The sequence below is a fragment of the Sphingomonas benefaciens genome (assembly GCF_052907485.1).
Map to the genome: position 1 here is coordinate 56708 of NZ_JBREIC010000003.1, position 54645 is coordinate 111352.

The 54645-nt window shown below is 68.7% G+C and carries 58 protein-coding genes (2 of these 58 only partly in view); 32 read left to right on the forward strand and 26 right to left on the reverse strand.

The window, feature by feature from the left end:
- A protein-coding gene (locus tag ACU5AX_RS11385; RefSeq protein WP_446691010.1) for an efflux RND transporter permease subunit crosses the window boundary here: on the reverse strand, positions 1 to 1342 show its beginning. The gene continues 1868 nt to the left of window position 1, outside the view; only the first 1342 of its 3210 coding nucleotides appear in the window; it begins with the start codon at positions 1340 to 1342; its stop codon lies off the left edge, out of view.
- Positions 1339 to 2601, reverse strand: coding sequence for an efflux RND transporter periplasmic adaptor subunit (locus ACU5AX_RS11390; RefSeq protein WP_446691011.1), 1263 nt, complete (start codon positions 2599 to 2601; stop codon positions 1339 to 1341). Before ACU5AX_RS11390 ends, ACU5AX_RS11385 begins: the two co-directional genes overlap by 4 nt.
- Positions 2602 to 2693: 92 nt before the next feature.
- Between ACU5AX_RS11390 and ACU5AX_RS11395 the strand changes: the two genes are divergently transcribed.
- From ACU5AX_RS11395 to ACU5AX_RS11420, 6 genes are all read left to right on the forward strand, one after another.
- Positions 2694 to 3374, forward strand: a complete 681-nt coding sequence (locus ACU5AX_RS11395) for a response regulator (protein ID WP_446691012.1) — start codon at positions 2694 to 2696, stop codon at positions 3372 to 3374.
- Positions 3371 to 4681: a sensor histidine kinase gene (locus ACU5AX_RS11400; protein WP_446691013.1), complete on the forward strand. Its 1311-nt coding sequence runs from the start codon at positions 3371 to 3373 to the stop codon at positions 4679 to 4681. Before ACU5AX_RS11395 ends, ACU5AX_RS11400 begins: the two co-directional genes overlap by 4 nt.
- A 174-nt stretch (positions 4682 to 4855) precedes the next feature.
- The gene (locus tag ACU5AX_RS11405; protein ID WP_446691014.1) at positions 4856 to 5302 is read left to right on the forward strand and encodes an META domain-containing protein; all 447 of its coding nucleotides are present in this window, start codon (positions 4856 to 4858) and stop codon (positions 5300 to 5302) included.
- A gap of 51 nt (positions 5303 to 5353) precedes the next feature.
- Positions 5354 to 6085, forward strand: coding sequence for a DNA repair protein RecO (gene recO, locus ACU5AX_RS11410; protein ID WP_446691015.1), 732 nt, complete (start codon positions 5354 to 5356; stop codon positions 6083 to 6085).
- A 57-nt stretch (positions 6086 to 6142) separates the two neighbouring features.
- Positions 6143 to 7192 (forward strand): 3-isopropylmalate dehydrogenase, encoded by a 1050-nt coding sequence (gene leuB / locus ACU5AX_RS11415; RefSeq protein WP_446691016.1) that lies wholly within the window; start codon positions 6143 to 6145, stop codon positions 7190 to 7192.
- Positions 7189 to 8286 carry a glycosyltransferase family 2 protein gene (locus ACU5AX_RS11420; protein ID WP_198354993.1) on the forward strand — a complete coding sequence of 366 codons (1098 nt, stop codon included), beginning with the start codon at positions 7189 to 7191 and terminating at the stop codon, positions 8284 to 8286. Before leuB ends, ACU5AX_RS11420 begins: the two co-directional genes overlap by 4 nt.
- Before the next feature lie 295 nt (positions 8287 to 8581).
- On the opposite strand, the gene ACU5AX_RS11425 is transcribed toward ACU5AX_RS11420, so the two are convergent.
- Positions 8582 to 9817, reverse strand: coding sequence for a phospholipid carrier-dependent glycosyltransferase (locus ACU5AX_RS11425; protein WP_446691017.1), 1236 nt, complete (start codon positions 9815 to 9817; stop codon positions 8582 to 8584).
- A 97-nt stretch (positions 9818 to 9914) separates the two neighbouring features.
- Between ACU5AX_RS11425 and ACU5AX_RS11430 the strand changes: the two genes are divergently transcribed.
- From ACU5AX_RS11430 to ACU5AX_RS11445, 4 genes are read left to right on the forward strand one after another with little or no spacing between them, the layout of a single operon-like run.
- On the forward strand, positions 9915 to 11120 hold the full coding sequence (locus tag ACU5AX_RS11430) for a trans-sulfuration enzyme family protein (protein WP_446691018.1): 1206 nt from the start codon (positions 9915 to 9917) through the stop codon (positions 11118 to 11120).
- Complete coding sequence (gene apaG / locus ACU5AX_RS11435) at positions 11117 to 11530, forward strand: Co2+/Mg2+ efflux facilitator ApaG/CorD (protein WP_446691019.1); 414 nt, start codon at positions 11117 to 11119, stop codon at positions 11528 to 11530. Before ACU5AX_RS11430 ends, apaG begins: the two co-directional genes overlap by 4 nt.
- 10 nt (positions 11531 to 11540) lie before the next feature.
- Positions 11541 to 12353, forward strand: coding sequence for a LysR family transcriptional regulator (locus tag ACU5AX_RS11440; RefSeq protein WP_446691020.1), 813 nt, complete (start codon positions 11541 to 11543; stop codon positions 12351 to 12353).
- Positions 12350 to 12868 carry a GNAT family N-acetyltransferase gene (locus ACU5AX_RS11445; protein ID WP_446691021.1) on the forward strand — a complete coding sequence of 173 codons (519 nt, stop codon included), beginning with the start codon at positions 12350 to 12352 and terminating at the stop codon, positions 12866 to 12868. The genes ACU5AX_RS11440 and ACU5AX_RS11445 overlap by 4 nt, the downstream gene beginning before the upstream one ends.
- 94 nt (positions 12869 to 12962) lie before the next feature.
- Here the strand turns inward: ACU5AX_RS11445 and ACU5AX_RS11450 are convergent, their stop codons facing one another.
- Together ACU5AX_RS11450 and ACU5AX_RS11455 are read right to left on the reverse strand one after the other, a co-directional pair.
- Complete coding sequence (locus ACU5AX_RS11450) at positions 12963 to 14270, reverse strand: serine hydrolase (protein WP_446691022.1); 1308 nt, start codon at positions 14268 to 14270, stop codon at positions 12963 to 12965.
- Complete coding sequence (locus ACU5AX_RS11455) at positions 14228 to 15082, reverse strand: ABC transporter permease (protein ID WP_446691023.1); 855 nt, start codon at positions 15080 to 15082, stop codon at positions 14228 to 14230. Before ACU5AX_RS11455 ends, ACU5AX_RS11450 begins: the two co-directional genes overlap by 43 nt.
- 66 nt (positions 15083 to 15148) lie before the next feature.
- Between ACU5AX_RS11455 and ACU5AX_RS11460 the strand changes: the two genes are divergently transcribed.
- Positions 15149 to 15808: a GcrA family cell cycle regulator gene (locus tag ACU5AX_RS11460; RefSeq protein ID WP_446691024.1), complete on the forward strand. Its 660-nt coding sequence runs from the start codon at positions 15149 to 15151 to the stop codon at positions 15806 to 15808.
- A gap of 101 nt (positions 15809 to 15909) precedes the next feature.
- Here ACU5AX_RS11460 and ACU5AX_RS11465 read toward each other — a convergent pair whose 3' ends face one another.
- On the reverse strand, positions 15910 to 16689 hold the full coding sequence (locus ACU5AX_RS11465) for an SDR family oxidoreductase (protein ID WP_446691025.1): 780 nt from the start codon (positions 16687 to 16689) through the stop codon (positions 15910 to 15912).
- 205 nt (positions 16690 to 16894) lie between these two features.
- Here ACU5AX_RS11465 and parE point away from each other — a divergent pair, with 205 nt between their 5' ends.
- The gene (gene parE, locus ACU5AX_RS11470) at positions 16895 to 18877 is read left to right on the forward strand and encodes a DNA topoisomerase IV subunit B (RefSeq protein ID WP_446691026.1); all 1983 of its coding nucleotides are present in this window, start codon (positions 16895 to 16897) and stop codon (positions 18875 to 18877) included.
- Between the two features lie 39 nt (positions 18878 to 18916).
- On the opposite strand, the gene ACU5AX_RS11475 is transcribed toward parE, so the two are convergent.
- The gene (locus ACU5AX_RS11475) at positions 18917 to 19177 is read right to left on the reverse strand and encodes a hypothetical protein (RefSeq protein WP_198355005.1); all 261 of its coding nucleotides are present in this window, start codon (positions 19175 to 19177) and stop codon (positions 18917 to 18919) included.
- 434 nt (positions 19178 to 19611) lie between these two features.
- Between ACU5AX_RS11475 and ACU5AX_RS11480 the strand changes: the two genes are divergently transcribed.
- The 6 genes from ACU5AX_RS11480 to queE all read left to right on the forward strand — a co-directional run bounded on the left by ACU5AX_RS11480 (position 19612) and on the right by queE (position 25653).
- Positions 19612 to 20628 carry a hypothetical protein gene (locus ACU5AX_RS11480; protein WP_446691027.1) on the forward strand — a complete coding sequence of 339 codons (1017 nt, stop codon included), beginning with the start codon at positions 19612 to 19614 and terminating at the stop codon, positions 20626 to 20628.
- 110 nt (positions 20629 to 20738) lie between these two features.
- Complete coding sequence (locus ACU5AX_RS11485; RefSeq protein WP_446691028.1) at positions 20739 to 21929, forward strand: aspartate aminotransferase family protein; 1191 nt, start codon at positions 20739 to 20741, stop codon at positions 21927 to 21929.
- 191 nt (positions 21930 to 22120) lie between these two features.
- Entirely contained in the window at positions 22121 to 23038 is a 918-nt protein-coding gene (gene argF / locus ACU5AX_RS11490) for an ornithine carbamoyltransferase (RefSeq protein ID WP_446691029.1), read from the forward strand.
- A gap of 137 nt (positions 23039 to 23175) precedes the next feature.
- Positions 23176 to 24075, forward strand: a complete 900-nt coding sequence (gene hslO / locus ACU5AX_RS11495) for an Hsp33 family molecular chaperone HslO (RefSeq protein ID WP_446691030.1) — start codon at positions 23176 to 23178, stop codon at positions 24073 to 24075.
- 239 nt (positions 24076 to 24314) lie between these two features.
- Entirely contained in the window at positions 24315 to 25013 is a 699-nt protein-coding gene (gene queC / locus ACU5AX_RS11500) for a 7-cyano-7-deazaguanine synthase QueC (RefSeq protein WP_198355012.1), read from the forward strand.
- 7 nt (positions 25014 to 25020) lie between these two features.
- The gene (gene queE, locus ACU5AX_RS11505; protein ID WP_446691031.1) at positions 25021 to 25653 is read left to right on the forward strand and encodes a 7-carboxy-7-deazaguanine synthase; all 633 of its coding nucleotides are present in this window, start codon (positions 25021 to 25023) and stop codon (positions 25651 to 25653) included.
- 56 nt (positions 25654 to 25709) lie between these two features.
- Here the strand turns inward: queE and ACU5AX_RS11510 are convergent, their stop codons facing one another.
- From ACU5AX_RS11510 to lipB, 3 genes are all read right to left on the reverse strand, one after another.
- Complete coding sequence (locus ACU5AX_RS11510; protein ID WP_446691032.1) at positions 25710 to 26450, reverse strand: hypothetical protein; 741 nt, start codon at positions 26448 to 26450, stop codon at positions 25710 to 25712.
- Between the two features lie 214 nt (positions 26451 to 26664).
- The gene (locus tag ACU5AX_RS11515) at positions 26665 to 26934 is read right to left on the reverse strand and encodes a hypothetical protein (protein ID WP_198355016.1); all 270 of its coding nucleotides are present in this window, start codon (positions 26932 to 26934) and stop codon (positions 26665 to 26667) included.
- Between the two features lie 100 nt (positions 26935 to 27034).
- Positions 27035 to 27724, reverse strand: coding sequence for a lipoyl(octanoyl) transferase LipB (lipB, locus tag ACU5AX_RS11520; RefSeq protein WP_446691033.1), 690 nt, complete (start codon positions 27722 to 27724; stop codon positions 27035 to 27037).
- A 109-nt stretch (positions 27725 to 27833) separates the two neighbouring features.
- Between lipB and ACU5AX_RS11525 the strand changes: the two genes are divergently transcribed.
- Both ACU5AX_RS11525 and ACU5AX_RS11530 read left to right on the forward strand, forming a co-directional pair.
- Positions 27834 to 28667, forward strand: coding sequence for a DUF7847 domain-containing protein (locus ACU5AX_RS11525; protein WP_446691330.1), 834 nt, complete (start codon positions 27834 to 27836; stop codon positions 28665 to 28667).
- Positions 28664 to 29425: a hypothetical protein gene (locus ACU5AX_RS11530; RefSeq protein WP_446691034.1), complete on the forward strand. Its 762-nt coding sequence runs from the start codon at positions 28664 to 28666 to the stop codon at positions 29423 to 29425. The genes ACU5AX_RS11525 and ACU5AX_RS11530 overlap by 4 nt, the downstream gene beginning before the upstream one ends.
- On the opposite strand, the gene ACU5AX_RS11535 is transcribed toward ACU5AX_RS11530, so the two are convergent.
- The 4 genes from ACU5AX_RS11535 to ACU5AX_RS11550 form a co-directional block, all read right to left on the reverse strand.
- Positions 29398 to 29997 carry a GNAT family N-acetyltransferase gene (locus ACU5AX_RS11535; protein ID WP_446691035.1) on the reverse strand — a complete coding sequence of 200 codons (600 nt, stop codon included), beginning with the start codon at positions 29995 to 29997 and terminating at the stop codon, positions 29398 to 29400. The genes ACU5AX_RS11530 and ACU5AX_RS11535 overlap by 28 nt on opposite strands.
- Positions 29988 to 30830, reverse strand: a complete 843-nt coding sequence (gene hemF, locus ACU5AX_RS11540; protein WP_446691036.1) for an oxygen-dependent coproporphyrinogen oxidase — start codon at positions 30828 to 30830, stop codon at positions 29988 to 29990. Before hemF ends, ACU5AX_RS11535 begins: the two co-directional genes overlap by 10 nt.
- A gap of 58 nt (positions 30831 to 30888) precedes the next feature.
- Positions 30889 to 31632 carry a Crp/Fnr family transcriptional regulator gene (locus tag ACU5AX_RS11545; protein ID WP_446691037.1) on the reverse strand — a complete coding sequence of 248 codons (744 nt, stop codon included), beginning with the start codon at positions 31630 to 31632 and terminating at the stop codon, positions 30889 to 30891.
- A gap of 74 nt (positions 31633 to 31706) precedes the next feature.
- Positions 31707 to 32180 carry a tRNA (cytidine(34)-2'-O)-methyltransferase gene (locus ACU5AX_RS11550; RefSeq protein ID WP_446691038.1) on the reverse strand — a complete coding sequence of 158 codons (474 nt, stop codon included), beginning with the start codon at positions 32178 to 32180 and terminating at the stop codon, positions 31707 to 31709.
- A gap of 249 nt (positions 32181 to 32429) precedes the next feature.
- On the opposite strand from ACU5AX_RS11550, the gene petA reads away from it, so the two are divergent.
- From petA to ACU5AX_RS11575, 5 genes are all read left to right on the forward strand, one after another.
- Positions 32430 to 33005 (forward strand): ubiquinol-cytochrome c reductase iron-sulfur subunit, encoded by a 576-nt coding sequence (gene petA / locus ACU5AX_RS11555; RefSeq protein WP_198355199.1) that lies wholly within the window; start codon positions 32430 to 32432, stop codon positions 33003 to 33005.
- Between the two features lie 14 nt (positions 33006 to 33019).
- The gene (locus tag ACU5AX_RS11560) at positions 33020 to 34306 is read left to right on the forward strand and encodes a cytochrome b (protein ID WP_198355025.1); all 1287 of its coding nucleotides are present in this window, start codon (positions 33020 to 33022) and stop codon (positions 34304 to 34306) included.
- 24 nt (positions 34307 to 34330) lie between these two features.
- Positions 34331 to 35173: a cytochrome c1 gene (locus ACU5AX_RS11565; RefSeq protein WP_198355027.1), complete on the forward strand. Its 843-nt coding sequence runs from the start codon at positions 34331 to 34333 to the stop codon at positions 35171 to 35173.
- Positions 35174 to 35436: 263 nt separating this feature from the next.
- Positions 35437 to 35967, forward strand: a complete 531-nt coding sequence (locus tag ACU5AX_RS11570) for an adenine phosphoribosyltransferase (RefSeq protein WP_446691039.1) — start codon at positions 35437 to 35439, stop codon at positions 35965 to 35967.
- A gap of 133 nt (positions 35968 to 36100) precedes the next feature.
- On the forward strand, positions 36101 to 36670 hold the full coding sequence (locus ACU5AX_RS11575; protein ID WP_198355029.1) for a hypothetical protein: 570 nt from the start codon (positions 36101 to 36103) through the stop codon (positions 36668 to 36670).
- A 3-nt stretch (positions 36671 to 36673) separates the two neighbouring features.
- Here ACU5AX_RS11575 and ACU5AX_RS11580 read toward each other — a convergent pair whose 3' ends face one another.
- The 6 genes from ACU5AX_RS11580 to ychF all read right to left on the reverse strand — a co-directional run bounded on the left by ACU5AX_RS11580 (position 36674) and on the right by ychF (position 42057).
- Entirely contained in the window at positions 36674 to 37126 is a 453-nt protein-coding gene (locus ACU5AX_RS11580) for a MaoC family dehydratase (RefSeq protein ID WP_198355030.1), read from the reverse strand.
- 13 nt (positions 37127 to 37139) lie between these two features.
- Complete coding sequence (locus ACU5AX_RS11585; RefSeq protein WP_446691040.1) at positions 37140 to 38468, reverse strand: alkaline phosphatase family protein; 1329 nt, start codon at positions 38466 to 38468, stop codon at positions 37140 to 37142.
- A 94-nt stretch (positions 38469 to 38562) separates the two neighbouring features.
- Positions 38563 to 39837: a hypothetical protein gene (locus ACU5AX_RS11590; RefSeq protein WP_446691041.1), complete on the reverse strand. Its 1275-nt coding sequence runs from the start codon at positions 39835 to 39837 to the stop codon at positions 38563 to 38565.
- Positions 39838 to 40123: 286 nt separating this feature from the next.
- The gene (locus ACU5AX_RS11595) at positions 40124 to 40432 is read right to left on the reverse strand and encodes a hypothetical protein (RefSeq protein ID WP_446691042.1); all 309 of its coding nucleotides are present in this window, start codon (positions 40430 to 40432) and stop codon (positions 40124 to 40126) included.
- Positions 40433 to 40593: 161 nt separating this feature from the next.
- Positions 40594 to 40917: an energy transducer TonB gene (locus tag ACU5AX_RS11600; protein ID WP_446691043.1), complete on the reverse strand. Its 324-nt coding sequence runs from the start codon at positions 40915 to 40917 to the stop codon at positions 40594 to 40596.
- A gap of 39 nt (positions 40918 to 40956) precedes the next feature.
- Positions 40957 to 42057, reverse strand: coding sequence for a redox-regulated ATPase YchF (gene ychF / locus ACU5AX_RS11605; protein WP_198355034.1), 1101 nt, complete (start codon positions 42055 to 42057; stop codon positions 40957 to 40959).
- 231 nt (positions 42058 to 42288) lie between these two features.
- On the opposite strand from ychF, the gene ACU5AX_RS11610 reads away from it, so the two are divergent.
- Together ACU5AX_RS11610 and ACU5AX_RS11615 are read left to right on the forward strand one after the other, a co-directional pair.
- Entirely contained in the window at positions 42289 to 42924 is a 636-nt protein-coding gene (locus tag ACU5AX_RS11610; protein ID WP_446691044.1) for a hypothetical protein, read from the forward strand.
- A 102-nt stretch (positions 42925 to 43026) separates the two neighbouring features.
- Positions 43027 to 43659 (forward strand): trimeric intracellular cation channel family protein, encoded by a 633-nt coding sequence (locus tag ACU5AX_RS11615; RefSeq protein ID WP_198355038.1) that lies wholly within the window; start codon positions 43027 to 43029, stop codon positions 43657 to 43659.
- 14 nt (positions 43660 to 43673) lie between these two features.
- On the opposite strand, the gene ACU5AX_RS11620 is transcribed toward ACU5AX_RS11615, so the two are convergent.
- From ACU5AX_RS11620 to ACU5AX_RS11640, 5 genes are all read right to left on the reverse strand, one after another.
- Positions 43674 to 43985, reverse strand: a complete 312-nt coding sequence (locus ACU5AX_RS11620) for a hypothetical protein (RefSeq protein ID WP_446691045.1) — start codon at positions 43983 to 43985, stop codon at positions 43674 to 43676.
- A gap of 80 nt (positions 43986 to 44065) precedes the next feature.
- Positions 44066 to 44275: a hypothetical protein gene (locus ACU5AX_RS11625; protein WP_446691046.1), complete on the reverse strand. Its 210-nt coding sequence runs from the start codon at positions 44273 to 44275 to the stop codon at positions 44066 to 44068.
- Positions 44276 to 44848 (reverse strand): GNAT family N-acetyltransferase, encoded by a 573-nt coding sequence (locus ACU5AX_RS11630; protein WP_446691047.1) that lies wholly within the window; start codon positions 44846 to 44848, stop codon positions 44276 to 44278.
- On the reverse strand, positions 44845 to 46737 hold the full coding sequence (gene sppA, locus ACU5AX_RS11635) for a signal peptide peptidase SppA (RefSeq protein ID WP_446691048.1): 1893 nt from the start codon (positions 46735 to 46737) through the stop codon (positions 44845 to 44847). The genes ACU5AX_RS11630 and sppA overlap by 4 nt, the downstream gene beginning before the upstream one ends.
- Positions 46738 to 46849: 112 nt before the next feature.
- Complete coding sequence (locus tag ACU5AX_RS11640) at positions 46850 to 47131, reverse strand: hypothetical protein (RefSeq protein ID WP_446691049.1); 282 nt, start codon at positions 47129 to 47131, stop codon at positions 46850 to 46852.
- 165 nt (positions 47132 to 47296) lie between these two features.
- Between ACU5AX_RS11640 and groES the strand changes: the two genes are divergently transcribed.
- The 3 genes from groES to ACU5AX_RS11655 all read left to right on the forward strand — a co-directional run bounded on the left by groES (position 47297) and on the right by ACU5AX_RS11655 (position 50033).
- Positions 47297 to 47584, forward strand: coding sequence for a co-chaperone GroES (gene groES / locus ACU5AX_RS11645; RefSeq protein WP_198355047.1), 288 nt, complete (start codon positions 47297 to 47299; stop codon positions 47582 to 47584).
- Between the two features lie 83 nt (positions 47585 to 47667).
- A complete protein-coding gene (gene groL / locus ACU5AX_RS11650; RefSeq protein ID WP_446691050.1) occupies positions 47668 to 49305 on the forward strand; it encodes a chaperonin GroEL in 1638 nt (545 codons plus the stop codon).
- Between the two features lie 266 nt (positions 49306 to 49571).
- Entirely contained in the window at positions 49572 to 50033 is a 462-nt protein-coding gene (locus ACU5AX_RS11655) for a DUF3429 domain-containing protein (RefSeq protein WP_446691051.1), read from the forward strand.
- Positions 50034 to 50062: 29 nt separating this feature from the next.
- Here the strand turns inward: ACU5AX_RS11655 and ACU5AX_RS11660 are convergent, their stop codons facing one another.
- The gene (locus tag ACU5AX_RS11660) at positions 50063 to 51100 is read right to left on the reverse strand and encodes a mannose-1-phosphate guanylyltransferase/mannose-6-phosphate isomerase (RefSeq protein ID WP_446691052.1); all 1038 of its coding nucleotides are present in this window, start codon (positions 51098 to 51100) and stop codon (positions 50063 to 50065) included.
- 160 nt (positions 51101 to 51260) lie between these two features.
- Here ACU5AX_RS11660 and ACU5AX_RS11665 point away from each other — a divergent pair, with 160 nt between their 5' ends.
- Positions 51261 to 52649, forward strand: coding sequence for a TIGR03013 family XrtA/PEP-CTERM system glycosyltransferase (locus ACU5AX_RS11665; protein ID WP_446691053.1), 1389 nt, complete (start codon positions 51261 to 51263; stop codon positions 52647 to 52649).
- Positions 52646 to 54645 carry the 5' portion of an XrtA/PEP-CTERM system histidine kinase PrsK gene (prsK, locus tag ACU5AX_RS11670; RefSeq protein ID WP_446691054.1) on the forward strand. 31 nt of this gene lie beyond the right edge of the window, so the window shows 2000 of its 2031 coding nt (coding positions 1-2000); its start codon is at positions 52646 to 52648; its stop codon lies off the right edge, out of view. The genes ACU5AX_RS11665 and prsK overlap by 4 nt, the downstream gene beginning before the upstream one ends.

Consider the following 54645-nt stretch of genomic DNA (forward strand, 5'->3'; position numbering starts at 1 on the left):
AGATGCCGCGGCTGACCTCGCTCGACGCGCCGAGCACCGCCGAGAAGCGGTTGGCGAGCGTGAAATGCCCGCGCCCGCTTTCGACATGGGCGGACCGTTCGACCATGTGGCGGAAGATGTTCTCGACCATGATCACGCTGGCGTCGACGACCAGGCCGAAGTCGAGCGCGCCGACGGAGAGCAGGTTGGCGCTCTCGCCCTGCAGCACGAGGATCAGGATCGCGAAGGCGAGCGCGAAAGGGATCGTCGCCGCGACGATCACTGCGCTCCTCAGATTGCCCAGGAACACCCATTGCAGCGCGAAGATCAGCAGGATGCCGACCACCATATTCTCGAGCACGGTGTGGATCGTCAGGTTGATCAGGTCCGACCGGTCGTAGATGCGGGTCAGCTGCACGCCCGGCGGCAGCACGCCCGATGCGTTGATGTCGGCGACTTCCTTCTGCACCGCCTTGATCGTCGGCATCGACTGGGCGCCGCGCTGCATCAGCACGATGCCCTGCACGATGTCGTCCTGGTCGTTGTAGCCGGCGATGCCGAGCCGCGGCGCGTTGCCGATCTGGACGTGGGCGACGTCCTTGAGCAGGATCGGCTGGCCGCCGGCGGTGCCGACCAGCACGTTCTCGATGCCGCCGACCGACTGGATCAGGCCGACGCCACGGACGATCGCCGCCTGGCTTCCGAAGTTGATCGTCTGGCCGCCGACGTTGCCGTCGCTCTTCGACAGCGCGGTCAGCACCTGGCTGACCGAGACGTTGTGCGCCGCCAGCCGGTCGTTATCGATGACGACGTCATAGGTCCGGAGCTTGCCGCCCCAGCCGGTGACGTCGATCACGCCCGGAATGCGCTTGAAGCGGCGGTCCAGGATCCAGTCCTGGATCGTCTTCAGGTCCATCACCGAATAGCCGGCCGGCGCGGTGATCTTGTAGCGGTAGATTTCTCCCACCGGGCTGGTCGGCGAGATCGACGGCTGCGCACCGCCGGCGAGCGGCGGCAGCTGCGACAGGCGGTTGATGACCTGCTGCTTGGCCTGTTCGTTGGTGTAGTCGTAGGTGAACTGGATCTTGACGTCGGACAGCCCGAACAGGCTGATCGCGCGGATCGCGGTCATGTGCGGGATGCCCGCCATGCCGACCTCGATCGGGATGGTGACGTTGCGCTCCATCTCCTCCGCCGACAGGCCCTTGGTCTGGGTGATCACCTCGACCATCGGCGGCACGGGATCGGGATAGGCCTCGATATTGAGGTTGGCGAAGCCGATCACGCCCGCGACCAGCATCGCGACAAAGACGCCGACGATCAGCAGCCGCTGGCGCAGCGCGAAGGAGACGATGCGGTTCACTGGCCGAGGCCCGCTTCGTTGACGAACAGCGCGCCGGCGGTGACGATCCGCTCGCCCGGCTTCAGCCCGGCGGTGATCGTCACCTGGCCGTCGGTGGCGTCGCCGGTCTCGACGTTGCGCGAGACGAGCAGGCCATCGGGACGAACCAGCCAGACGCGCGCGCTATCGCCTTCGTGGATCACTGCCTGCGCCGGAACGCGGATCGCCGAACCGAGGTTGCGGCGGTGGATCGCGAAGCTGGCGAACATCTGCGGCTTCAGCGCGCCGTCGGGATTTGCGATGCTGGCGCGCACCGGCAGGCGGTGCGTCTGCGGGTCGAGCGCGGCGCCGACCAGATCGATCGTCGCATGGAAGGTGCGACCAGGCAGTGCCGGCGTCGTGACGGTCACCGCATCGCCGAGATGGACGTCGCTGGCATCGCTTTCCGCGACCTGCGCGACGAGCCAGACGCGCGACGGATCGGTGATCGTCATCACCGGCTTGTCGCCGCCCTGCGAGACATATTCGCCCGCCGACACGTCGCGCGTGGCGATCAGGCCGCTGATCGGGGCATGCAGCGTGGTGACGTCGTGGATGCCGGTGACCTCGCCGGCATTTTCCAGCCGGGCGATCTCGGCCGGCGACTTGCCGAGGATGGCGAGCTTGTCGCGCGCCGCGCCGAGCGAGGCGGCGGCGGTGCGCGCCGTCGCCTGCGCGGCGATGAGGTCGGCCTTGGCCTGCTGATAATCCTTCAGCGCGCCGCCGGCGGTCTGGTAGATCTGCTGCTGGCGGTCGGCGTTGCGCTGGGCGGTGGCGAGCTGCGCCTGCGCATTCTGCAACGCCGCCCGCGCCGCGAACAGCCCGCTGCGCGCGTCGACGAAGTCGCTGGTCTTGATCAGCAGCAGCGCCTGCCCCTGGCGGACGCGCTGGCCGGCATCGGCGAGGACGCGCACGACCTGGCCCGAATAGGGCATCAGCACCGGCGTCGAATGGTTGCCGTCCACCGTGATCGCGCCGGACGCGAGCGTGCGTTCGCCCGACTCGCCGACGCCGACGCGCACCGTCTGCAAACCGGCCATCTGCGCGCCGGTCAGCTTCAGCGTGCCCGCCGGCAGCGGTGCGGGCGGCGTGGCCTCGTGATGGGTCAGCTTGCCGATCAAGGCGATGAGCAGCGCGACCCCGACGATCACCGCGGCGGCGATGCCGAGCCAGCGCAACTGCGCGGACCGCGACAGCGTGGTGGCGGCGGGAAGCGGTTCGGCGAGTTCGGCAGCGTGCATCGGAAGTCCTGACGAGATCAGACTGGTCCGGATAGGGCCTGTTGCTTACAGGATGCTTACGGTTGCTGCGTTGCGGGAAGGGGCGAAGAACTTTGCGGATTCTGCTGGTCGAGGACGATCCCGATCTGGCACGCGAGCTGGTCGACGCGCTGGAGCGGCGCGGACTCGCGGTCGATCATGCCCGCGACGCCGAGGAGGGCGAGGCGTTCCTGCGGGCGACGCAGCATGACGCGCTGCTGCTCGACCTCGGTCTGCCCGACGCCGACGGGCTGACGCTGCTGCGCCGGCTGCGCGCACGCGGCGTGACGCGGCCGGTGCTGCTGCTCACCGCGCGCGGCGCGGTGGAGGCACGTATCCAGGGGCTGAACGCCGGCGCCGACGACTATCTGGTCAAGCCGTTCGACACCGACGAGCTGCATGCGCGCATCCTCGCGGTGCTGCGCCGGCAGGGCGGCTACGTCGGCGAGACGCTGAGCTGCGGCGCGCTCGTCTTCGACATCGCCGGCCGTCAGGCGCGGATCGGCACGACCGTGCTCGCCCTGTCGGCCCGCGAGACCGAGTTGCTCGAGCTGCTGCTCCGCCGCCAGGGCAGCGTCGTCCCGAAGCGGCTCGCCGAGGACCAGTTGTTTGGCGTCGGCGGCGATCTCGGCTCGAATGCGATCGAGGTCTATGTCCACCGGTTGCGCAAACGGCTGGCGGAGGCGGGGGGCGGGGTGCGCATCGATACGGTCCGCGGCGTCGGCTATATGATCGCAGCGGCTGCCGGCGCATGAAACGCCTGATCCCGCGATCGCTGTTCGGCCAGTTCATCGCGCTGCACGTGCTGCTCGGCATCCTCGCCGCGGTGCTGCTGTCGCTCGGCGTCTCCGTGCTGCTCAACCGCACGGCCAGCCATTATCAGCGCGACCTGCTGGTCCAGCAGGCGGGCGCGGCGGCGCGGGTGCTGGCGCGACGGCCCGATGCGGTGCTGGTCTCCGCCACCGACCTGCCGGTCAGCGGCCTGTCGATCAGCGTCATCGATCGCAACGGCCATACGCGGCTGGTGCATGGACCGGCGATGCCCGGTCTGGTCGCTGAGGCACCGCACGGGCCGAAGGCGGTCTTCTTCCGCCGCGGCACGGTGCGTGCGATCAGCCGGCCGTTCGCCGCCGGCTGGATCGTCGTATCGCAGGATGCCGCCGCGCCGCAGGCGGTGACCGACGACATCGTCCGCACCTTCCTGAAGCGGTTCGCGCTGCTGCTGCTGCCGATCGCGGCGCTGCTGCCGCTCAGCGGCGCGCTGCTCACCCGGCGGCTGACGCGGCGGATGCGCACCGTCTCCGCCATCGCCGCCGGCATCGGGCCGCGGGCGATCGACCAGCGCCTGCCGCGCGGCACCCTGCCGATCGAGGTCGAACCGCTGGCGATCGCCACCAATGCTGCGCTCGACCGGCTGGAAAAGGGCTATCGGGTCCAGGCCGCCTTCGCCGCCGATATCGCGCACGAACTGCGCACGCCGCTCGCCATCGTCCGGCTGCGCGCGGAGAAGGTCGCCGACGAGGAATTGCGCCGTGCGCTGCTCGCCAGCGTCGACCGCGCCTCGCGCGTGATGACCCAGATGCTCGGCCTCGCCGACCTCGAGCGCCGCGTCGAGGATTCCGGCGGCCGCGTCGACCTTGCCGCGCTTGCCGAGGACGTCGTCGCCGCGCGGGCACCGGCAATTCTCGCCGGCGGCCGGACGATCGCGCTCGAGGATCAGGGCCGCGCGACGATGCACGGCTTTGCCGGACCCTTGACGCTGGCCCTAGAGAATCTGGTCGACAATGCGATCCGCCACACCCCGCCGGGCACGCAGATCACCGTCGCGATCGGCCCCGGCGCGCGGCTGTCGGTCCGCGACAATGGCGACGGCATCGCCCCCGACCAGGTCGCGCGGCTGACCGAGCGCTTCTTCCGCGGCGATGGCGCGCGCAGCGAAGGCTATGGCATCGGCCTGTCGATCGTCCAGCGCGTCGCGGAGGCGCACCACGGCCTGCTGACGATCACCCCCGGCCCAGACCGCCGCGGCGCGATGTTCACGCTCAGCTTCCGCGGCGCCTGAGCGGGAAGGGGCTTGGTCACCGTCACGCGCTCGGCCGCCCGAGGCGTCATCGAGGATCGTGGTGTCCGCTCGACACGGGATGATGGGGGACGGGCGGCGGTGAGGTGCGCGTCGGTGCCGCGACGGCCTCAGTGATTGCGTGACGCAGCGGCACAGCGCGGATAGGCTTTTGCCATGCCGCCCCTGCACCATCGCATCGTTGTCGTCGCGCTGGCGGCTTCGGCGCAGGGGACCGAGTCGCGTGGCGGACCGGCAACGACCCGATGGATGCTGAGCGAGATCGATGGTCGACCGGTCGCAACCGGGCGGTTCGACGCGGCTCATCTCGTCTTCGGGCCCGATCGCCAGATCGGCGGGAGCGCCGGCTGCAGTTCATTCGGTGGTAACAGGATACGGTGGTCGACCGATCGGACCGGCACGCGGGGAACCCTGACCGTCGATCCCAAAGGCTCGATGTTCTGGACGACGATCCGCTGTGATGACTCGCCGGCGGATCGTGACGGCACGCTGTTCTGGGACAAGATGCGGCGACCGCGCTCATGGGCAGCATCAGCGGGGCGGCTGACCATCACCTTCGCCGATGGCAGCACCGCACGGCTTGTCCCCCGATCGCCTCGCTAGCCGCCAAGCGGCGCCGGTGACGACGCCACCCCCACCGCCTATATCCTCCCGATGCACCGCCTCGCCGAAGCCGTGATCCTCGCCGTCCGGGCGCATGGCGAGCATGGCGCGGTGGTGCGGGCGCTGACCCGCCAGGACGGGGTGCAGCCCGGCTACGTCCGCGGCGGCCGGTCGCGCGGGCTGCGGCCCGTGCTGCAGCCCGCCAATGCGATCCGCGGCGAATGGCGCGCCCGCACCGGCGAACAGCTCGCGGCGCTGACCGTCGAGCCGTTGCACAGCCGGGCCGCGCTGCATGCCGAACCGCTGCCCGCCGCCGCTCTCGCCTGGCTGACCGCGCTCACCGCGGCGGCGCTGCCCGAGGCGCAGCCCTATCCGCGCGTCTACGACGGGCTGACCGGCGTGCTCGACGCGGTCGAGGCGGCACCGAGCGCGCGCGGGTGGGCGGCGGCATTGGCGCGGTACGAATTGCTGCTGCTCGCCGAACTCGGCTTCGGCCTCGACCTGTCGGCCTGCATCGCCAGCGGCGCGCTCGACGACCTCGCCTTCGTCAGCCCGAAAAGCGGCGGTGCGGTGAGCCGCGCGGCGGCGGCGGGCTATGAGGCTCGCCTCTACGCGCTGCCGGTTTTTCTACGCGAGGGCGGGATGGCGGATTGGCCCGACGTCTTCGACGCGCTGCGCATCACCGGCCATTTTCTTGCGCGCGACATCCTCATCGATCGCCGCAGTGAGCCGCTCGCCGCACGTACCCGGCTGGTCGACCTGATGAAAAGGGCGGTTGCCTGAAACCGACGCCGCCGCCATGAAGCCGCGACGGTTCTTTTGCCATGAAGAGGGACAGCGATGGCGCTGGTAGCAATCCTGGCCGGCGACGGCATCGGCCCAGAGGTGACGGCCGAGGCGCGCCGCGTGCTCGAGGCGCTCGACCTCGGCCTGACGTTCGAGGAGGCGCCGGTCGGCGGCGCCGGCTATGAGGCGGCGGGCCATCCGCTGCCGCCCGCGACGCTGGCGCTGGCGCAGCGTGCCGATGCGGTGCTGTTCGGCGCGATCGGCGATCCCCGCTACGAGCGGCTGGAACGGCATCTCCGGCCCGAGGCGGCATTGCTCGGTCTGCGCAGCGCGCTCGGCCTGTTCGCCAATATCCGCCCGGCGACGATCTTCCCGGCGCTGACCGATGCGTCCAGCCTCAAGCCGGAGGTGGTCGACGGCCTCGACATCGTCATCGTCCGCGAGCTGACCGGCGACGTCTATTTCGGCGACAAGGGCCAGCGCGCCACGGACGGAGGACTGCGCGAGGGTTATGACCTGATGCGCTACGACGAGGAGGAGGTGCGGCGTATCGCCACCGTCGGTTTCGAGATGGCGCGTCGCCGCAAGAGGCGGCTGTGTTCCGTCGACAAGGCCAATGTGCTCGAGACGTCGCAGGTCTGGCGCGACGTGGTGGTCGAGCTGTCCGCGCAATATCCCGACGTCGCGCTGCAACATATGTATGTCGATAACGCGGCGATGCAGCTCGTTCGCGCACCTAACCAGTTCGACGTCATCGTCACCGGCAATCTGTTCGGCGATATCCTGTCCGACCAGGCGAGCATGTGCGCCGGGTCGATCGGTATGCTGCCCTCCGCCTCGCTGCGCGCGTGGAGCGGCGACAATGGCATGTACGAGCCGATCCACGGCTCCGCCCCCGACATCGCCGGCCAGGGCAAGGCGAATCCGTGCGCGGCGATCCTGTCGGCGGCGATGTTGCTGCGCCACTCGCTCGACGACGAGGAGTCCGCGCAACGGATCGAGGCGGCGGTGGCGAGCGCGCTGGATCGCGGCGCGCGCACCGCGGACCTCGGCGGCGACCTGTCGACCCGCGCGATGGCGGACGTGATCCTCGCCCAGCTATGAGCGACCTGCTCGAGATCGCGGTCGTCATCCCGACCTTCAACGAGCGCGCCAACGTGCCGGTGCTCGTCGCGAAGCTGGACCAGGCGCTGGTCGGCCGCAAATGGGAGGCGATCTTCGTCGACGACGACAGTCCCGACGGTACGGCGGATGCCGCGCGCGAGCTCGGCCGGCTCGACGCCCGCGTCCGGGTCATCCAGCGCATCGGCCGGCGTGGCCTGTCGTCGGCCTGTATCGAGGGCATGTGCGCCACCGCCGCACCGGTGGTGGCGGTGATCGACGGCGACCTGCAGCATGACGAGACGCTGCTGCCCAAGATGCTCGACCTGCTCCAGCGTGACGGCGACCTCGACGTCGTCGTCGGGTCGCGCTTCGTCGACGGCGGCGGCACCGGCGATTGGGATCGCGACCGCGTCGCCAAATCGGCCTTCGCGACCAAGCTGTCGCGCCGCGTGCTCAAGGGCGATCTCAGCGACCCGATGAGCGGCTTCTTCGCCATCCGGGCCGAGGTCGTGCGGCGGCTCGTCCCCGAACTGTCGGCGATCGGCTTCAAGATCCTGCTCGACCTGATGACGACGTCGCCGCAGCCGCTGCGCTTCGCCGAACTGCCCTATACGTTCCGCGTGCGGACGGAGGGGGAGAGCAAGCTCGACCACGTCGTCGCGATGGAATATCTGATCGCGCTCTACGACCGGATGTTCGGCCATGTCGTGCCGGTCCGCTTCGCGATGTTCTCCGGCATCGGCGTGCTCGGCGTCGGCGTGCACATGGGCGTGCTGGGCCTCGGCATGATCCTCGGCGCCTCCTTCCTGCTGGCGCAGATCCTCGGCGCGATGGCGGCGATGACGTTCAACTTCTTCCTCAACAACGCGCTGACCTATCGCGACCGCCGGCTGAAGGGGTTCCGCCAGATGCTCGACGGCTGGGTGTCGTTCTGCGTCGTCTGCTCGGTCGGCCTGGTCGCCAACATCGGCATCGCCGCCTTCCTGCACGACTTCCGCAACGGCGGTGCGGCGGCGTCGGCGCTGATCGGCATCCTGGTCGGCGCGGTGTGGAATTATGCGCTATCGTCGAAGTTCGTCTGGGGGCGGTACTGAGCGGCGTTCCGGCCCATTCTGTCATTCCCGTGCAGGCGGGAGTCCAGAGACGCTGACCCTCGTGACCGAAAGCCAAACCTGCGCGTCTGGATCCCCGCCTCCGCGGGGATGACGAATGGTGGGCATGAGGCGTTTTCCTACAAGCCGCGCCCTGTGCTAGCCGTCAGTCGGCAGCCCCGCTGCCGGCTCTTTGCACCGTCCAGATCATGACCGGCATTCACGTTTCGCCGAGGAGTGTGAAATACCGCGTTCAGGCGTCAATTCTGTCAAGACTCGCGCAGAAAACCCTGCCTTGTCAGATCCAGCTCGCGAACCACGTCCAGCGATGGAACGCCCCCGGCCCGCTGAGCGCCGTCGCGGCAAGGATCGGGAAGAAATGCACGAACAGCACCGCCGCGGCGAGTAACAGTCCCTCGTCCCAATAGGTCAGCCGCCGGCGCCAGTGATCGACCACCGCGGCCAGCACCACCGCCAGCCAGATGCTCGACAGATAGTAATAATAATAGAAGCCGAGCGATTTGGGGATCACCGCCCACATCGCGACGCTGGCGATCCACAGCAGCGCCGCCAGGCCCGGGGCGACGGCGCGGTCGCGCGCGCCCGCCCACAGGCCGGCGACCACCGCGACCAGTCCGCCCCACATCACCACCGGATTGCCGAGCAGCAGGATGCCGCGCTGCGCATCGTCGGCGCGCTCGTACAGATACCAGATCGGCCGATAGTCGAACGGCCAGCTGTACCAGGCCGACTGATAGGTATGCGGCGGCAGCACCTGCGTCTGTTGGCGATACATATCGAGCTGGAACGGGATCAGCCGCGCCAGCGTCATGGGATCGTTGGTGTAGAGGAAGGCCGGCCAGAAGGTCGCGGCATAGGTCAGGGTGCTGGCTGCACCCAGCACAACCAGCGCGGGCAAGGCCGGCAGCCCGGCCCAGCGGTCGGGGCGGCCGCGTCGCAGCCACAGGAATCCTGCCCCGACCAAGGCGAGATAGGGCAGCGCCGTCCATTTGGTGCCGACGGCCAGGCCGAGCAGCACGCCACCCGCGATCCAGCGCCGCCACGCCGCGCCTGTCGTCTCCGCGCGCATCGACCAGAGCAACGTCGCCAGGCCGGTCACGACGAACGCCGCCATGAATCCGTCGAGCATCGCGATCCGCGCCTGCACGAAGACGGTGAAGTTGAGCAGCGTCAGCAGCGCGCCGATCGTCGCGCTGCGCAGCCGGCCGAGGCCCAGCCACAGGATCGCGAACACGCCGACCACCACCGCCGTCCCGGCCAGCGTGGAGGCGGCGCGCCAGCCGAGCGGATCGTCGCCGAACAGTCGCATGCTCGCCGCGATCAGCGTCTTGCCGAGCAGGGGGTGTTCGATGTTGCTCGGACCAATCAGCCCGGCGAGGATGCGTGCCGCCGGGACATAATGGACCTCGTCGAAGACGAGCTGGTGCGGCACCGTCAGCCGCCAGCTGAACAGCATTTGCGCGACAAGGCCGATGGCGGCGGCGACGGGCAGGGGGCGGGCTAACGATCGCACCCTATGGTTCTTCCCGCTGCACAGGCGCTTGGCAAGCCATGGGCTTAGCCGCACGCCCTTGCGAGCGCGGCTCCGGTCCGGCAAAGCGCTTGGCATCATGAAGCGCAAGGCAGGCCAGGACCCCTCGATCACCCAGCATTGGCGCCCCGCGACGCTCGCCGTCCGCGGCGGCACCGCGCGCAGCGAATATGGCGAGACGAGCGAGGCGCTCTTCCTCACCTCCGGCTACACCTACGACCGGGCGGCGGATGCCGCGGCGCGGTTCGCCGGCGAGCAGCAGGGGATGACCTATTCCCGCCTGCAGAATCCGACCGTCGAGATGCTGGAGAAGCGCATCGCCCTGCTCGAAGGCGCCGAGGCGTGCCGCACCATGGCGAGCGGCATGGCGGCGATGACCGCGGTGCTGCTCTGCCAGTTGCAGGCGGGCGACCATCTGGTCGGCGGCCGCGCCGCCTTCGGCTCGTGCCGCTGGCTGACCGACACGTTGCTGCCCAAGTTCGGCATCGCCACCTCGATCGTCGACGCCCGCGATCCGCAGCAATTCCTCGATGCGGTGCGGCCGGAGACGAAGGTGTTCTTCTTCGAGACGCCGGCCAATCCGACGATGGACGTGGCCGATCTGGCGGCGATCTGCGGCATCGCGCGCGAGCGCGGCATCACCACCGTCGTCGACAATGCCTTCGCCACGCCGGCCTTGCAGCGGCCGATGGACTTCGGCGCCGATGTCACCGCCTATTCCGCGACCAAGATGATGGACGGCCAGGGCCGCGTCCTCGCCGGCGCGGTGTGCGGGACGGAGGATTTCATCACCAACACGCTGCTGCCCTTCACCCGCAACACCGGCCCGACGCTGTCGCCGTTCAACGCCTGGGTGGTGCTGAAGGGGCTGGAGACGCTCGACCTCAGGATCATGCGCCAGTCGGAGAGCGCGCTAACGGTCGGCCGCTTCCTCGAAGGGCGGGTGCCGCACATCCTCCACCCCGGCCTGCCCAGCCATCCGCAGCACGAACTGGCGATGCGCCAGATGCGCGCAACCGGCCCGATCTTCGCCTTCGAAGTGGCGGACCGCGCCCAGGCGCATGGCTTGCTCGACGCGCTGACGCTGATCGACATTTCGAACAACATCGGCGATTCCCGCTCGCTGATGACGCATCCCGCCTCCACCACCCACGCCGGCGTGTCGGCGGAGACGCGCAGCGAGATGGGCGTGACCGAGGGGATGCTGCGGCTCAACGTCGGGCTCGAGGACCCGCAGGACCTGATAGACGATCTCGACCAGGCGCTGCGCCAGGTCGGCCTGTGATCGCCGCCGGCGTCCAGAGGCTGTTCCCGCATGCCGCGACGACGGACGGGGTCACCGTGCGCGTCTCGGTCAGCTATCTTGCCGATCAGTCGGAGCCGGGCCGCGGGCGGTGGTTCTGGGCCTATCACATCCGCATCGAGAATGATTCGGTGCAGCCCGTGCAATTGCTCACCCGCCATTGGGTGATCACCGACGGCCGCGGCGCGCGGCACAGCGTCGAGGGCGAGGGCGTGGTCGGCGAACAGCCGCTGATCGTTCCCGGCGCCAGCTACGATTACGTCTCCGGCTGTCCGCTGGCGACGCCAAGTGGTGCGATGCAGGGCAGCTACCGCATGGTCGGTGGCGACGGCGCAGAGTTCGACGTCGCCATTCCCCGCTTCGCGCTGAGCGCCCCGGCGGTAGAGATCTGAGCCGCCGGCGATGAAGCGGACGCACCTTCCCCTCAACGGCATGCGCGTGCTTGACGCCGCGGCGCGCCACCTGTCCTTCACCCGTGCCGCCGACGAATTGGCAGTGACCCCCGCCGCGGTCGGGCAGCAGATCCGCGCGCTGGAGGACACGCTGGGCGTGGTGCTGTTCCGCCGCACGACGCGGGGACTGGAACTGACGCCGGAAGCGGAGGCGGGGCTCGCCCCGCTGCGCGACGGTTTCCTGCAGTTCGAGGAAGCCGTCCGCGCGATGCAGGCGGGCCAGTCGTCCAAGTCGCTGACCATCGCGGCGCCGCGCGACGTCACCGAAAAGTGGCTGATGCCGCGCCTCGCGGGGATCGCCGCTGCCGATCCCGACCTGCGCTTCATGCTCGTCGCCGCCGACAGCCATGGGCCGGCGGCGGCGATCGACTTCACCGAAGCCAACCTCGATCTCGCGCTTCGCTGGGGCGAGGGGCCCGGCGAACATGAGGGCGAGGCGATCGAATCGGACGGCATGATCACCGTCGTCGCGCCGGGCAGCGGCAAGGCGGGCGAGGCGACGATCGGCTGGCCCGGCGGTCCCGATCCGGAGGGGACGACGCTGGTCCGGGTCGGCGATGCCGGTCTGGCGATCGACGCCGCGGCGGCCGGCCTCGGCCGGGCGACCGTGCCCGAACTGCTCGCCGCTGCCGACATTGCGGCGGGACGGCTGGTCGCGATCGGCGAGCCGCAACCGTCGCGCTTCGGCTATTGGTTCGTCGCTCCCCTGCCGCAATGGCGCCAGGCCAAGGTGCGGGCGCTGGTCGACGCGCTGACCGCGTGATCCCGATCCTCGCCACGGCGCGGCTGACATTACGGCCGCGAGTGGCGACCGATGCGGCGGCGCTGTTCCCGACGATGCGCGATCCGGCGGCGATGACCTGGTGGTCGCGGCCGCCGTTCACCGACGTCGCGGAGCTGGCCGATCATTTCGCGATGCGCGACACCGGGCCGTGGCGTGCCTGGGCAATCACCCGGACGGGCGACGACACGGCGATCGGCTTCGTATCCGCCGGCGCCCGTCGGCCCGGCGTCACGGAGATCGGCTATCTGCTCGCGCAGGACGCTGCGGGACAGGGGATCGCGGCGGAGGCGGTGTCGGCGGTGATCGACCGCCTGTTCGTCGAAGGGGATCGCCGCGTCTTCGCCGATACCGATCCCGAGAATGGCCGGTCGATCGCGTTGCTCCGCCGCCTCGGCTTCACGCTGGAGGGGCGGCTGCGCGGGGAGTGGGAGACGCATATCGGCGTGCGCGACACCCTGCTCTTCGGCCTGCTGCGGGAGGAATGGCGCCGCTGAGCAACCGGCAATGCCGGGGGAGGCTGCTCGCCAGCCTCGTCCTGCTGGTGCGTTCCCGCCGGTCGGGCCGCCACGCGCGTTGAGCCGCGCTGATCTATCGTGTGACCTGCGCCAGCGCGCGTGTGACCAGTGCTACGAAGGCGGCGTCGTCGACCGCGGCGTCGCGGCGATGCCAGTCGCCGACCACGGCATACCAGCGGCCGTCCTGCGTCTCGGCCAGCAGGTTGAGGGCGATCACCCCCGGTTCCGACCCACCCTTGAAGCCGACGTAGCGGAAACGCGCGGCGGTCGTCGGGTCGATCCCCGGATTGACCGCCAGGATCGCGCGCACCACCGGCCCCGCATCGCGCAGATGTGCGAGCAATCGCGCCATGTCGCGCGGCGCGGCGAACCATTCGACCGCGTCATTGGCGACCGGGCCTGATGAGAACATCATCGCATCGATCCGCTCACCGGCAATTCGCGCGGCCTGCGCCGTCAGCAAAGCCCGACGCGCCGGGGCATCGGCGCCGGTCCAGGCGGCGGTGAGCGCCGGATCGGCCTTGATCGCGAAGGCCTCGCGCGTGGTCAGCACCGGTCCCGCGGCGCCGAAGCGCGCCGCCATCGCATCCACCTCGCGCCGGCCGAGCACGCCGATCAGCGTATCGGTCGCGGTATTGTCGCTGATCGCGATCATCAGCGTCGCCAAGGTCTGCAACGTCACCGGCGTGCCGCGCGGCCAGCCCTGCAGGATGCCCGAGGGCAGCGATGGCACACCGACCGGAACCACCTCGTCCCAGCGATGCCGGCCCGCCGCCACCTGACGCGCCGCCTCCGCCAGCACCCACAGCTTGAACGCGGAGCCGATCGGTGCTGGCGTCGCGTCGTCGATGGCGAGCGTGGCCTTCGGCGTCGCGCCCGCGAGGGCATAGACGCCAAGGCGGGTGGCGCCGGGCAGGGCGGCCAGATCCTTGGCGAGCGCGGCGGCGCTGTCGTCGGCGCGCGTGGTGCCGGTGATGCGCAGCCCGGTGATCGCATGGGGCGGGGCGGGATCGACCGCGATCAGCATCGTCGCGGTGCCGCGGTCGTAGGCGACCTCGACCGTCGCGGCGAAACGCCCCCGCGGCGTCAGCGACGCGATTCGCCGCGGCGCGCCCAAGGTATCGGCCAGCTGCTTCGTCAGCGGCGTCCACTGGCCGAGCGGCACCGCCTGGCGGAAGACGGGGGCAAACAAGCTGTCATAGCCCGGACCGCCGGCGAGCAGCGGCAGCAAGGCCTCTGCCTGCGTCCGCACCGCCGGGTCGGCCGCGACCGCTTCGGTCGGCGGTGTCTGTGCGGCTGCGACGCTCGGCGCGAGTCCGGCGAGCGCCAGCGCAGCGATCAGTTCTTGAGCTTCCAGCCTTTGCGTAAGAGCAGATAGCATGTCACCCCCAGCACCACGTCCGCCGCGAGGATCGCGACGCTGCCGACCATGATGGGCGAATCGGCGGTGCCGAGGAAGCCGTAACGGAAGCCGGAGATGATGTAGAAGAAGGGATTGGCGTGGCTGAATGCGCGGAAGGCGGGGGCGAGCCGGTCGACCGAATAGAAGGTGCCCGACAACAGCGACAGCGGCGCGATGACGAAATTGGTCACCGCCGCGGCATGGTCGAACTTCTCCGCCCAGATCGACGTCAGCACGCCCAGGAAGGCGAGGAAGCCCGCGCCCAGGAAGCCGAACCATAGGATCGCCAGCGGATGGGCCGGCGTGACGTGGACGCCGGGATAGAGCGCCATCGCGCACCAGCAGATGAAGCCGACGATGAACGCCCGCGTCATCGCGCCGCCGACCAGCGCGGCGAGCAGTTCGGCGGTCGACAGCGGCGGCTGCAGGTAGTCGACGATCGTGCCTTGGATCTTGCCGACGAGCAGCGAGAAGCTGGCGTTGGCGAAGGCGGGCCCCATCATCCCCTGGCTGATGATCAGGCCGGGGGCGATGAAATCGGCGAAGGGGATGATCGTGCCGCCGACCTGCACCGGGCTTTTCGCGCCGGTCGCGATGGTAAAGACGATCAGGAACAGCAAAGTCGTGATCGCCGGCGCCCATACCGTCTGGAGCTGCACCTTGAAGAACCGGCGCACCTCCTTCACATAGAGGGTCTTCAGGCCGCCCCAATTGACGTTCCGGATCACCGGAACACCGGGTGCGGACCGGATCGCCGAAGGAATTTGGCCGATTGGGGGCTGGCTGCTCATGGCCGATGCGGGTAACCGCAGCGACTGCCGCCCGCAACCCGGCTGACGTGTTAACGAGGGAAGACCATGTCCTGGACCGACGAGCGGATCGATACGCTCAAGACGATGTGGGAGGCGGGGCAGACCGCCAGCCAGATCGCCGATGCGCTGGGCGGCGTCAGCCGCAACGCGGTGATCGGCAAGGCGCACCGGCTGGGCCTGCAGTCGCGCCCGTCGCCGGTCAAGCCGAACGAGCCGGAGGCCAAGGCGGCGTCCGAACCGGTCGCGGCCGTCGCCGCGCCACCGGCCCCGCCCGCGCCGGAGCCCGAGGTGGAGGCCGCCGCCGAGGAACCGCCGTTCCGCGACGAGCCGGTCGCGCCGCCGACGCCGGAACCGGTGCGCGACCCGCAGCCGGTGCTGCGTTCGGTCGGCCCCGGCGGCTTCGTCCGCCAGTCGCCCGGCGAGCAGGCGCCGCCCGCCACCCCCGCGCCGCCGCGCCGGCTGGTGCCGGCCAAGCCCTCGCCCGAGATCGCGGGCAAGACGACGCTGCTAGATCTCAACGACCGTATCTGCAAATGGCCGCTCGGCCATCCCGGCGAGCCCGACTTCCATTTCTGCGGCGAGAAGGTGAACCCCGGCTTCCCCTATTGCGTCGCCCATTGCGGCCACGCTTATCAGGCGCAGCTGCCCCGCCGCGACCGTCGCCCGCCGCCGCCGCTGCCGTTCGGCGGCCCGCGCGTGCGCTGAAGCCAAGCTTCAGCGCCGCGGTCTGCGGGCCGGCACGGCCACGAGCCGCGTCCGACGTCATGGGAGTTACTCCCATGACGGGCTACGCTGGCATTCTTGCGTCAACCCGGCGCCGCGGCGGAGCCTGCCAGCAGCCCCCCGTCAATGGTGATTTCCGGCCCGGTGACATAGGTGGCTTCGTCGGACGCCAGCGTCACCGCTACCGCCGCGACCTCCTCGGGCAGGCCGAAGCGCCGCAGCGGCGTGTCCGCGACCAGGGCCTGCATCCGCGCTTCCCGGTCTGCGCCATCACCCAGCATCGGCTCCCACATCGGCGTCAATATTGCGGCGGGATGGATCGAGTTGCAGCGGATTTGCCAGCCTTGCTGCGCACAATAGAGCGCGACCGTCTTGCTGTGGTTGCGGATCGCCGCCTTGGATGAAGCATAGGCCGCGGCGCCGGGAATGCCGACCAGCCCCGAACGGGACGAGATGTTGATGATCGATCCGGCGCCCGCCGCCTTCATCGCGCCGATCGCATAGCGGCAGCCGAGGAAGGTGCCGTCCAGGTTGATCCGATGCACCGCCCGCCAATCGGCGAGACTGGCATGTTCCGGATCGTGTCGCGTCATACCGGATTCGAATCCCGTGACGCCGGCATTGTTGACCACGACGTCCGCCACCGGGACGCAGGCGGCCAGGCGCGACCAATCGCTTTCCTCTCCGACATCGAGGGGCTCGAACCGGCAGCCGATCGCCGTGGCCGTCGCAGCGCCGGCAACATCGTCGATATCGGTGACGACGACGGTCGCCCCTTCGTCATGGAAGCGTTGGGCGATCGCGCGGCCGATACCGCGCGCCGCGCCGGTGATGACGCACGTCTTGTCTTTCAGTCGTTGCATGATGGTCTCGTAACCAGAGGTCGACCGGCGGCATCGGCCGCCTGCGGATGTTCGGCCGCGTCAGCGGTCTCGCTGGATCATGTCGAGCGCTCCTCCGTACCGGCGCTAAGATAGAACATCGGCCTTGCAGCCGCAAACCGGTCGACAGGGCGCCAATCCGGCCCGCACCTTGCCCTTCGCGCCCCCGTACCCCATACGTTCGCACATGGCCGACGATCTGTTCGCTTCCAACGCTTCCACCCAACAGAATTACGATGCCTCCTCGATCGAGGTGCTGGAGGGGCTCGAACCTGTCCGCCGTCGCCCCGGCATGTATGTCGGCGGTACCGACGAGCGCGCGCTGCACCATCTCGCCGCAGAGGTGCTCGACAATGCGATGGACGAGGCGGTCGCCGGTCATGCGACGCGGATCGAGGTGACGCTGGAGCCGGGCAACCGGCTGACCATCGTCGACAACGGCCGCGGCATCCCGGTCGATCCGCATCCCAAATTTCCCGACAAGTCGGCGCTGGAGGTGATCCTCTCGACGCTCCATTCCGGGGGCAAGTTCGCCGGCAAGGCCTATGCGACCAGCGGCGGCCTGCATGGCGTCGGCGTTTCGGTGGTCAATGCCCTGTCCAGCGAGACGGTTGTCGAGGTAGCGCGCGACCGGCAGCTCTATCGCCAGCGCTTCAGCCGCGGCCAGACGCTGGGTGCGCTCGAGCATGTCGGCGCGGCGCCCAACCGGCGCGGCACCTCGGTGACCTTCGTGCCCGACGTCGAGATCTTCGGCCCCGAACTCGGCTTCAAGCCCAAGCGGCTCTACCAGCTCGCGCGGTCGAAGGCCTATCTCTACGCCGGTGTCGAGATCCGCTGGAAGTGCGCGCCCGCGCTGGTCGAGGGCAGCGATACGCCGGCCGAGGCGGTGTTCCAGTTCCCCGGCGGCCTCGCCGATCATCTCAAGGAGCAGATCGGCGCCCGCGAATGCGCCACCACCGACTTCTTCGCCGGGCGGCAGGATTTCCCCGGCGAGCAGGGCCGCGTCGAATGGGCGGTCGCCTGGCCGTTGTGGAGCGACGGCAGCTACAGCTGGTATTGCAACACCATTCCGACCCCGGACGGCGGCACGCACGAACAGGGTCTGCGCCAGGCGCTGGTCCGGGGCCTGCGCGCCTTCGGCGAACTGGTGAACCAGAAGAAGGCGAAGGACATCACCGCGGACGACGTGATGATCGGCAGCGAGCTGATGCTCAGCGTCTTCATCCGCGATCCGCAGTTCCAGAGCCAGACCAAGGACCGGCTGACCAGCCCGGAGGCGGCGGGACTGGTCGAAAAGGCGGTGCGCGACCATTTCGACCATTGGCTCGGCCACAATATGGAGCGCGGCAAGGCGCTGCTCGGCTATGTGCTCGACCGGATGGACGAGCGGCTGCGCCGCAAGGCGGAACGCGAGGTCAAGCGCAAGACCGCGACCAGCGCGCGCAAACTGCGCCTGCCCGGCAAGCTGACCGACTGCGCCGCCGACAGCCCGGAGGGCACCGAGCTGTTCATCGTCGAGGGCGATTCGGCCGGCGGCTCGGCGAAGCAGGCGCGCGACCGCAAGACGCAGGCGATCCTGCCGATCCGCGGCAAGATCCTCAATGTCGCCAGCGCGACCAGCGCCAAGATCCTGGCGAACCAGGAAATTGCCGATCTGATCCAGGCTCTGGGTTGTGGTACGCGCAAGGACTGCCTGCCCGACAACCTCCGCTACGAGCGGATCGTCATCATGACCGACGCGGACGTCGACGGCGCGCATATCGCGACGCTGCTGATGACCTTCTTCTTCCAGGAAATGCCGGACCTCGTCCGGCGCGGTCACCTCTATCTCGCTCAGCCGCCGCTCTATCGTCTGACCGCGGGCGCCAAGTCGCTCTACGCCCGCGACGACGCGCATCGCGCCGAGCTGGAGCGCACCGCGTTCAAGGGCAAGAAGGTCGAGGTCGCACGGTTCAAGGGGCTGGGCGAGATGAACCCGCAGCAGCTGCGCGAAACCACGATGGACCCGAAGACACGCGGCATGATCCGCATCACCCTGCCGCAGGAATATGAGGAGCGGGCGGGCGTCAAGGATCTGGTCGACCGGCTGATGGGCAACAATCCGGCCCACCGCTTCGCCTTCATCCAGGAAAATGCCGCACGGCTGGACGAGGAAGCGATCGACGCGTGACGGGGCTCCGCGGCGCGGGCCGCGGAGCCGGGTCGCCCCTCACTTGACGACGAAGGTCACGCCCTGCGCTTCCCAGTCGGCGCGGGTCTGGCACAATGTCTGCGGCATGTCCTTGGTCGCCTTGCTGCCCAGCGTCGTCTTGGGCATGCAGAGACGGCCTTCCTTGTTATCCATCATCTTGGCGGTCATCGTGATTGTCGCCGGCGCCTTGCTGCGTGCGAAGGCGGGAGCGGAAGCGCCGGCGGCCAATGCGATGGCGGCGGCGAACAGGGCGGGGCGGGCGAATGCGGTACGGGTCATGATGAAGGTCCTCCTGCGATCGATATTTGGTCCGAGCTTGCTGCCCGGTACCTGATGCACTGCATTACCCATGCCAAACACCTAAGATGCTGTAATACAAAGATTATGCCTATTCCGTGGCTAAGCGCCTTGGGCGGGAAGACCAGAAAGTGGCGGCTGTCGCCAAGCATCGGCGGCCTGTTCATGGTTGGGCGGTCAGTCACCTGTTGCGCGGGGGCCTCTCGCTTGCCGTCCCTTTTTGAGGTATGAACATTTAAAAGCAGGGAGTGTTGATCGTGATGCTAGCAGCATTTCTTCTCTTGCAGACAGTTGTCGCGGCACCATCCAGCCCGGGCAACGCCGATGATGAAGTCGTCGTCACGGCGACACGTCTGGCCGGTGCGAAGCATGCCTTGGACGCATGCATCGCGCAGCAATGCCCACCGAACAAGGAAATGCGCGCAGCACTCAGCTACGCCAACGAACAGTTTCTCGCCGGCGACTATCCTGAAGCCCTGCGCACCATTCGCATGTCGCGCAGTCGCAACGACCATTTTGCTGCGCAATTTCCCTATGAAGTGTCCGATCTTGCCCGGGCGAGTTCGGTCCTGTCATCTTACGACGGTCGGATCATGGCGTCGCGGATCGACGCGCGATCGGCCACGGATGCGTTGCGGGCAGGCCTGAAGGCGACCGATCCGATCATTCAAGTTCAGCGTCTCGAAACGGCGGATCGGATGCTGTTGAATGACGGGGGCGATCCGGTCGTGCGCCTCAATATGGCCTTGGCCATCTACGACGAGGTTGCCGCCAAGGCGCGGCAGCTCGGGAACGTGCCGGTGGAGGGGCATGCGCTCTTCCGCAAGGCATCCGTCCTGACCGAAGTTGCCCGCGACCAGCCTCTTTATAAGGATCGGGCGCTACGGGCGATTGCAGCGCTGCGTGACCATGACGGGGCCGCGTTCGCGCCCTTCCGCAGTGCGGGTCTGATGCTGCAAGCCCGGATCGCGGCACGCAGCGGCAAGGGGGAGGCGGCGCGGCAATTGCTCATGACCCTCCCTGCCGACGAACGGCGCTCGCCCTTGTTGGTCGACGAGCCGTTTCTCGATTTGACCGGTTACCAGCTTCAGGGCAGCACGATCGACGATCGTCCGCAATGGGCGGACGTGGGCTTCTGGGTGCGGCCGGACGGATCGGTCGATGATGTCGAGGTCGTCCAGCGATCCGCTGCCGAACCAGGTGCCTGGCTGCGGGCGAAGATGGCCAATGTCGCCAAGCGCACCTATGCGCCGCTCCCCGTCGGCGCCGATTCGCCCGGCGTCTACAGGGTCGAACGCTATTCGATGATCTTCGATCGTACGCCGGGTTTCGGCCGGGTTCCGATCCGCTCGGATGCCGGGCGTCTGATGACCATGGATGTGACGACGGCGCGGCCGGGTGGCCTCGGCGATGCGACGGTGCCCGTGTCCTGACGGTCTGATCGCGACGCGGTGTTGATTCGCCGCATCGCTTGCCGGTATGACGATATCGGGCGGTCCGCGAACGGGCCGCCCTTTCTCGTTTGGAGAAGAGGAGACGTCCCGTGACCATTGCCCCCCTGATGCCCGTCTATCCGCGGTGCGGGGTGCGACCGGTGCGAGGCGAAGGCTGCTACCTGATCGCCGAGGACGGCACCCGCTATCTCGACATGGCCGCCGGCATCGCCGTCAATGCATTGGGTCACAGCCATCCCAAGCTGATCGAGGCGATCCAGCGGCAGGCGGCGACGCTGATGCATGTGTCGAACCTGTACGGCAGTCCGCAGGGCGAGCATTTCGCGCAGCGGCTGGTTGACGCCACCTTCGCCGACACGGTGTTCTTCACCAACTCGGGCGCCGAGGCGGTGGAATGCGCGATCAAGACCGCGCGCCGCTACCATTATGCCAACGGCCATCCGGAACGGCATGACCTGATCACCTTCAACAATGCCTTCCACGGGCGTACGCTGGGGACGATCTCGGCGACCAACCAGGCGAAGATGCGCGACGGCTTCGAGCCGCTGCTGCCGGGCTTCAAATATGCGCCGTTCGACGATCTCGCGGCGGCGTTGGCCTTGGTCGACGAGCATACCGCCGGCTTCCTGGTCGAACCGATCCAGGGCGAGGGCGGCCTGCGCCCGGCGAGCGAGGCGTTCCTGAAGGGATTGCGCCAGGCGTGCGACGAGCACGGCCTGCTGCTCGTGCTTGACGAGGTCCAGTGTGGCTACGGCCGGACGGGCACGTTCTTCGCGCACGAACTGTACGGCGTCACGCCCGACATCATGGCGTCGGCCAAAGGCATCGGTGGCGGCTTCCCGCTCGGCGCCTGCCTTGCCACGGCGGAAGCGGCCAAGGGCATGGTGTTCGGCACCCACGGCTCGACCTATGGCGGCAATCCGCTGGCGATGGCGGCGGGCGAGGCGGTGCTCGACGTGATCCAGGAGCCGGGCTTCCTCGACCATGTCACCGCCATGGGGCAGCGGCTGCGCCAGGCGCTCGAGCAGATGATCCCCAATCACGACCATCTGTTCGAGGAGGTGCGCGGCCATGGTCTGATGCTCGGCCTCAAGCTGAAGACCGATGCGCGCCGCTTCGTCGGCTTCCTGCGCGACGAGCATCAATTGCTCACCGTCTCGGCGGGCGACAATGTCGTGCGCCTGGTGCCGCCGCTGGTGATCGACGAAAGCCATGTCGCCGAATGCGTCGAGAAGCTGAGCGCGGCGGCGCGGGTCTACGTGCCGGTCGCCGACGATTGATCGATTGCCCTCTCCCGGTGGGAGGGGGATTTCGGGTGAACAGCGCCCCGTACTGTTCGGGACATGCCGGTGGCTGTCCGACCCGACCATAGCCCGCGTCGCGAGCGTGGGGAGGGCGGCACCGACGCAGCGCCGCTCTTCCTCCCTGCGCTTCGTGGCTCCCTTTGCGGGAGGGGACAGAAGGATCGACGATGCGCCATTTCCTCAACCTGACCGATGCCGGCGCCGATGGGGTCGCGGCGATGCTGGCCGACGCCATCGATCGCAAGGCGGCACGCGCCGGCTGGCCGAAAGGCCGCGTCGATGCCGACGCGCCGCTCGCCGGCCATGTGCTGGCGATGATCTTCGAGAAGAATTCGACCCGCACCCGCGTGTCGTTCGACATGGCGATCCGCCAGCTCGGCGGCATGTCGATCGTGATGGACGCGGGCTCGATGCAGCTCGGCCGCGGCGAGAGTATCGCCGACACCGCACGCGTGCTGTCGGGCTATGTCGACGCGATCATGATCCGCACCGACGACCATGCCAAGGTCGAGGAGATGGCGCGCTATGCGACCGTCCCGGTCATCAACGGCCTCACCGATGCGTCGCATCCCTGCCAGATCATGGCCGATCTGCAGACGATCATCGAAAGCGGCAAGGCGCTGCCCGGCCTCAAGGTCGCCTGGCTCGGCGATGGCAACAACGTCCTCGCCTCGATCATCGAGGCGGCGGGGCTGATGCAGTTCGACGTCGTCGCCGCCTGCCCGCCCGGCTTCGCGCCCGGCGCGGCGGACATCGCGCTCGGCCACGGCCGCGCCCGCGTCGTCGGCACGGCGGCGGAAGCGGTCGCCGGGGCGGATATCGTCGTCACCGACACCTGGATCTCGATGGGGCAGGCGCATGCCGAGGAGAAGCTGGCGGCGATGATGCCCTTCCAGGTCGATGCGGCGCTGATGGCGCAGGCCAAGCCGGACGCCAAGTTCCTCCACTGCCTGCCCGCGCATCGCGGCGAGGAAGTGGTGGATGCGGTGATCGACGGCCCGCAGTCGCTGATCTGGCCGGAGGCGGAGAACCGCCTGCACGCGCAAAAGGCGGTGCTGCGCTGGGTCTTCGGACAGGTGGGATAGCACGGCATCTGCCGTCACGTCCCTCGACATCGCCGCGAACACGGGAATGACGGAACTGGGAGGGGCGGTCATCGGGTACGAGCCACCCGCGGAACCGCCCACTGTTCAATCCGCTCCCGAGCCCCCATCTTGACGCGATGCAACAGACCGTGACGTTCGACCTCGATCGCGCTTTGGCGTTCGCGATCCCATCCCGCTCGGCCCGCGGCCGCTTCGTGCGGCTGGGGCCGGCGCTCGACCAGGTGCTCGCCGCCCACGCTTATCCGCCGGCGATCGAGGCACTGCTTGCCGAGGCGCTGACGCTGGTCGCGCTGCTCGGCTCGACGCTGAAGGATCCGCAGGGACAGCTGACTATCCAGACGCGGACCGACCGTGGCGCGATCAACCTGATGGTCTGCGACTATCGCGGTGGCGAGGTGCGCGGCTATATCCAGTATGACGCCGACAAGCTCGCCGGCCTGCCGGAGAAGCCGACCCTGTTCGCGCTGTTCGGCGAGGGGTATCTGGCGATCACCTTCGACCTCGCCACGACGGGCGAGCGCTATCAGGGGATCGTGCCGCTCGACGGCGCGACGCTGGCCGAGGCGGCGCAGAGCTATTTCATCCAGTCGGAGCAGATTCCCAGCTTGGTCCGCGTCGGTATCAGCCGCAAGGACGGCCACACGATCGCGGGGGGGCTGTTCCTGCAGCATCTGCCGGAAGGCGAGGTCGGGCGTGAGCGGCTGCACACGCGGCTCGATCATCCCGAATGGGAACATGTCGCCGCGCTCGGCGAGACGATGGGGGCCGACGAGCTCGCCGACCCGACGCTCTCGCTCGAGACGCTAATTTGGCGCCTGTTCAACGAGGAGGAGGACGTGCGCGTGCTGGCGGAGACGCCGCTCTCGCGCGGCTGTCGCTGCACCGGCGAATATATCGCCGGCGTGCTGTCCAAGTTCACGGTCGAGGAACGTCGCGAAATGGCGGATGAGAACGGCCTGATCCAGGTCGATTGCGCCTTTTGCGCCACCAAGTTCCCGGTGCCGGCGGAGGCCTGAGCGGTTCATCGCAGACGGGCCACCGCTCGTCCTACGCTGTGCCCTCGCAAAAAAAAATTTGGCGCAACCTCATGGCGTTAATCGGTCTTTTACCATCTCGTGCTAGACAGCGGGGGTGCAAACTCCTGCGGTGAGCACGCTTTTCTCCCAAGCGAGCAGCAATGCTCTCCCTCGAAGGGCCGCGCATGCGTGCGCGGCCCTTTTCTTTTGGTCGAAACTGGCCTAGCCGCGGCCGGATCATGACACGCCATCCTGCTGCGGTCGTGCTCGTCTCCGGCGGGCTCGACTCGATGATCTCCGCCGCCAGCGCGCGCGAGGCGGGCTATCGCCTGCTCGCGCTGTCGATCGACTACAATCAGCGTCACCGCGTCGAACTCGCCGCGGCACGTCGCGTCGCGCACGAGCTCGGTGCCGAACGGCATATCGTGCTGCCGATGGACCTGTCCGCGTTCGGCGGTTCCGCGCTGACCGACGACATCGCCGTCCCCAAGGATGGTGCGGGGACGGAGGCGGGTGGCGGCATTCCCGTCACCTATGTGCCGGCGCGCAACACCATCTTTCTCAGCCTCGCACTCGGCTGGGCCGAAGCGGCGGGCGCGCGGGATCTGTTCATCGGCGTCAATGCCCTCGACTATTCCGGTTATCCCGACTGCCGTCCCGAATTCATCAAGGCGTTCGAAGGACTGGCGGAGATCGCGACCAAGGCGGGCGTCGAGGGATCGCCGTTCCGCATTCACGCGCCGCTGCAGGACATGACCAAGGCCGACATCGTTCGCGAGGGCCAGCGGCTGGGCGTCGACATGGGGCTCAGCTGGTCGTGCTACGATCCGGCGCCGGGCGGCGTACACTGCGGCCTGTGCGACAGCTGCCGCCTGCGCTCACGCGGGTTCGAAGAGGCCGGCATCCCCGATCCGACAGTCTACGCAACGCGGGCGTGAGGCGGCGATGAGCTATGCGGTCAAGGAGATGTTCCTGACGCTACAGGGGGAGGGGGCGAATGCCGGCGCGCGCGCCGTGTTCGTCCGCTTCGCCGGATGCAATCTCTGGAGCGGGCGCGAGGCGGACCGGGCGACCGCGGTCTGCCGCTTCTGCGACACCGATTTCGTCGGCACCGATGGCGTCGGCGGCGGCCGCTTCGCCGATGCGGCGGCGCTGGTCGCAGCCGTGGAAGGGCATTGGGGCGAGGGGCGGGATCACCGCTTCGTCGTGCTGACCGGCGGCGAGCCGATGCTGCAGGTCGACGATGCCCTGGTCGAGGCGCTGCACGCTGCCGGGTTTCGCATCGCGATCGAGAGCAACGGCACGCTGCCCACGCATCCCGGCATCGATTGGGTATGCATCAGCCCCAAGGCGGGCAGCACGGTGGTCCAGCGCTCAGGCGACGAACTGAAGCTGGTCTGGCCGCAGGCGGGCAGCGACATCGACGCACTGGAAGGCTGGGACTTCCGGCATCGATTGCTGCAGCCGCTCGACGATGCCGATCACGCCGCGCATGTCGAGACGGCGATCGCCTTGGTCATGGCGCGACCGCAATGGCGGCTGACCCTGCAGACCCATAAGATGCTCGGACTGCGCTGACCCGCAGCAGCCCGGAAGCCGTGCGCCGGCGGGGCGGGCCCGCCGGCGGCATGGCGTCAGCGCAGCGCGGTCTGCGCGGCGGCGGGGGCCGCACTGGTCGCGATCGTGCTGGTCGATACGGCGGCGGGCGGCCAGTTGAAGGCGCCGCACTTCTTCACCACCCAATCGCCCTTCTTGTTCCAGCAGATCGGGTCGAACCGCGGCTTGGACGAATAGTCCCGGCCGAGGATGCGTGAGAAATGCTGCTCGCCATAAGGCACCAGGCTGGCACGCAGTTCCGGCAGATGCTGGGTGGCGAAATCGGTGAAGCCGCCGCGCGGCACGAAGGTGGCGTCACGGCCCAGCACGCTCGCCGTCTGGCAGAAACCGATCTTGCCCGGCACTGCCGAGAAGCCGGAATAGAGGCGCGTGCCGAACTGGTCGAGCGCGGCCAGCCCGGCCTTGGGCGTCTTGTTGTTGCGCGCGAAATATTTGGTCAGCGTCGTCCACACGCCGTCCAGCTCCGCCTTATGATCGGTCAGGATGGCATTGTAGTTCTGCGGGGTCAGCAACGTCGGTTCGAACTGGCACTGCAACGCAGCGGCATTGAGCGCGGCACGCATGTTCCACGCAACGATCGCGCGCTTTTCGACATCGGTGGCGCCGGGCAGCGCTTCGCTGATCCCGGTGGGATCGCCCTTCAGCGTGTCCGTGCGGAAATCGTGCGAGCGCAGGAAGAATTGGGCAGAAGCAGGCGTCGCCAGCATCGCGGCCAGTGCCGCGCCGCCGACCGCCAGCGCGATACGCAACTGGATCATGACTAAGGGTTCCTCCCGAAGCGGGTCTGTTATGGCACGCCAAATACAGGAATCCGCAGGTTTCCCCAATCCCCCATTTACTATTTGCGACGATCCGAGGCGACGAACCGGGTGACGCAGTCGTCAGGCCGAGTGTGGCCGGTGGAACCAATAGAAAAGGCCGCCCGGTTGCCCGGACGGCCGTTTCGTACGTGTAACGAACCCTTGCGGGTTATTACATCGCGTTGGTCGTGGTCGCCGACGTGTCGTTCGACATCATGGTGTCGTTCGACATCATCGTGTCGTTGGCCATCATGCCACCGTTCATCGAACCGTCGACGGCGGTCATGTTGTCCGACATGGTGCCCATGTCGTCAGTGCTGTTCATGTCGGTGACCATCGTGTTCTCGGTGGTGGTCTCCGTCTTCGGGCCGCAAGCCGACACGGCGAGCGCGGCGCCGGCGATCAGCGAGCCGGTCAGGACCTTGGAGATGATTGCACGCATTGGAAGCTCCCTAGATAGAGGATTTGGACGGCTTGCTGGCCCCTAATACCCAAATCACAGTGGACATTAGTCGTATAATGCCTGCCTCTCAACCCTCGTTTTATAGGGGACAAGAAAGAGTTTCGAGGAACGACCGGGCGCTCAACGCCAGCGCGGCGTCAAAGGTTTCCATGGGGATAGGCCGGTTGAGCGCGGCGAGGCTGGTGACCGGATAGTCGGGCAGGCCGCACGGCACGATCCCGCCGAAATGGGTCAAGTCGGGCGCGACGTTGACCGCGAAGCCGTGCAGCGTCACCCAGCGCCGCACGCGCACGCCGATGGCACCGATCTTCGCCTCCGGCTCGCCCGGCGCCGCCCCGTCGCGCGTCCAGATACCGACGCGGCCTTCCGCGCGGAAGGCGGTGACGCCGAGCTGCGCCAGCGCCGCGATTACCCAGCCTTCGACGCCGTGGACGAAGCAGCGCACGTCGCGTCCGCGCTTGTTGAGGTCGAGGACGAGGTAGCCGATCCGCTGACCCGGCCCGTGATAGGTATATTTGCCGCCTCGGCCGGTGGCATGGACTGGGAAGCGCGGGTCGATCATCTCGGCCGGATCGGCGCTGGTGCCGGCGGTATAAACGGGCGGATGCTCGAGCAGCCAGATCAGTTCGCGCGCCTCGCCCGCGGCGACCGCGGTGGCCCGCGCCTCCATCTCGGCGAGCGCCTCGGCGTAGGGGGTCAGGCCGGGGCTCACCCGCCATTCGATATCGTGCAGGCCGGCGGGCCCGGCGGCCATCGTGTCGTCGGTCATGATCCGTCACGCATGGGGATCGATGCGACGCGATGCAAGCCGGTGCGATGGTCAAGCCGCGCGGCTTAGGCTAGGCCGCGCGGCAGGGCAGGCAATGCGGGGACGCGTGATGGTCAAGATGAGCAATGTGTGGGACCGCAGCACCGAGGTGCTGTCGGGGCGCGGCGGCATGCTTGCCGGCATCGCGATACCGACGCTGTTCGTGCCGGCGGTGCTGCGCGCCTTGTGGGCGCTGGCGACGGCGCCGGTGCCCGGCACGGCGGCCGGGCCGGCTGCGGCGCTGGTTGGCGGACTGCTGGCCATCGTCATCGCGCTGATCTCGCTGTGGGGCCAATTGGCGCTGATTGCCGCAGCAAGCGACCCGGCCACGCAAGCGGCGGACGCGCGCCATCTCGCCACCGCGCGTTTCCTGCCGGCGCTGGGGATTGCCGCGCTGTTGGTCGCGGTGCTGACCGTGCTCGCGTTGCCGCCGGCGGTGCTCGCGATCCAAGCCGGCTTCGACTTCACCGCACCCGCCGGTGCGCCGCAGCCGGTCACCATGGCACCAGGCACGGCGATCGGCCTGTCGCTCTACCTGGTGGTGCTGGGACTGGTGATCCTGTTCGTCGGTGCGCGGCTGGTTCCGCTTTATGCCGTGGTGGTCAACGAACGCCGCGGTCTCGGCGCGATCGCCGAAGCCTGGCGGCTGACCCGCCGCCATACCTGGCGGATCGTCGGCGTGCTGCTGCTCTGGGGGATCGTGCTGCTGATCGCGACCTGGGCGGCGCAGGCGGTGGTCGGCACCGTCTTCCGGCTGGCGCTGGGGGCAGGGGCGCTCAATGTCGTCGCCTTCCTGGTCGCGGTCGTCGGCGCGGCCGTGTCGACGGTGTTCAGCGTCATCGCCATCGTCTTCACCGCCCAACTGTACGTGGCGCTCGTCCGCCGCGCCCGGCCCGCCGCATGACGACGCCTGCCGCCGGCCCGAGCTTCGCCGGCCTGCTGACCGACGCCTGGGCCTTGTTCCGCCGCGACGCCGATTTGCTGCTGCGCGCGGCGGGCCTGTTCCTGTTCGTGCCCAGTTACGCGCTGGTGCTGCTCGTCGCGCCCTTCCCGATGCCCGACGCGACCATCGCCGACGCGCAGGCGCGGGCGCAGAGCTGGATGACCGCGGTCGACGGGTGGATGGGCGACTACGGCCTCGGCTGCACCCTGGCCTATCTCGCCACCTATTTCGGCATCGCACTGCTCTACGTGCTGTTGCTTGACCCCGCCCGGCCGACGGTCGGGCAGGGATTGCTGCGCACGCTGCGGCTGTTCCCCCGATTCCTGCTGGCGATGCTGGTCGTCGCCATTCCGTCCGGCGCCGGCCTGTGGCTGGTGCTGCTGCCCGGCCTGTGGCTGATGAGCCGGTTCCTGCTCGCGGGACCGATCCTGGTCGCGGAGGCGCCGGTCGGCGCGCTCGCCGCGGTCGGCCGCTCGTGGCGGCGGACGCGCCGCGCGCAACTCGCGCTGCTCGGCGCCACTGCCTTCCTCTATCTCGCCGCGATGCTGGCGGGGCAGCCGTTCCTGATGTTCGCCACCTACCTCGGTGAGGGTGCGCAGGGGCAGCCGATCGCCGTGGCGATGGTCGATGCACTTGCGGCGGCGGTCGCCACCGCCGCGCAACTCGGCGGCGCGATGATCGCGGTCGCCGCCTATCGCCGGCTGGCCGTCGCCAGATAGGGGATGTGCGGCGCCGCGCTCGCCGGTAGCAGGCCGAGCGCACGCGGATCGGGGAAGGTCTCGATCGTCCGCGACACCGCGACGAAGCCTTGCGCGCGGTAGAAATTGAGCGCGGACGGATGGTCCAGCGTGCAGGTATGCACCCACACCTTGCCGATCCCGGGTCGCCAGGCGCGAGCCATCGCCTCCGCCATCATCCACCGGCCGTGGCCCCTGCCGGCCAGCTCCGGCACCAACCCGAAATAGGACAATTCGCAGCTCCCGGCGGCGCGAAAGTCGAGCTCGACCATGCCGACCTCGATCCCCTGCGGATCGACCGCCGCGAACACCGCCACGCGCGGATCGTGGATGGTCGCGGTCAGCGTCGCATCATCCATCGCCAACCGCGAATACCACAGCCACGGGCCGCCGACCCGCGCGAACAGCAGGCGATAGCGGGCCGGATCGGGCGCCGGCCAGCCGACCAGCCGCAGCGGCGAGGTGGGAAGCGGGCGCAGCGGCGGCCGTGCCGGCATCTCCAGCGTGGTCACCACCGTCGCCAGCTGATCCGGCGCGACCGGCGTCAATCCCATGTCGCGACCGGCGGCAGGCTCATCAGAATCGCATCGACGTTGCCGCCGGTCTTGAGCCCGAACAGCGTGCCGCGATCGTAGACGAGGTTGAATTCGGCATAGCGTCCCCGCCAGGCGCGCTGCGTCGCCAACTGCTCCGCATCGAACGGCAGGCCCATGCGCCGGCGGACGATGCGCGGATAGATCGCCAGGAACGCCTCGCCGACCGCACGGGTGAAGGCGAAATCGGCGTCGAACCCGCCTTCCAGATGATCGTAGAAGATACCGCCCACGCCGCGATGCACGCCGCGATGGGGAATGTAGAAATAGTCGTCGGCCCAGGCCTTGAAGCGCGGATAATAGGCCGGATCATGCGCATCGCAGGCGGTCTTCAGCGTGGCATGGAATGCCTCGGTGTCCTCCGCATAGGGAAGCGGTGGGTTGAGGTCGGCACCGCCGCCGAACCAGCGCTTGGTGGTTACCAGGAAGCGGGTGTTCATATGGACCGCCGGGACATGCGGATTGGCCATGTGCGCGACCAGGCTGATGCCCGTCGCGAAGAAGCGCGGATCGTCACCGGCGCCGTGGATCGTCTTGCCGAACTCGCTGTCGAAGGTGCCGCCGACGGTAGAGACGTTGACCCCGACCTTCTCGAAGACGCGGCCCTTCATCACGCCGCGCACGCCGCCGCCGCCGGGCTCGCCCGACGGATCGGCCCGGTCCCAGGCGATATAGTCGAAGGCGGCGTCGGATCCGGCCTCGCGCTCGATCGCCTCGAACTCGGCGCAGATCCGCGTCCGCAGGGCTTCGAACCATTGGCGCGCGGCCATTTGCTGCTCGTCGAGTGCGATCATGGGCCGGGCTTTAGGCAAGTGGCGGCGGGAATTGAAGCCGCGGTGGCGGCGCAGAAGGTTACACGACGGGGGGAACGCTCGCCAGCCACTCGGGGTCGCGCATTGCGTCACGATCATGGGCGGCGGCAATGCGCCGCAGCCGGTCCGGATCCGCGATGGTGATGCGCTGCCGGGTACGGACGATAACGCCCTCGCTCTCCAACTGGCGGATCATCCGGTTCACATGGACTCCGGTCAGGCCCAGATAATCGCCGATCTGTTCCTGCGTCACCGGCATCTCGAACGTCTCAGCCGAGGCGCCGCCCGCCGACGCCAGCCGCGTGCTGAGGTCGAGCAGCAACGCCGCCAGCCGCTGCACCGCCGAGGTGCGGCCGATCACGGCCAGCCGGTCCATCAGCGATACCCGCTCGCGCTGCGCGCTGAGAAACATGCAGGCGGCAAAGCGCGGGTTCGCCATGAACAACTGGCCGAATGCGGCGGCGGGCACGCGGCTGATCGTGATCGCGGTCAGCGCCGTCAGCGTGTCGGCGGCGTGGGTCAGGCTGAGGCTCGCGGTACCGAGCATGTCACCAGGCAGGTGCAATTTGACGATCTGCCGTTCGCCGTCGGGCAACAGCATCGAGGAGGCGACCCATCCGTCGATCAGCAGCCACAGGGCATGCGCCGGCTCACCTTCGCGGCGGACGATGCCATGCCGCGGCAGACGGACCGGCGGCTCGCCGAGCGCGCGGATTTGCTCCACCTCGCCGGGGGTGAGCGTGGCGAATTCGTGGAGGCGATGGGTCGGCAGGTGATCGAGCAAGTGTGCGGTTCCGGACGGACGGTCTACCGCTGCTAGCGCCAATGCATCGCGATCGTTTTGATTTACATTGATTATCAGATGCTTGTCGGAAAGTTGTCGGGGCTCGGCCAGCTATTGGTCTGGCGCAGCGCCTCGCCCAGCACGATGGCGCCGGCGATCGCGACGTTGAGCGAACGCACGCCTGCGCGCATCGGCACGCGCACGCGCGCATCGGCGCGGGCATGGACGTGCGGGGGAACGCCGGCGCCCTCGCTGCCCAGCAGCAATATGTCGTCGGGCAGGAAGGCCATCGCCGGCAGCGGCGTCGCCCCGGCCGTGGTCAGCAAGACGATCCGTCCCGCCGCGGCGGCGATAAAGGCCGGGAAGTCGGCGTGGCGGCGCACCTCCGCCTGGGCGACATAGTCCATCCCGGCGCGCGCCATCGCCCGATCGCCGAACGGAAAGCCCATCGGTTCGATCAGGTCGATGCCGATCCCCATGCAGGCGCCGAGCCGGATCAACGTGCCGACATTGCCGGCGATATCGGGTTCGAACAGGGCGATGCGCATCGCGCCGCGATAGGACGAATCGCCGCCGGCCGGAACCGTCCCGACGGAGATGCGGCGCCTGCCACCGGCGGTTCGCGCAAAAAGCCTGTTGGCAAAGCGCGCACGCGCCGTCTATCACCCGATCGGCCTGCCAAGGGGATGGCAAGGCACGGACGGGGGCATCACTTCCGCGGGTTCCGCACGGAACAGCAGGGATGACTTCTCCGCAATAAAGACGGTTAGGGTGAGAGACGCATGGCGACTGACAGCATGGTGCCTCCCGGTGAATCGCCGGAGCCGTTCCACGAGGAGGTCGCCGATCCCCGTCGCCGCGACTTCATCAACATCGCCGCCGTGTCCTTCGCCGGTGTCGGCGCCGTCGCGATCGTCCTGCCGCTGATCAACCAGATGAACCCGTCGGCCGACGTGCTCGCCCAGTCGACGACCGAGATCGACATTTCGAAGATCGCGCCCGGCCAGGCGATCAAGGCGCAGTTCCGCAAGCAGCCGCTGTTCGTGCGCAACCTGACGCCCGCGGAAATCGCCGAGGCGAATAAGGTCGACATCAAGACGCTGCGCGACCCGCAGACGCTCGCCGAGCGGACCAAGGCGGGCAAGGAGAATTGGCTGATCACGCTGGGCGTCTGCACCCATCTCGGCTGCGTGCCGCTGGGCGCGGGCGAAGGCGAGAACCGCGGCCCGTTCGGCGGCTATTTCTGCCCGTGCCACGGTTCGGCCTATGACACCGCGGCGCGCATCCGTCAGGGACCGGCGCCCAAGAACCTCGTCGTGCCCGATTATAAATTCGACACCGACACGACCGTCACGGTCGGCGCGGCCAGCTGAGGGAGAACCGAGACATGAGCTTCCCCTGGGCCAAGCATTACGAACCGAAACAGCCGCTGATGCGCTGGCTGGACGAGAAGCTGCCGCTGCCGCGCCTCGTCTACAATGCCGTCGGTGCGGGCTATCCGGTGCCGCGCAACCTCAATTATTTCTGGAACTTCGGCGTGCTCGCCGGCGCCGCGCTGGCGATCCAGATCGTCACCGGCATCGTGCTGGCGATGCATTATGCCGCCAATGCCGGCGTCGCCTTCGGCTCGGTCGAAAGCATCATGCGCGACGTCAACGCCGGCTGGTTCCTGCGCTATGCGCACGCCAACGGCGCGTCGATGTTCCTCGCCGTCGTCTACATCCACATCGGCCGCGGCCTTTACTACGGCTCGTACAAGGCGCCGCGCGAGATGGTGTGGCTGCTCGGCGTCGTCATCTTCCTGCTGATGATGGCGACCGCGTTCATGGGCTATGTCCTTCCCTGGGGCCAGATGAGCTTCTGGGGGGCGCAGGTGATCACCGGCTTCTTCTCGGCGATCCCGCTGGTCGGCGAGACGATCCGCGTCTGGCTGCTGGGCGGCTTCGCGCCGGACAACGCCGCGCTCAACCGCTTCTTCTCGCTCCACTATCTGCTGCCGTTCGTGATCGCGGGCGTGATCATGCTGCACATCTGGGCGCTGCACATCCCCGGCTCGAACAATCCGACCGGCGTCGAGGTGAAGGACGAGCAGGACACCGTGCCCTTCCACCCCTATTACACCGCGAAGGACGGCTTCGGACTCGGCGTCTTCCTGCTGATCTTCGCGCTGTTCATCTTCTTCAGCCCGAACCTGCTCGGCCACCCGGACAATTACATCGAGGCGAACCCGCTCTCGACCCCGGCGCATATCGTGCCCGAATGGTACTTCCTGCCGTTCTACGCGATCCTCAAGAGCTTCACCGCCGACTTCATCCTGCCGGCCAAGCTGTGGGGCGTGCTGGCGATGTTCGGTTCGATCCTGCTGCTGTTCTTCCTGCCGTGGCTCGATTCGTCGCCGGTGCGGTCGGCCAACTACCGCCCGAAATACCGCATCTTCCTCGGCATCCTGCTGCTCGACGTACTGGTGCTCGGCTATGTCGGCGGCGCCGAGCCGATCGCGCGCAACGTCATCATGGGGCAGATCGCCGCGGCCTATTATTTCGCGCACTTCCTCATCATCCTGCCGTGGGTCGCCCGTTCGGAACGCCCGCGCCCGCTGCCCAATTCGATCACCGAGGCGGTGCTGGCGAAGCACGGCGGCACCAGCATCGCGCACAGCGCGGCGCAGGCCTGATCCGGCCCAGGGGGAACAGAACACATGGTCCGTCTCATTTCATCCCTGGTCGGCGCGGCGTTCGTCTTCGTGCTGGCGATCGCGCTGTTCGGCACGGTCAAGACCGCGATCACCGAACCGGCCAAGGAAGGCCCCGAAAAGGTCTTCCACCTGCATCCGGAGAACATCCACCTGCCGTCCGCCGGCTTGTTCGGGAAGTTCGACAACCGCCAGCTGCAGCGCGGCTTCCAGGTCTACAAGGAGGTCTGCTCGGCCTGCCACAGCCTGAAGTTCGTCTCCTTCCGCGATCTCACCAAGATCGGTTATTCGGAAGCCGAGGTGAAGGCGATCGCCAACCAGTGGCAGATCGAACAGCCGAGCGTGAATGCGGAGACGGGCGAGCCCGCGACGCGCAAGAACCTGCCGTCGGATCGTTTCCCGTCGCCCTTCGCCAATGAGGTCGCCGCGCGCGCCGCGAACAACAATGCGCTGCCGCCCGACCTGTCGCTGATGACCAAGGCGCGGGAGGATGGGCCGAATTACGTCCATGCCCTGATCACCGGCTATGCCACGCCGTCGCCTGCGCTGAAGCGCGAATTCCCGGATTTCACGACGCCCAAGGGGCTGCACTACAACCCCTATTTCGCGAACCTCAACATCGCGATGCCGCCGCCGCTGACCCAGGACGGCCAGGTGACCTATTCGGACGGCACCAAGGCGACCAAGGACCAGATGGCGCGCGACGTCGCCGCCTTCCTGACCTGGACCGCCGAGCCGAACCTCGAGGCACGCCACGCCGCCGGCCTGGCCGCGATCATCTTCATCGGCATCTTCATCGTGCTGGCCTGGGGTGCCTATCAGAACGTCTGGCGCGACGTGAAACATTGATGCCGGCCGCCTGACGGGCGGATGGATGCAAGGGGCGGGGGGCGCGGACAGCGTCGCCCGCCCTTTTGTTTTGGACAGGTCGGCCATCCCTTTGTCGTCATCCCGGCGCATGCCGGGACCCATGGATACGATGGCGAAGCGATGGCGCGACACCACCGGCCGCCCGTAACCATGGGTCCCGGCGTGCGCCGGGATGACGAAGGAAAGGGCGGGCGCCGCCACCCCCATTGACCCGGCCATCGCCGCACGCGACAGCGGCGGCCATGAACGACGACCTCAAGGCGCTGATCCGCACCATCCCGGACTTCCCCAAGCCCGGCATCCAGTTCCGCGACATCACCACCTTGCTGCTCGACCCGCACGGTCTCGCCGAGACGGTCAAGCGGATGGCAGCGGCCACGCTCGGCCCGGTCGACCTCGTCGCCGGGATCGAGGCGCGCGGTTTCCTGTTCGCCGCCGCGCTGGCGGTGCCGCTCGAGGCCGGCGTGCTGCTGATCCGCAAGGACGGCAAGCTGCCCGGCGCCACCATCGCCGAGGATTATGCGCTGGAATATGGCCAGGACCGGATCGCGATGCACGAGGATGCGCTGGTGCCGGGCCAGCGTGTGCTGCTGGTCGACGATCTGATCGCCACCGGCGGCACCGCGCGTGCGGCGATCCGGCTGTTGCGCAAGGCCGGGGCATCGGTCGAGCAGGCGCAGTTCGTCATCGACCTGCCCGATCTCGGCGGCGCCGCGGCGCTGGCCGCGGACGGCGTGCGCGTCGACGCGCTGTTCGCCTTCCCCGGCCACTGAGGGCGCACGGTCGCGTCCCGATCTGCAACGCTTCAGTAACCATTCAGCCGGAACCAGCGATGATCCGCCCTCGTTTTACGACGATCGGCGCGTATCGGCCATTCAGCTCGCGCCCGCGTATTGGGAGAGCATCATGATCCTCAAGCGTCTCGGCCTCCTCGGCCTGATCCTCGGCGCCGGCCTCGGCACCGCCGCCTGCACCGACGGCTATGGCTATAGCGGCGTCTCCGTCGGCTATGGCACCGGCTATTACGACGGCTACGGCGATCCGTACGGCTATGGCGGCTACGGATACGGCTATCCGAGCTACTATGGCTGGTACGGCGACTATTATTATCCCGGCACCGGCGTCTACGTCTACGACCGCTACCGTCGCCCCTATCGCTGGAACGATGGCCAGCGCCGCTATTGGGAGGGCCGTCGCGGCCAATGGCGCGGCGATCGCAATTTCCAGAGCGACTGGCGCGGCTTCAATGGCCGGCCGGGCGGCGACGGCCGCGGCTGGAATGGTGGGCGGCCCGGCGGCTGGGACGGGCGCCGCAATTTCTCCGGCACCCCGCAGGCACAGCCCCAGGCGACGACGCCGGGAACGGTGACGCCACGCGGCACCGGCGGCGGGCGGAACTGGGGCGGCGGCGGTCGCGGCTGGGGCGGCGGCAACCGCGGCGGTGGCGGCCATGGCGGCTGGCATGGCCGCCGCTGACGGTCAGCCCTGCGCCGGCCGGGTGCGCATCATGCCGTTGGACTCGAAGGTCATCACGACCACATCGTCCTGGTTGAGAACGCGCATCCGGCTCCGCACGATCCCCATCTCGGGACGGCTCGCCGACGGCCGCGTGTCGAGCACCTCGGTCTCGCACCGCAGCCGGTCGCCGGGATAGACGGGGCGCAGCCAGCGCAGTTCGTCGATCCCCGGCGATCCCAGGCTGGCATGGCCCTCCTCGTGCATATGCGCGACCAGCATCGCCATGGTCATCGCGCACGTGTGCCAGCCGCTTGCGGCGAGCCGGCCGAAATGCGTCTGCGCCGCAGCCTCGTCGGACAGGTGGAAAGGCTGGGGGTCGTATTTGCGCGCGAAGTCGATCACCTCGTCGCGCGTCACCGCATAATCGCCGAACCGGGCGACGTCGCCGACCGCCACATCCTCGAAATAGCGCATATGCCGTCCGCTCCTATCGTCTGAGCACCTTCTGGAACGGCGCGTCGGTGCCGTCGAGCCCCATGCCGGCGGGCAGGCCGATCAGGTCGCGCAGCAGCGGCGCGATCGATGTGTTGTCGAACGGCGCCAGCCGCTGCCCCGCGGCGAAGGCGGGGCCGTTGGCGATGAACAAGGCCGCCATGTCGGGGGCGCGGTTGTCATAGCCGTGCATGCCGCCGTGAACGGCCTCGGTCGGCGCCGACTTGAGTACCAGCCAGCCATCGTCCGCCAGGCAGACATAGGGCGGGATACGCGGGTTGGTGCCGTAGTTCAGCCGGGCCGGTATGTCCTGCTTGCGCCAGCAGGTCAGATGATCGTGTGTCTTCAGCAGCGCCGCCGCCAGCGCCGCCTCGTGTCCCGGCACGGGGTAGAGCGTCGCGAACGGTCCCGTATCGAACAGGCGATAGTCGGCGGGATCGGCGATGCGATCCATCGCGACGACGCGGGCGGTGTCGGTCGCGGCCATGCCGTGATCGGCGACGATCACCAGATTGGCACGCTGGTGCAGCGCGGCGAGACCGGCGACCAGGCGGCCGATCTGCGCGTCGATCGTCGCCACCGCCTGCGTCGTCTCCGGTGCGTAGGGGCCGTTGGCATGGCCGGCGGTATCGACCGTGTCGAAATAGAGCGTGACGAACCGTGGTCGCGTCGCGGCGGGGCGGCGCAGCCAGTCGATCACCGCATCGACCCGCTGGGTCGGCGTCACCGCCTGGTTGAATTGCTGCCAGTCCTCCGGCCGGGTCGCGCCGTCGATCAGGCCGTGGCCGTGCGGCGACGGCGTGCCGCCCCAGCCGACGTTGGCGCCCGGCCAGAACATCGTCGCGGTGCGCACGCCCGCTTTCTCGGCGGTGACCCAGATCGGCTCCGCCTCGTCCCACCAGAAGGGATTGTCGTTCGCCATGGTGAAGGTCTGGCCCGGCCGCCGCGGATCCTCCATCTTGTTGGAGACGATGCCGTTGTGATCCGGCACCTTGCCGGTCACCAGCGTCCAGTGGTTGGGAAAGGTGACCGAGGGGAAGGACGGCCGCATCGAGGCGCTGACCCCGCCGGCGGCGAGCCGGTTGAGATTGGGCGTGACGCCGCGCGTCAGATAGTCGGGCCGGAAGCCGTCGATCGACACGAGGATGGTGACCGGCGCATCCGCCGCCATCGTCGTCCCGGCCGGTCGGGCGGCCGGGGCGTTCGGCACCGCGGCCATGGCCGGCGGCGCGGGGCGGGAGGCGGGCGCCAGCGCCGGCGGGGTGACGGGCAGGCCGCATCCCGCCAGCGAGAGCAACAGGGCGGCGAGGGGGAGCGTTCTCACGGCGGGACCATCCGAAAAGCCAACTGTTCACGGGGCCTTAGCCATTATGAGTAGATGGGGAAAGCGCCCCCCTTCGGACGGTTCCGGCGGGGCGCTACAGTCCCAATGCCAGCTTGGCGAACAGCGTACCACTGACCGGACTGCCATAGGCATCGGCGATCGCCCGCGGCCGGCCATAGACCGCCACCGTGCCGCCGAGCGCGACCCCGAACGGGCCGGCGATCGGCAGTCGATAGGCATAGCCGCCCTCCGCCTTGGTGACGCGATAGGCGATATCGTGGCGCGGGTCGGTCAGGGCGGGAAACAGCTCGTCGTTGGCGACATTCTCGATCCGGCCGAAGATCGCATGGTGGCGGTCGATCTCCCACGTCGCCTCGCCCAGCCAGGCGGTGAGCACGGGCCCGGCCGTGCCATCGGCGGGCAGACGCCGCTTGCGCGCCCAGGCGGCGGTGACCGCCAGCCCGCCGCGCGCATAGCCGATGCTGGCGGTGGTGCGCGCCTCGTCCTCGCCGGGATGCTGCTCCTCCGGGCTGTCCAGCCGGCCGTGGCTGAGTTGCAGCGCCCAGAACGGCGACGGCGTCCAGCTGCCGCGCACGCTCCACGAATCGAGCTTCGGCCGTTCGATGTCCCAGCGATGCTCGTCCGGCTCGCGCCCGCGGAAGGCGGAGGCCTCCAATTGCACGCGCCGCCCGGCATAGCCGGCGGTGACCACGCCATAGGTGATGTGCGTCGAATCGAACCAATGGTGGGTGATCGGTGCCATCGGCAGATAGCGGGCCGAGGCACGGTGCATGAAGGCGCTCGGTCCCAGTGCCGGTTCGCCGACCGGTGCGGCATAGACGAAGGCGGTGGCGTCGCCGCCCATTCGCGCGTCCAGCCGGGCCGACAGCTCCATGAACAGATCGTGCGGATGCTGGCGATCGACCAGCGGCCGTCCGTCCGCCACCTCACCGGTGGCGAACAGGTTGCGATAGCCCTGTGGCCCCATCGCCGGCTCCAGGCTGCCCATCGCCCGCAACTGCAGGTGGAGCCTATCGCCCAGGTCGCGGTCCGCCATCAGCATCGCCATCGAACCGACGAAGGCGTCGCCGCCGCCGCGCGGGCCGCCCTGCTCGGTCGCCACGCCCCAGGCATAGCCGTGCGCCATCAGCATCCAGTCGCCGGCATGGATCATCGCGCCGCGCATCGGCCCTTCGCCCGCCGGCAGCCGCGCCGTGCCGCTGCCCATCTGATACCAGCCGCCGCCGGCGCCCATCGTCATCGTCGCCGGCGGCGCACCGGCGGGTGCCTTGGCAGAGGCGGCGACGGCTGCCGCCTGCCAGGCGGCGGGAGCGGTGAAGGCGGGCATCGTCATGGCGCCGTGGGCCATGGCGCCTCGATCTATCTGCCCTTGGTCCATACCGGACATCGTTTGATCCGTGGATCCCGGCGGCGTTTGCCGCACAGTCGGATGAGCCTGATGGGAATGGGGTGGGGGCGGCGTCGCCGCGTCCTTGGCCGGTGGCATTGGCATCGTCATGCCGGACATGGCGTGATCCTGCGCCGTCGCCGGCACAGTCGGGCCCGCGGCCAGGGCCGCGAGCAACAGATAGCTGGTCATCGAATCTCTCTTCGCGCGTTCGAACGGGGAAGCAGGGGCGTCGACCCCTGCGTTCTCAGGCGATGCGCGGCGGCGGTAGCGCCGGCGGAGCGGCGCGGCCGAGATCGAGCGGGCGGATCGTGGCGGCGAGCAGCGGCTGCGGCGCCGGCACCGGCGCAACGATCGGCGCCCGCCACCAATCGCTCGGCGGGATGCAGCCGATACAGCCATGGACCGCCACCGCCTCCTGCCGCGGCGCCGGGTGCGACATCGGCATCGCATGCGCCGCCGCCCCGGGCGCCAACGTGTCGTGACAGGCCGCGGCCGCCGCATTCGGCAGCGTGAAAGCGGCCAGCAAGAGCGCGAGGATCAGGCGGATCAGCACAGGTGGATGGTACCCCGGATCGCGCGCGGCGTCACGCGCCGAGAAATGCTGCCGGATCCCAGGCAGGGGCGGTGATCCCGCCGATCGCGCGGCGGACGAATTGCCGCATAGCAGCGACGCCGCTGGTCAGATCAGCCGGCTGACGCCGGCCGATCGCGATGTCAGCGCGCCGTCGTCCAGTGGATCGCATCGAGATCGTAGGTGCCCGCAACCGGCTGGCCGGCACGACGGGCCGGGGCGAAGCGGACGTTGCGATGCGCCCATTCGCAGGTCGCGCGATCGACCGTCGCGACGCCGCTCGTTTTGACGATGCGACAGCCGATGATGCGGCCCATCGGGTCGATCGCCAGCGACGCCGACACCGGGCCGGCATCGCGGGGCCCATCCGCCGGATAGGCGCTGGCGGGAAACCAGGTCGCCGGGTCGGACAGGGGGGCGGGGGCGGTGTCGGTGCCTTGGGCGGCAAGCGCGAGCAGAATCAGCATGTCCTCATGCTATCCCGTCCCGCCGCCGCCGTCACCGCCTCACACGTTGAAGCGGAACAGCATCACGTCGCCATCATGGACGACGTAGTCCTTGCCTTCCTGGCGCAGCTTGCCGGCGTCGCGCGCGCCGGCTTCGCCGTTGAACTTGACGTAGTCGTCATAGGCGATCGTCTCGGCCCGGATGAAGCCGCGCTCGAAGTCGGTGTGAATCTCGCCGGCCGCCTGCGGCGCCTTGGCGCCGGCATGGACGGTCCAGGCGCGCGCCTCCTTCGGCCCGACGGTGAAGAAGGTGAGCAGGTGGAGCAGCTTGTAGCCGGCGCGGATGACGCGGCCGAGGCCCGTCTCGGTCAGGCCCAGCTCGTTCAGGAACTCGCCGCGATCCTCCGCCGCCATGGTCGCGATGTCGGCCTCGATCGCTGCGGAGACGACGACCGCCTCCGCGCCTTCGGCCGCCGCCTTCTCGAACACGCGTGCCGAATGGGCATTGCCGGTCGCGGCATTCGCTTCCTCGACGTTGCAGACATAGAGCACCGGCTTGGCGGTGATCAGCTGCGCCTGCGCGAAGACGCGCTCCTCTTCGGCATCCTTGGGCTGGGTCAGCCGCGCCGGCTTGCCCTCGCGCAACAGCTCGAGCGCCTGGCCGAGCACCGCGGCGCCGATCTTCGCCTCCTTGTCGCCCTGCTGCCCCTTCTTGATCAGGGCGGGGACGCGCTTCTCCAGGCTTTCCAGGTCGGACAGCATCAACTCGGTCTCGACCGTCTCGGCATCGGCAATCGGATCGACCTTGCCCTCGACATGCGTCACGTCGCCGTCTTCGAAACAGCGCAGCACGTGGACGATCGCGTCGACCTCGCGGATGTTGCCGAGGAACTGGTTGCCCAGGCCCTCGCCTTTCGACGCGCCGCGGACCAGTCCGGCGATGTCGACGAAGGCGAGCTGCGTCTCGATGATCTTGGCCGATCCGGCGATCCGCGCCAGCTCGTACAGCCGCGGGTCGGGCACCGCGACGTTGCCGACGTTGGGCTCGATCGTGCAGAACGGATAGTTCGCCGCCTGCGCCGCGGCCGTTTCGGTCAGCGCGTTGAAGAGGGTGGACTTGCCGACGTTGGGCAGGCCCACGATGCCGCAGCGGAAACCCATGAGTGGAGCTCTGATCTGATAGAAGGGAAGGCGGCGGCCTTAGCGTCCTCCCTCATCCTTGACCAGCATTTCCCGGATGCAACATGTCGGCGACGTTTCGAAACGGTTCGTCGCATCTTATCCTTGCCGCAATTGTGCCTTGATCGCCGCCGCGCCGTCTGATGATATGCAGCACAATGCTCCTCGTGGGGACGAGGAGCGGGGAATTCAACGCTGTGGCTGGGAGAGCACATGCGGCGCTTGGGGTGGATCGCGGGGCTGATCGTCGGGGGCACGGCCGGGGCGGCCGGGGCGCAGGTCGCGCCGACGACGGCATCGACGCCGCTGCCCACCATCCTGCCGGCGCCGGCGCCCACAGCGCGCGGCGCGCTCAATCTGTCGCTGGTGCCCAATGCGGTGGGCGGCCGGGTCGAACGCAACGCCCGCCTCAGCCGCACGCTGTCGATGCGCGTCACCGTCGAGAATAGCGGCGGCAGCGCGCGCGACCGGGTCCACTCGCGGATCACCGGCCAGATGGTCGACTTCTTCCCCGCCGGCGATCACGGCTTTCACCTGTCGGCCGGCACGCGCGTGTTCAATCCGCGCGCGCTCGGCCCGTCCGACGTAGCGATGCGCGGCCTGCTGCCCAGCCAGCGCCGGCTCAACCTGCCGGGGATGAAGACCAGCATGCGTCGCGCGCCCGCGGTAACGATGGGCTATACCGACCGCATCGACACCGACACCAGCGTCGGGGTCGAAGTCGGGGCGATGCAGGGCCGCGCCTATAACGACGTCGCCAATGTCGCGCGCCAGACCCGCGCCGACCGCAACCAGATCGGCAGCCCGATCAATCCGATGGTCAATCTGGTGATCGGCCACCGCTTCTGATCGCCGCCGCCGCCGCCGTCGTCGTCGTCTTCATCATCGCCATCGGCGGCAGGGTCGGATGACCATTTGCCGATGTCCGCGGCTGGGCTAACCGCTGTCGCGATGCTGACGCCGACCGCCCTGCTGCTGCCCGCCTTCGCGCCCTGGTTCGACATCGCCGGCCTCGGCGTGTTCGCCGCCTCGGGCGCGCTCGCCGCGGCGAAGCGGGGGCAGACCGCGGTGACGCTCGCCTTCTTCGGCCTGATCACCGGCGTCGGCGGCGGGACGGTGCGCGACCTGTTGATCGGCGCACCGGTCTTCTGGGTCCACGATGCCCGCGTGCCGACGGTATGCCTGGCGGTATCCGCGCTGATCTGGGTGACGCCGGAACGCTGGTGGCGCGACGACGCGCTCGCCTGGTTCGACGCGATCGGCCTCGCCGCCTATGCCGTCTACGGCGCCGCCAAGGCGCTGGGCTATGGCATCCCGCCGGTGCCCGCCGCGGTGATGGGCGTGGTCACCGCCTGCGTCGGCGGCATCATCCGCGACGTGCTGGCAGGCGAGCCGTCGATCCTGATGCGGCCGGAGCTCTATGTCACCGCCGCCGCGCTGGCCTCGGCGAGCTATGTCCTGCTCGATCTCCTCGGCGTGCCGCGCGCGGTCGCCGCGGGCATCGCCGCGGCGGCGGGCTTCGCGTTGCGCGCCGCGGCGATCCACTGGCATCTCGGCCTGCCGGCCTATCGCGGCCGGCGCTAGCCGCCCGGCGAGGATCAGACCGGGACGGCGGCGACGGTGCGCACGCCGACGATCTGCGCCACCCGGTCGCGCAGCCGCTGCGGCGAGGTGTCGCTGTCGGCGACGACGACGCTGAACCGGAAGGAGGCGCTGGCGCGGCGCACGCTGATCTCGGTCGGCACGCCGCCGGTGACCAGCACGGCGTCGAGCACGCGCATCAGCCCGCTCGGGCAGGCGGAGGTGACGCCGACCAGCGTCAGCCGCGGGCGAGGGGCGGGGGACGGCACGGCGGGGGACTGCACGGCCACGAAGGGCGACGCGGCACGCATCGGCATGGGAACGGTCATGATCGGAAGACTTTCGGCGCGAGGATCAGGGCCCCGTCCGAAGGCCGCGCAAGCGCGCGCGGCGAAGAACCGGCGAGGCGTTACGGCTGGCGGCGACGCGCAGACACGGCGACACCGCCGGCGCTAAGTCGCCGCCCGGTAATTCGCAGGATCATGGCCGAAGTCATGCGCGCTCTGTGCCGCGTGGCGCCGCCGGATGCAAGGGGCCAGATCGGATCGATCGCTCGATCGATGATGACGACGGTCTGCCGGCTCCCCGCGTGATCGAGCCGCGCCAGAACCGTCGCCATTTACCCCCTGACCACGCCGATCTCGGTGAAGGGCCTCGGCTCGCGCGGCGGCACCGATGGTTCGGTCAGTTCGTGCTGCCAATAGCCGACGTCGATCCACTGGCCGTGCTTGTAGCCGATCTCCCGGAACACGCCGGCGCGGCGGAAGCCGACCGCCTCGTGCAGGGCGATCGACCGTTCGTTGGGCAAGGCGATGCGGCCGATCGCCTGGGTGAAGCCCTGTTCGCGCAGCGTCGCGATCAATCCGCCGTAGAGCAGCCGGCCGATCCCCTGCCGCTGCGCGACATCGGCCATGTAGATCGTCGTCTCCACAACCCAGCGATAGGCGCGGCGCTGCGAGAATTCGGCGGCATAGGCATAGCCGAGCACGCCCGCTTCCGCCGCGTCGCCGGGATTGGTCATCACCGCGACGATCCAGGGATAGAGGCCGTGCGAGGCCGCCATCCGGCTACGCATCGCGCGGGCATCGGGCGCCTCTTCCTCGAACGACACGGTGCCGGCGAGCACGTGCGGCGCATAGATGGCCGCGATCGCGCCGGCATCCTCCGGCGTCGCGGCGCGCAGCGCGATCACCAGCCGGCGATCCCGAACTTCGCCATGACGAGGCCGGCCAGCGTCGCATCGTCGCGGCCGGGGGCGACCGGCGCCAGCCCGCCGCATTCCAGGCAGCGCGCCTGTACCGAACCGCCGGTCGCCAGCCGGCGCGCATCGCCGAGCGCGCGGGCGAAGGTGGCGCGGCGTTCGCTCGCGACGCGGGCGAACACGTCGCCGCCGGCCTGGCTGTCCTCGTCGTCGCCGGTGTTGAGCGACGCGGCGAGCGTCGCGGCGAAGCCCGGCTGCTTTTCCAGGTATTCGGCATGGACCTTGGTCGGGTCGAGCTTGGCGCGGCGCGCCGCCTCCGTCACCGCGTCGTTCAGCGTGCCGAACCGGTCGACCAGGTTGATCTGCCGCGCCGTGCCGCCGTCCCACACCCGGCCCTGCGCGATCGTGTCGACGCGCTCGGGCGTCATGTGGCGCGACTGGGCGACGCGGGCGAGGAAGTTGCGATAGCCGTTCTCGATCCCCGATTGCAGGATCGTGTCGAGCACCGGGTTGAAGCCGCCGGTCACGTCCGGCTGGCCGGAGAGGGCGGTGGTCTTCACCCCGTCGGTGGTGATGCCGATCTTGGCGAGGCTCGCCTCGAAACTGGGGATGATGCCGAAGATGCCGATCGAGCCGGTGATCGTCGACGGTTCGGCGAAGATCACGTCGCCCGGCGTCGACACCCAATAGCCGCCAGAGGCGGCCAGCCCGCCCATCGACACGACGACCGGCAGCCCCTTCTTCTTCGCCTCGAGGATCGCGAGCCGGATCCGCTCGGAGGCGAGCACCGATCCGCCCGGCGAATCGACGCGCACCACCAGCGCCTTCAGATCCTTCTTGGCGAGGCCGTTGAGGATCGCCTTGGCGATCGTGTCGCCATGGGCGCTGCCCGGGCCGCCCTCGCCATCGACGATGTCGCCGGCGATGGTGACGACGCCGATCGCGTCGCCGGTCTTCGCCAGCGGATGCGCGTCGACCCAGCTGTCGTAGCGGATCGTGTTGAACGCGCCGAGCGGCCGCTTGGCATCGACCCCGGCGATCTGCGCGATGCGCTGGCCGAAGGCGACGCGGTCGCCCAGTTTGTCGACGATGCCGGCGTTCAGGTTCGCCTTGGCGATGTCGCCGCCGGCCGCGACGATCAGCTGATCGGGCTGGCTCAGGAAGGCGCGGATGTTCGCCTTCGGCCGTGCCTTGGCGATCGCCTCCTGCCACTGGCCGAACAGCGATCCGTACAGCGCCTGGCTCGCCGCCTTGGCCTCCGGGCTCTGGTCGGTGCGGGTATAGGGTTCGACGAAGCTCTTGAACTTGCCGACACGGTAAACGTGGACGTTGACGCCGAGCTTGTCGATCAGACCCTTATAGTAGAGCGCGTTGCCGCCGGGCCCGGTGAAGATCGTGCCGCCGAGCGGATTGACCCAGACCTCGCTGGCATTGGCGGCCAGCCGGTAGCCGGCATCGGTATAAGCGGTGGCATAAGCGAGGACCGGCTTGCCGCCGCTGCGGAAGCGACGGATCGCGTCGGCCACCTCGTTGAGCGAGGCGGGATAGCCGCCGCCGAACCGGTCGAGATCGAGCACCAGCGCCTTGACGCGATCGTCGTCGCGCGCCGCATCGATGCTGCGCACCACGTCGCGCAGCCGATATTGGTGCGGCACGTTCTCGCCGCCGCCCGACAGCAGGGCGGTGACGCTCGGCGTCTCGGGCTGCTCGACGATCGGCCCGTCGAGATCGAGCACCAGTGCGCCGGCACGGATCGGCTTCGACCCCGGGCGGGCGTTGAGCGCCGCGAACACCAGGCCGAAGAACAGCAGCATCGCGACCAGGACCAACCCGTCCTTGATCGCCACCAGCAGCTTCCAGGCACCCCGAACCAGCTTCACACCTTGCTCCTCGCTCTCGTGACGACCAGAGCTAGAGCAGAGCCGGGCCGGAGGCAATCGCCCGTATTATCGGCGCAATACAGAACGATGCTTCCTCGCCGGTGGAAGGGCCTTACCCCTTGCTCGGCTTCTCCGCCGCATAGGACATGGCCGCGGCGGTACCGGTTGCCGGCTTGATCTGCCACCAGCCCGGGCGATCGATCGCCACCAGAAACGCCAGGGCGAGCAGCCCGAAGGCGAGGACCAGGGCCGACGTCCAGTTCGGCTGATAACGCTTTTTGTCGTCGCGATGCATCGGTCGTTCCCGGATCGTTAGAGAGGAGACCATCAGATAGGCGACCCGTCCGAACGCTCCATGCACCGGACGTGACATATGTTTGCTGCGGCGCATCATGCGGCGGGACGACCTTGATCGGCGCCCGGTCGTGGCGTGGCGAAAAAAGCCGGCCGCGACTCTCTTGACGGGTCCGGCCTCGCGGCACATATCCGCCGCGTTGGCACTCTCCCCGCGGGAGTGCCAGAAATCTGTAACACTTTAGAACCGAAGAGGGACTTCGCAATGAACTTCCGTCCGTTGCACGATCGCGTTCTCGTCCGCCGCGTCGAGGCCGAGGAGAAGACCGCCGGTGGGATCATCATCCCCGATACCGCCAAGGAAAAGCCGCAGGAGGGCGAGGTCGTCGCCGCCGGTACCGGCATCAAGGCCGAAGACGGCAAGGTCACGCCGCTCGACGTCAAGGCGGGTGATCGCATCCTGTTCGGCAAGTGGTCGGGCACCGAGGTCAAGGTCGACGGCGAAGACCTGCTGATCATGAAGGAATCCGACATCCTCGGGATCGTCGGCTAACTTCGACCCTCCGCACACCCCCGCGCGCCAACCGTGCGGGAGTGAGACTTTTGAGACTTTCCACATTTTGAAAGGGCAGTCACATGGCAGCCAAGGACGTTAAGTTTTCGCGCGACGCACGCGAGCGCATCCTGCGCGGCGTCGACATCCTCGCCGACGCGGTCAAGGTCACGCTGGGGCCAAAGGGCCGCAACGTCGTGATCGACAAGAGCTTCGGCGCGCCCCGCATCACCAAGGACGGTGTGTCGGTCGCCAAGGAGATCGAGCTCAAGGACAAGTTCGAGAACATGGGCGCGCAGATGGTGCGCGAAGTGGCCTCGAAGACCAACGACGTCGCCGGCGACGGCACCACCACCGCGACCGTGCTCGCCCAGGCGATCGTGCGCGAGGGCATGAAGTCGGTCGCGGCCGGCATGAACCCGATGGACCTGAAGCGCGGCATCGACATCGCCGTCGCCAAGGTGGTCGAGGACGTGAAGGGTCGTTCCAAGCCCGTCTCGGGCTCGGCGGAAGTCGCGCAGGTCGGCATCATCTCCGCCAACGGCGACCGTGAGGTCGGCGAGAAGATCGCGGAAGCGATGGAGAAGGTCGGCAAGGAAGGCGTCATCACCGTCGAGGAGGCCAAGGGTCTCGAGTTCGAGCTGGACGTCGTCGAGGGCATGCAGTTCGACCGCGGCTATCTGTCGCCCTATTTCATCACCAACCCGGAGAAGATGACGGTCGAACTCAACGACCCGTACATTCTGATCCACGAAAAGAAGCTGTCGAACCTGCAGGCGATGCTCCCGATCCTGGAAGCCGTCGTGCAGTCGGGCCGTCCGCTGCTGATCATCGCCGAGGACATCGAGGGCGAGGCGCTGGCCACGCTCGTGGTGAACAAGCTGCGCGGCGGCCTCAAGGTCGCGGCCGTCAAGGCGCCGGGCTTCGGCGATCGCCGCAAGGCGATGCTCGAGGACATCGCGATCCTCACCGCCGGTGAGCTGATCAGCGAGGATCTCGGCATCAAGCTCGAGAGCGTCACCGTCGGCATGCTCGGCACCGCCAAGCGCGTTACGATCGACAAGGACAACACCACCATCGTCGATGGTGCGGGCAATGCCGACGCGATCAAGGGCCGCACCGAGGCGATCCGTGCGCAGATCGAGAACACCACCAGCGACTACGACCGCGAGAAGCTCCAGGAGCGCCTCGCCAAGCTCGCCGGCGGTGTCGCGGTGATCAAGGTCGGTGGTGCGACCGAGGTCGAGGTGAAGGAGCGCAAGGACCGCGTCGACGACGCGCTGCACGCGACCCGCGCCGCGGTCGAAGAGGGCATCGTTCCGGGCGGCGGCACCGCGCTGCTGTACGGCACGAAGGCGCTCGAGGGCCTGACCGGGGCCAACGACGACCAGACCCGCGGTATCGACATCGTCCGCAAGTCGCTGACCTCGCTGGTCCGCCAGATCGCGCAGAACGCCGGTCACGACGGCGCCGTCGTGTCGGGCAAGCTGCTCGACCAGTCGGATACGTCGTTCGGCTTCAACGCCGCGACCGACCAGTATGAGAACCTCGTCTCGGCCGGCGTGATCGACCCGACCAAGGTCGTCCGCACCGCGCTGCAGAACGCCGCCTCGGTCGCCGGCCTGCTCATCACCACGGAAGCCACCGTGGCCGAGCTGCCGGACGACAAGCCCGCGATGCCGGCGATGCCCGGCGGCGGCATGGGCGGCATGGACTTCTGATTTCGGACCGGGGCAGCGAGAGCTGCCCCGGACACCACATCAGATCGGCCGGCGTGCTGGCGGCGGGGCCGCCAGACACGTCCGACGTCCCGGCAGCGGCTTCGCCGCTGCCCTGCCAAGGCGAAACAAGAAGGAGTCGGCGGAGCGATCCGCCGGCTCTTTTTTGCGTCTGCGGGCTCGATCGAGCGTCGTGCTGGATCCCGACGCCCGCCATCTCGTCAGCCCGCGGCGGCAACCCGCGTCGTCGCCGCTCGTTACCGCCGGCGATGAGCCACGACGCCACCCGCACCGAACCGCCCGCCGACGGCGTGATCCTGGGCTATGGCCCGATGCTGCCGACCGTCGCCGCGGCGATCGGGGCGTGGCTGATGCCGCCGCCCTGGCCCTTCTGGGCGGTGCATCTCGGCGTCATCTGGGCGGCACTAATCCTGGTGTTCATTGCGGGGGTGCGCCGCGGCTTCGGCTTCGGCTTCCCACCGGCATCGACGGCGATCGCCATCGCCTCGAGTATCACCTATTTCGTGCTGGGCGGGCTGGCGCTGGTGATCGGACCGCCGTCGATCGCGCTGATCCCGCTGATGATCGGCTATCCGCTCGCCGCTGTGCTCGACCGTCGTGCAGCACTGTCGGGGAATGCGCCGGCCTATTTCGCCCGGCTGCGGCCGCGGCAGATGCTGCTCGGGCTCGCCGGACTCGCCGGCCTGTGGGCGTGGACAGTGCTGCACTGACCGTCCACGCGCGATAGGGTGGCGGATGCCTATTTCTTCATCGCCTCGATCAGCTTCTTGACCTCCTGGCTGCGGCCGCGTGGCAGCACCAGCACGTCGTTGCCGCTCGCCACGACGATCAGATCCTCGATCCCAACGGCGGCGATGCGGATCCCGTCGGAGCGGAGCAGGCAGTTGCGGGTATCCACCGCCAGCACCTCGCCGCGGTGGACGTTGCCGTTGTCGTCGGTGTCGCTGATCGCATGCAGCGCGTCCCAGCTGCCGACGTCGCTCCAGCCCATCGCCACCGGCACCACCGCGACGCGACCAGCCTTTTCCATCACCGCATAATCGATCGAATCGGAGGGCGAGGCGGCGAAGGCCTCGGCATCCGGCCACACACAGCTCCGTTCGCGCCGGGCCCGGCTCATCGCATCTTTGGCCGCGGTCAGCATCTGCGGCGCGTGTTGGCCCAGCTCGCCGAGGAAGATGTCGGCGCGGAACAGGAAGATGCCGCCGTTCCAGGCATGGTCGCCCGCCGCCAGCATCGCTTCGGCCCGCTCCTTCTGCGGCTTTTCGACGAACCGAGCGACGCGGTGGACGCCGTGGCCGATCTCTTCGCCGATCTGGATCCAGCCATAGCCCGTCTCGGGCGCATCGGGGGTGATGCCGAACGTCACCAGCCATCCCTCGGCGACCAGCGGCATCGCCGCCTCGATCGCGGCATGGAATGCCGCGACGTCGTGGATGACGTGGTCGGACGGCATGACCAGCAGCGCATCCTCGCCCTTGGCGGCGAGCGCCCCCAGCGCGATCGCGGGTGCCGTGTTGCGCGCCGCCGGCTCCAGGATCACGGCCTGCGGCGTCACGCCGGCGGCCTGCAGCTGCTCCTCGATCTCGCGGGCATGCGCCGCATTGGCGACCACGATCGGCGCGGCGAACCCCTCGCCATGCGCGCGCTTCGCGGTCAGCTGCAGCATCGTCTCCTCGGCGGTCAGCGACAAGAGCTGCTTGGGCATTTCTGGTCGCGACATCGGCCAGAGCCGGGTGCCCGATCCTCCGGAAAGGATCACGGGAACGATGGTCATGATGCTGTGGGTCTCCCTTGGAGGCGCACCTCTAGAGGATTGGGTGCGGTGCCGTAACGATCCAGGCCGGGGTCTTGTTCAAGTTTTCTTTTACATTTTCTGAGACAGGCAAAGCGAGGTGTCGGAACGGCTTACACACGCTGAAGGATAGTCTCGGTCGATGATCCGACTGTTCAAGCATTATATCCCACAGGCGGTGCTGCTGCTCGGCCTGGTCGATGCGCTGCTGCTGTTCGCGGCGGCGGAGGCCGGCTGGGTGATCCGCGCGCATCAGATCGGCATGACGGTGGAGCCGCTGACCACGCGCCTGCCGCAGCTGGTCAGCTTCGTCATCGCCTTGCAGACGGCGCTGGTCGCGGTCGGGGCCTATGGCGTCGCCTCCTTCCTGTCGCTGCGCTTCGCCGCGGCGCGGCTGGCGGTGGCGGTGGCGCTGGGCGTGACCTTCCTGGCGCTGATCTTCTTCCTGGTGCCGGCACTGACCTTCTGGCGGTCGAACCTGTTCTACGCGATGCTGATCGCAATCGTGCTGCTGGTCGCCATCCGCGCCCTGCTCGGCCGTGCGCTCGGCAGCGATACGCTCAAGCGCCGGATCGTCGTGCTCGGCGCCGGGCCACGCGCGGCGCGAATCGGGGAACTGGCTGCGCGGCCGGGGGCCAATGTCATCATCGCCGGCTATGTCGCGATGGGCGAGCCGTCCCCGGCCGTCGTCGGTGCAGTGCCGCGCGACGCCATCCCCAATCTCGCCGGCCATGTCGTCGACCATAATGCCGTCGAGGTGGTGCTTGCGCTGGAGGAGCGCCGCAACGCGCTGCCGCTCAAGGATTTGCTGCGGGTGCGGACGACCGGCGTCGCGGTCAGCGAGATCTCGACCTTCCTGGAGCGCGAGACGGGGCGGATCGACCTCACCTCGGTCAATCCCTCCTGGCTGATCTTCTCCGACGGTTTCGCTTCCGGGCGGATGGTCTCGGGCATAGTGAAGCGCGCCTTCGACGTCTTCGCCAGCCTGCTGCTGCTCGCCGTCACGCTGCCGATCATTCTGGTCACCGCCATCGCGATCAAGCTCGAATCGCGCGGTCCCGCCTTCTACCGCCAGCGGCGCGTCGGCCTGTACAACCAGCCGTTCGACATCCTGAAGCTGCGCTCCATGCGTCAGGATGCGGAGGTTGCCGGCACGGCCGTCTGGGCGGAAAAGGACGATCCCCGCATCACCCGCATCGGTCGGTTCATCCGCAAGGTGCGGATCGACGAACTGCCGCAGACCTGGACGGTGTTGAAGGGCGACATGAGCTTCGTCGGGCCGCGCCCCGAACGCCCGCAGTTTGTCGAACAGCTCGAACAGCATCTGCCTTTCTATGCCGAGCGGCACATGGTGAAGCCGGGCATCACCGGCTGGGCGCAGATCAATTATCCCTACGGCGCGTCGATCGAGGACGCGCGGCACAAGCTCGAATACGATCTGTACTATGCCAAGAACTATTCGCCCTTTCTCGACCTGTTGATCCTTCTGCAGACGCTGCGCGTCGTGCTGTGGCCGGCGGGGGCGCGGTGACGCTGGCACTGACCCTGTGGAGCCATGCGCTCGCCGCGCTCGGCTTCGGCCTGCTTGCGGTCGCGGCGGCGCGCGGCGACGGCGGCCTGTGGGGGCGGCTGTCGCTCGCCGGCGCCTGCGCGCTCACCGCCTGCTGGGCATTGGCAGTCGCGGGGATCAACGCCCGCGATCCCGCGACCGCGCTGGCGGAGACGGCGCGCAACCTCGCGTGGCTCGGCCTGCTGTGGCAGCTCGGCCGCCGCGATCGCGGCGGCAGCGCCGCGCTGCTCCTCGTCTATCTGGTCACCGGGGCGATCAACATCGGCGCGGTGCTGCTGGCACTGATCCAGACACTGCCGCTCGCCGGCGACGGCGCAGAAGCGGCGGCCGGCCTGGCGCTGGTCGCGCGCATGGTCGGGGCGCTGCTCGGCCTCGTCCTTGCTCATCAATATGCCGTCAGCCTCGCGGCCGGCGAACGGCGTGGCGTGCTGCTGCTGTTCACCGCAGCGATCGCCGGTATGTGGACCACCGATCTGGCGCTTGCCGTGCTCGCCTACAGCGCCGGCTGGCCCGATGCGATGGTCGCGGTGCGCGGCTTTGCGATGATCGCGATGGCGATGCTGATGGCGCCGGCGGTGATGCGTGCCGAACGGCCGCTCGCCATGTCGCATGCGGGCGCGCTGCGGCTGCTGACCTTGTTCGCCGTCATCCTGTATGTTGGCCTCACGGTCGGGTTGATCCAGATCGTCGATCGCTTCGCCGGCAGCCACGGCCGTATCGCGCAGACCGCGATCGTCTGCGGCGCTGCCGCGGCACTCGGCACGCTGCTGACCGCGCCCTGGCTGCGCGGCTGGGCCAAGGTGAAGCTGGCGCAGCATTTCTTCCGCCACCGCTACGATTATCGCGTCGAGTGGCAGCGTTTCGCCACGCGACTCGGCCGTCCCGGCGCCGAACCGCTCGGCCGCCGCATCGTCCGCGCCATCGCCGATCTGACCAGCTCGCCTGCCGCCTTGCTGCTCGTTTGCCGCGACGGCGAGCTCGAACCCGACGAGGCGTGGAACTGGCCGATGCCGTTCGGCGGCGGCGCCGCGCTGGTTGCCTATCTCGCCGCCAGCGAGCGGATCGTCAGCCTCGACGAGCTTCGTCGTGCCCAGGCGCCCGCCGCCGAGGCCGCGGCGGTGCCGGCGTGGATGGTCGAGGACGAGGCCGCCTGGGCGCTGGTACCGCTGCTCCATGGCAGTGAGCTGGCCGGAGCGATCCTGCTCGCCCGCCCCGCCGCCAGCCCGCCGCTCGACTGGGAAGACCTCGACCTGCTGCGCATCGCCGGGCGCCAGGCGGCCAGTTATCTGGCCGAGGAGCGCGCCCATGCGGCGCTTGCCGAAGCGGCCCGGTTCGACGAGTTCAACCGCCGCTTCGCCTTCATCATGCACGACATCAAGAATCTGGTCAGCGGGGTCAGCCTCGTCGCACGCAATGCCGAGCGTCACGCCGACAACCCGGCCTTTCGCGCCGATATGATCGCGACACTGCAGGATTCGGCGGCACGGATGAACGCACTGCTCGCCCGCCTGTCGCAGCATCATCAGGGGGGCACCGAGCCGGTGCAGCCGGTCGATGTCGGCACGCTTGCGGCGCGTCTCGCCGAGCGTCGCCGCGCGCAGCATTCGATCGAGGTGGCAGGGCAGGGTATCGCGCTGGCGCAACCGCATCGGCTCGAGCAACTGCTCGATCATCTGGTGCAGAATGCGGTGGAGGCGAGCCCGCCGGACCGTGCGGTGCGCCTTACCGTTTCTGGCGATCGTGCTGCCGTCAGCATCGATGTCGAGGATGAGGGGTGCGGCATGAGCGCCGCCTTCATCCGCGAACGTCTGTTCCGTCCCTTTGCCTCGTCCAAGCCGGCAGGTTTCGGCATCGGCGCCTATGAGGCACGGCAGCTGGCGCAGGCGATGGGCGGCACGATCGACGTCACCAGCCGCGAGGGCGCGGGCAGCCGCTTCCGCGTCCGCCTGCCCGCGGC

What these genes read in the sequence shown, in the direction of transcription:
- ACU5AX_RS11390 (WP_446691011.1), bottom strand. Translation starts at nt 2,601, where the DNA reads ATGCACGCTGCCGAACTCGCCGAACCGCTTCCCGCCGCCACCACGCTG.
- ACU5AX_RS11400 (WP_446691013.1), top strand. Translation starts at nt 3,371, where the DNA reads ATGAAACGCCTGATCCCGCGATCGCTGTTCGGCCAGTTCATCGCGCTG.
- ACU5AX_RS11405 (WP_446691014.1), top strand. Translation starts at nt 4,856, where the DNA reads ATGCCGCCCCTGCACCATCGCATCGTTGTCGTCGCGCTGGCGGCTTCG.
- recO (WP_446691015.1), top strand. Translation starts at nt 5,354, where the DNA reads ATGCACCGCCTCGCCGAAGCCGTGATCCTCGCCGTCCGGGCGCATGGC.
- leuB (WP_446691016.1), top strand. Translation starts at nt 6,143, where the DNA reads ATGGCGCTGGTAGCAATCCTGGCCGGCGACGGCATCGGCCCAGAGGTG.
- ACU5AX_RS11420 (WP_198354993.1), top strand. Translation starts at nt 7,189, where the DNA reads ATGAGCGACCTGCTCGAGATCGCGGTCGTCATCCCGACCTTCAACGAG.
- ACU5AX_RS11430 (WP_446691018.1), top strand. Translation starts at nt 9,915, where the DNA reads ATGAAGCGCAAGGCAGGCCAGGACCCCTCGATCACCCAGCATTGGCGC.
- ACU5AX_RS11440 (WP_446691020.1), top strand. Translation starts at nt 11,541, where the DNA reads ATGAAGCGGACGCACCTTCCCCTCAACGGCATGCGCGTGCTTGACGCC.
- ACU5AX_RS11450 (WP_446691022.1), bottom strand. Translation starts at nt 14,270, where the DNA reads ATGCTATCTGCTCTTACGCAAAGGCTGGAAGCTCAAGAACTGATCGCT.
- ACU5AX_RS11455 (WP_446691023.1), bottom strand. Translation starts at nt 15,082, where the DNA reads ATGAGCAGCCAGCCCCCAATCGGCCAAATTCCTTCGGCGATCCGGTCC.
- ACU5AX_RS11460 (WP_446691024.1), top strand. Translation starts at nt 15,149, where the DNA reads ATGTCCTGGACCGACGAGCGGATCGATACGCTCAAGACGATGTGGGAG.
- ACU5AX_RS11465 (WP_446691025.1), bottom strand. Translation starts at nt 16,689, where the DNA reads ATGCAACGACTGAAAGACAAGACGTGCGTCATCACCGGCGCGGCGCGC.
- parE (WP_446691026.1), top strand. Translation starts at nt 16,895, where the DNA reads ATGGCCGACGATCTGTTCGCTTCCAACGCTTCCACCCAACAGAATTAC.
- ACU5AX_RS11475 (WP_198355005.1), bottom strand. Translation starts at nt 19,177, where the DNA reads ATGACCCGTACCGCATTCGCCCGCCCCGCCCTGTTCGCCGCCGCCATC.
- ACU5AX_RS11480 (WP_446691027.1), top strand. Translation starts at nt 19,612, where the DNA reads ATGCGCGCAGCACTCAGCTACGCCAACGAACAGTTTCTCGCCGGCGAC.
- argF (WP_446691029.1), top strand. Translation starts at nt 22,121, where the DNA reads ATGCGCCATTTCCTCAACCTGACCGATGCCGGCGCCGATGGGGTCGCG.
- hslO (WP_446691030.1), top strand. Translation starts at nt 23,176, where the DNA reads ATGCAACAGACCGTGACGTTCGACCTCGATCGCGCTTTGGCGTTCGCG.
- queC (WP_198355012.1), top strand. Translation starts at nt 24,315, where the DNA reads ATGACACGCCATCCTGCTGCGGTCGTGCTCGTCTCCGGCGGGCTCGAC.
- queE (WP_446691031.1), top strand. Translation starts at nt 25,021, where the DNA reads ATGAGCTATGCGGTCAAGGAGATGTTCCTGACGCTACAGGGGGAGGGG.
- ACU5AX_RS11510 (WP_446691032.1), bottom strand. Translation starts at nt 26,450, where the DNA reads ATGATCCAGTTGCGTATCGCGCTGGCGGTCGGCGGCGCGGCACTGGCC.
- ACU5AX_RS11515 (WP_198355016.1), bottom strand. Translation starts at nt 26,934, where the DNA reads ATGCGTGCAATCATCTCCAAGGTCCTGACCGGCTCGCTGATCGCCGGC.
- lipB (WP_446691033.1), bottom strand. Translation starts at nt 27,724, where the DNA reads ATGACCGACGACACGATGGCCGCCGGGCCCGCCGGCCTGCACGATATC.
- ACU5AX_RS11525 (WP_446691330.1), top strand. Translation starts at nt 27,834, where the DNA reads ATGGTCAAGATGAGCAATGTGTGGGACCGCAGCACCGAGGTGCTGTCG.
- ACU5AX_RS11530 (WP_446691034.1), top strand. Translation starts at nt 28,664, where the DNA reads ATGACGACGCCTGCCGCCGGCCCGAGCTTCGCCGGCCTGCTGACCGAC.
- ACU5AX_RS11535 (WP_446691035.1), bottom strand. Translation starts at nt 29,997, where the DNA reads ATGGGATTGACGCCGGTCGCGCCGGATCAGCTGGCGACGGTGGTGACC.
- hemF (WP_446691036.1), bottom strand. Translation starts at nt 30,830, where the DNA reads ATGATCGCACTCGACGAGCAGCAAATGGCCGCGCGCCAATGGTTCGAA.
- ACU5AX_RS11550 (WP_446691038.1), bottom strand. Translation starts at nt 32,180, where the DNA reads ATGCGCATCGCCCTGTTCGAACCCGATATCGCCGGCAATGTCGGCACG.
- petA (WP_198355199.1), top strand. Translation starts at nt 32,430, where the DNA reads ATGGTGCCTCCCGGTGAATCGCCGGAGCCGTTCCACGAGGAGGTCGCC.
- ACU5AX_RS11560 (WP_198355025.1), top strand. Translation starts at nt 33,020, where the DNA reads ATGAGCTTCCCCTGGGCCAAGCATTACGAACCGAAACAGCCGCTGATG.
- ACU5AX_RS11565 (WP_198355027.1), top strand. Translation starts at nt 34,331, where the DNA reads ATGGTCCGTCTCATTTCATCCCTGGTCGGCGCGGCGTTCGTCTTCGTG.
- ACU5AX_RS11570 (WP_446691039.1), top strand. Translation starts at nt 35,437, where the DNA reads ATGAACGACGACCTCAAGGCGCTGATCCGCACCATCCCGGACTTCCCC.
- ACU5AX_RS11575 (WP_198355029.1), top strand. Translation starts at nt 36,101, where the DNA reads ATGATCCTCAAGCGTCTCGGCCTCCTCGGCCTGATCCTCGGCGCCGGC.
- ACU5AX_RS11580 (WP_198355030.1), bottom strand. Translation starts at nt 37,126, where the DNA reads ATGCGCTATTTCGAGGATGTGGCGGTCGGCGACGTCGCCCGGTTCGGC.
- ACU5AX_RS11590 (WP_446691041.1), bottom strand. Translation starts at nt 39,837, where the DNA reads ATGGCCCACGGCGCCATGACGATGCCCGCCTTCACCGCTCCCGCCGCC.
- ACU5AX_RS11600 (WP_446691043.1), bottom strand. Translation starts at nt 40,917, where the DNA reads ATGCTGATTCTGCTCGCGCTTGCCGCCCAAGGCACCGACACCGCCCCC.
- ychF (WP_198355034.1), bottom strand. Translation starts at nt 42,057, where the DNA reads ATGGGTTTCCGCTGCGGCATCGTGGGCCTGCCCAACGTCGGCAAGTCC.
- ACU5AX_RS11610 (WP_446691044.1), top strand. Translation starts at nt 42,289, where the DNA reads ATGCGGCGCTTGGGGTGGATCGCGGGGCTGATCGTCGGGGGCACGGCC.
- ACU5AX_RS11615 (WP_198355038.1), top strand. Translation starts at nt 43,027, where the DNA reads ATGCTGACGCCGACCGCCCTGCTGCTGCCCGCCTTCGCGCCCTGGTTC.
- ACU5AX_RS11620 (WP_446691045.1), bottom strand. Translation starts at nt 43,985, where the DNA reads ATGACCGTTCCCATGCCGATGCGTGCCGCGTCGCCCTTCGTGGCCGTG.
- ACU5AX_RS11625 (WP_446691046.1), bottom strand. Translation starts at nt 44,275, where the DNA reads ATGGCGACGGTTCTGGCGCGGCTCGATCACGCGGGGAGCCGGCAGACC.
- ACU5AX_RS11640 (WP_446691049.1), bottom strand. Translation starts at nt 47,131, where the DNA reads ATGATGCGCCGCAGCAAACATATGTCACGTCCGGTGCATGGAGCGTTC.
- groES (WP_198355047.1), top strand. Translation starts at nt 47,297, where the DNA reads ATGAACTTCCGTCCGTTGCACGATCGCGTTCTCGTCCGCCGCGTCGAG.
- groL (WP_446691050.1), top strand. Translation starts at nt 47,668, where the DNA reads ATGGCAGCCAAGGACGTTAAGTTTTCGCGCGACGCACGCGAGCGCATC.
- ACU5AX_RS11655 (WP_446691051.1), top strand. Translation starts at nt 49,572, where the DNA reads ATGAGCCACGACGCCACCCGCACCGAACCGCCCGCCGACGGCGTGATC.
- ACU5AX_RS11660 (WP_446691052.1), bottom strand. Translation starts at nt 51,100, where the DNA reads ATGACCATCGTTCCCGTGATCCTTTCCGGAGGATCGGGCACCCGGCTC.
- ACU5AX_RS11665 (WP_446691053.1), top strand. Translation starts at nt 51,261, where the DNA reads ATGATCCGACTGTTCAAGCATTATATCCCACAGGCGGTGCTGCTGCTC.